Source organism: Alistipes montrealensis (genome assembly GCF_018362775.1).
Taxonomy (GTDB): Bacteria; Bacteroidota; Bacteroidia; order Bacteroidales; family Rikenellaceae; genus Alistipes; species Alistipes montrealensis.
The window spans coordinates 115,344-173,014 of sequence record NZ_JAGYXY010000003.1; the positions used below are offsets into that span (position 1 = coordinate 115,344).

49 protein-coding genes (1 of these 49 only partly in view) are annotated in these 57,671 nt (G+C 58.4%); 32 read left to right on the forward strand and 17 right to left on the reverse strand.

Annotation, left to right across the window (positions count from 1 at the left end; all coding sequences use genetic code 11):
• The first annotated feature begins 51 nt into the window (after positions 1-51).
• The 3 genes from KG007_RS06690 to KG007_RS06700 all read left to right on the forward strand — a co-directional run bounded on the left by KG007_RS06690 (position 52) and on the right by KG007_RS06700 (position 4,168).
• Entirely contained in the window at positions 52-1,404 is a 1,353-nt protein-coding gene (locus KG007_RS06690) for a DcaP family trimeric outer membrane transporter (protein ID WP_213347813.1), read from the forward strand.
• A 1,217-nt stretch (positions 1,405-2,621) separates the two neighbouring features.
• Positions 2,622-3,809 (forward strand): mechanosensitive ion channel family protein, encoded by a 1,188-nt coding sequence (locus tag KG007_RS06695; RefSeq protein WP_213347814.1) that lies wholly within the window; start codon positions 2,622-2,624, stop codon positions 3,807-3,809.
• Between the two features lie 56 nt (positions 3,810-3,865).
• Positions 3,866-4,168, forward strand: coding sequence for a DUF4491 family protein (locus KG007_RS06700; protein WP_213347815.1), 303 nt, complete (start codon positions 3,866-3,868; stop codon positions 4,166-4,168).
• Positions 4,169-4,171: 3 nt separating this feature from the next.
• Here the strand turns inward: KG007_RS06700 and KG007_RS06705 are convergent, their stop codons facing one another.
• Complete coding sequence (locus KG007_RS06705; RefSeq protein WP_213347816.1) at positions 4,172-5,086, reverse strand: DMT family transporter; 915 nt, start codon at positions 5,084-5,086, stop codon at positions 4,172-4,174.
• A 37-nt stretch (positions 5,087-5,123) separates the two neighbouring features.
• On the opposite strand from KG007_RS06705, the gene KG007_RS06710 reads away from it, so the two are divergent.
• The 9 genes from KG007_RS06710 (at position 5,124) to KG007_RS06750 (ending at position 14,998) form a co-directional block, all read left to right on the forward strand.
• A complete protein-coding gene (locus tag KG007_RS06710) occupies positions 5,124-6,206 on the forward strand; it encodes a CapA family protein (RefSeq protein ID WP_213347817.1) in 1,083 nt (360 codons plus the stop codon).
• Between the two features lie 112 nt (positions 6,207-6,318).
• A complete protein-coding gene (gene rbr, locus KG007_RS06715) occupies positions 6,319-6,897 on the forward strand; it encodes a rubrerythrin (protein ID WP_195460458.1) in 579 nt (192 codons plus the stop codon).
• A 200-nt stretch (positions 6,898-7,097) separates the two neighbouring features.
• Positions 7,098-8,771, forward strand: a complete 1,674-nt coding sequence (gene ettA, locus KG007_RS06720) for an energy-dependent translational throttle protein EttA (RefSeq protein WP_195460460.1) — start codon at positions 7,098-7,100, stop codon at positions 8,769-8,771.
• A 7-nt stretch (positions 8,772-8,778) separates the two neighbouring features.
• Positions 8,779-10,122, forward strand: coding sequence for a histidine--tRNA ligase (gene hisS / locus KG007_RS06725; RefSeq protein ID WP_195460461.1), 1,344 nt, complete (start codon positions 8,779-8,781; stop codon positions 10,120-10,122).
• A 112-nt stretch (positions 10,123-10,234) separates the two neighbouring features.
• Complete coding sequence (locus tag KG007_RS06730) at positions 10,235-11,806, forward strand: S41 family peptidase (RefSeq protein ID WP_213347818.1); 1,572 nt, start codon at positions 10,235-10,237, stop codon at positions 11,804-11,806.
• A 99-nt stretch (positions 11,807-11,905) separates the two neighbouring features.
• On the forward strand, positions 11,906-12,202 hold the full coding sequence (locus KG007_RS06735) for a DUF3276 family protein (RefSeq protein ID WP_195460463.1): 297 nt from the start codon (positions 11,906-11,908) through the stop codon (positions 12,200-12,202).
• 342 nt (positions 12,203-12,544) lie between these two features.
• A complete protein-coding gene (locus tag KG007_RS06740) occupies positions 12,545-13,486 on the forward strand; it encodes a DUF368 domain-containing protein (protein ID WP_195460464.1) in 942 nt (313 codons plus the stop codon).
• 3 nt (positions 13,487-13,489) lie between these two features.
• Entirely contained in the window at positions 13,490-14,227 is a 738-nt protein-coding gene (locus KG007_RS06745; RefSeq protein WP_213347819.1) for a shikimate dehydrogenase family protein, read from the forward strand.
• 30 nt (positions 14,228-14,257) lie between these two features.
• Positions 14,258-14,998: an energy transducer TonB gene (locus KG007_RS06750; RefSeq protein WP_213347820.1), complete on the forward strand. Its 741-nt coding sequence runs from the start codon at positions 14,258-14,260 to the stop codon at positions 14,996-14,998.
• A gap of 33 nt (positions 14,999-15,031) precedes the next feature.
• Here the strand turns inward: KG007_RS06750 and KG007_RS06755 are convergent, their stop codons facing one another.
• Both KG007_RS06755 and KG007_RS06760 read right to left on the reverse strand, forming a co-directional pair.
• The gene (locus tag KG007_RS06755; RefSeq protein WP_213347821.1) at positions 15,032-15,583 is read right to left on the reverse strand and encodes a DUF1643 domain-containing protein; all 552 of its coding nucleotides are present in this window, start codon (positions 15,581-15,583) and stop codon (positions 15,032-15,034) included.
• Positions 15,580-15,789 (reverse strand): putative signal transducing protein, encoded by a 210-nt coding sequence (locus KG007_RS06760; RefSeq protein WP_195460471.1) that lies wholly within the window; start codon positions 15,787-15,789, stop codon positions 15,580-15,582. Before KG007_RS06760 ends, KG007_RS06755 begins: the two co-directional genes overlap by 4 nt.
• A 206-nt stretch (positions 15,790-15,995) precedes the next feature.
• Here KG007_RS06760 and dnaE point away from each other — a divergent pair, with 206 nt between their 5' ends.
• From dnaE to KG007_RS06775, 3 genes are read left to right on the forward strand one after another with little or no spacing between them, the layout of a single operon-like run.
• The gene (gene dnaE / locus KG007_RS06765) at positions 15,996-19,808 is read left to right on the forward strand and encodes a DNA polymerase III subunit alpha (RefSeq protein ID WP_195460473.1); all 3,813 of its coding nucleotides are present in this window, start codon (positions 15,996-15,998) and stop codon (positions 19,806-19,808) included.
• A gap of 35 nt (positions 19,809-19,843) precedes the next feature.
• Positions 19,844-20,158: a thioredoxin gene (trxA, locus tag KG007_RS06770; RefSeq protein ID WP_195460475.1), complete on the forward strand. Its 315-nt coding sequence runs from the start codon at positions 19,844-19,846 to the stop codon at positions 20,156-20,158.
• A 3-nt stretch (positions 20,159-20,161) separates the two neighbouring features.
• Positions 20,162-21,154 carry an aldose 1-epimerase gene (locus KG007_RS06775; RefSeq protein WP_213347822.1) on the forward strand — a complete coding sequence of 331 codons (993 nt, stop codon included), beginning with the start codon at positions 20,162-20,164 and terminating at the stop codon, positions 21,152-21,154.
• A gap of 33 nt (positions 21,155-21,187) precedes the next feature.
• Here the strand turns inward: KG007_RS06775 and KG007_RS06780 are convergent, their stop codons facing one another.
• Positions 21,188-21,706: a nitroreductase family protein gene (locus KG007_RS06780; RefSeq protein WP_195460478.1), complete on the reverse strand. Its 519-nt coding sequence runs from the start codon at positions 21,704-21,706 to the stop codon at positions 21,188-21,190.
• Positions 21,707-21,872: 166 nt separating this feature from the next.
• Here KG007_RS06780 and htpG point away from each other — a divergent pair, with 166 nt between their 5' ends.
• Entirely contained in the window at positions 21,873-23,933 is a 2,061-nt protein-coding gene (htpG, locus tag KG007_RS06785; RefSeq protein ID WP_213347823.1) for a molecular chaperone HtpG, read from the forward strand.
• Positions 23,934-24,093: 160 nt separating this feature from the next.
• Complete coding sequence (locus KG007_RS06790) at positions 24,094-25,989, forward strand: TlpA family protein disulfide reductase (protein ID WP_213347824.1); 1,896 nt, start codon at positions 24,094-24,096, stop codon at positions 25,987-25,989.
• An 82-nt stretch (positions 25,990-26,071) separates the two neighbouring features.
• Here KG007_RS06790 and KG007_RS06795 read toward each other — a convergent pair whose 3' ends face one another.
• The 8 genes from KG007_RS06795 to KG007_RS06830 form a co-directional block, all read right to left on the reverse strand.
• Positions 26,072-27,712 (reverse strand): ABC-F family ATP-binding cassette domain-containing protein, encoded by a 1,641-nt coding sequence (locus KG007_RS06795; RefSeq protein WP_213347825.1) that lies wholly within the window; start codon positions 27,710-27,712, stop codon positions 26,072-26,074.
• A gap of 166 nt (positions 27,713-27,878) precedes the next feature.
• Positions 27,879-28,292, reverse strand: a complete 414-nt coding sequence (locus KG007_RS06800; protein ID WP_213347826.1) for an acyl-CoA thioesterase — start codon at positions 28,290-28,292, stop codon at positions 27,879-27,881.
• A 7-nt stretch (positions 28,293-28,299) separates the two neighbouring features.
• A complete protein-coding gene (locus KG007_RS06805; protein WP_195460488.1) occupies positions 28,300-28,932 on the reverse strand; it encodes an FAD synthase in 633 nt (210 codons plus the stop codon).
• A gap of 22 nt (positions 28,933-28,954) precedes the next feature.
• Positions 28,955-29,602, reverse strand: coding sequence for a redox-sensing transcriptional repressor Rex (locus KG007_RS06810; RefSeq protein WP_195460489.1), 648 nt, complete (start codon positions 29,600-29,602; stop codon positions 28,955-28,957).
• 6 nt (positions 29,603-29,608) lie between these two features.
• Complete coding sequence (locus KG007_RS06815) at positions 29,609-31,435, reverse strand: LysM peptidoglycan-binding domain-containing protein (RefSeq protein ID WP_213347827.1); 1,827 nt, start codon at positions 31,433-31,435, stop codon at positions 29,609-29,611.
• The gene (locus KG007_RS06820) at positions 31,432-32,199 is read right to left on the reverse strand and encodes a 3'-5' exonuclease (RefSeq protein WP_213347828.1); all 768 of its coding nucleotides are present in this window, start codon (positions 32,197-32,199) and stop codon (positions 31,432-31,434) included. Before KG007_RS06820 ends, KG007_RS06815 begins: the two co-directional genes overlap by 4 nt.
• A 13-nt stretch (positions 32,200-32,212) precedes the next feature.
• The gene (gene dnaN / locus KG007_RS06825; RefSeq protein WP_195460492.1) at positions 32,213-33,337 is read right to left on the reverse strand and encodes a DNA polymerase III subunit beta; all 1,125 of its coding nucleotides are present in this window, start codon (positions 33,335-33,337) and stop codon (positions 32,213-32,215) included.
• 33 nt (positions 33,338-33,370) lie between these two features.
• Positions 33,371-34,249 (reverse strand): nucleoside phosphorylase, encoded by an 879-nt coding sequence (locus tag KG007_RS06830; protein ID WP_195460493.1) that lies wholly within the window; start codon positions 34,247-34,249, stop codon positions 33,371-33,373.
• Positions 34,250-34,363: 114 nt separating this feature from the next.
• On the opposite strand from KG007_RS06830, the gene glmM reads away from it, so the two are divergent.
• The 5 genes from glmM to glmS all read left to right on the forward strand — a co-directional run bounded on the left by glmM (position 34,364) and on the right by glmS (position 40,335).
• Positions 34,364-35,752: a phosphoglucosamine mutase gene (gene glmM, locus KG007_RS06835; RefSeq protein ID WP_195460494.1), complete on the forward strand. Its 1,389-nt coding sequence runs from the start codon at positions 34,364-34,366 to the stop codon at positions 35,750-35,752.
• Positions 35,753-35,756: 4 nt separating this feature from the next.
• Positions 35,757-36,203, forward strand: a complete 447-nt coding sequence (locus KG007_RS06840; RefSeq protein WP_195460495.1) for a copper resistance protein NlpE — start codon at positions 35,757-35,759, stop codon at positions 36,201-36,203.
• A complete protein-coding gene (locus tag KG007_RS06845; RefSeq protein WP_213347829.1) occupies positions 36,204-37,571 on the forward strand; it encodes a dipeptidase in 1,368 nt (455 codons plus the stop codon).
• 1 nt (position 37,572) lies between these two features.
• Entirely contained in the window at positions 37,573-38,355 is a 783-nt protein-coding gene (locus KG007_RS06850) for an inositol monophosphatase family protein (protein ID WP_213347830.1), read from the forward strand.
• Between the two features lie 135 nt (positions 38,356-38,490).
• Entirely contained in the window at positions 38,491-40,335 is a 1,845-nt protein-coding gene (gene glmS, locus KG007_RS06855) for a glutamine--fructose-6-phosphate transaminase (isomerizing) (protein WP_213347831.1), read from the forward strand.
• A gap of 75 nt (positions 40,336-40,410) precedes the next feature.
• Here glmS and KG007_RS06860 read toward each other — a convergent pair whose 3' ends face one another.
• From KG007_RS06860 to glyA, 3 genes are read right to left on the reverse strand one after another with little or no spacing between them, the layout of a single operon-like run.
• The gene (locus KG007_RS06860) at positions 40,411-41,373 is read right to left on the reverse strand and encodes an alpha/beta hydrolase family protein (RefSeq protein WP_213347832.1); all 963 of its coding nucleotides are present in this window, start codon (positions 41,371-41,373) and stop codon (positions 40,411-40,413) included.
• 1 nt (position 41,374) lies between these two features.
• The gene (locus tag KG007_RS06865) at positions 41,375-42,055 is read right to left on the reverse strand and encodes a DUF2461 domain-containing protein (RefSeq protein WP_213347833.1); all 681 of its coding nucleotides are present in this window, start codon (positions 42,053-42,055) and stop codon (positions 41,375-41,377) included.
• Between the two features lies 1 nt (position 42,056).
• A complete protein-coding gene (glyA, locus tag KG007_RS06870; protein ID WP_195460506.1) occupies positions 42,057-43,337 on the reverse strand; it encodes a serine hydroxymethyltransferase in 1,281 nt (426 codons plus the stop codon).
• Positions 43,338-43,483: 146 nt separating this feature from the next.
• Here glyA and fabG point away from each other — a divergent pair, with 146 nt between their 5' ends.
• Both fabG and KG007_RS06880 read left to right on the forward strand, forming a co-directional pair.
• Positions 43,484-44,230 carry a 3-oxoacyl-[acyl-carrier-protein] reductase gene (gene fabG, locus KG007_RS06875; RefSeq protein WP_195460507.1) on the forward strand — a complete coding sequence of 249 codons (747 nt, stop codon included), beginning with the start codon at positions 43,484-43,486 and terminating at the stop codon, positions 44,228-44,230.
• Between the two features lie 310 nt (positions 44,231-44,540).
• A complete protein-coding gene (locus KG007_RS06880) occupies positions 44,541-45,416 on the forward strand; it encodes a PorV/PorQ family protein (RefSeq protein ID WP_213347834.1) in 876 nt (291 codons plus the stop codon).
• A 5-nt stretch (positions 45,417-45,421) separates the two neighbouring features.
• Here the strand turns inward: KG007_RS06880 and KG007_RS06885 are convergent, their stop codons facing one another.
• Entirely contained in the window at positions 45,422-45,901 is a 480-nt protein-coding gene (locus KG007_RS06885) for a low molecular weight protein-tyrosine-phosphatase (RefSeq protein ID WP_195460509.1), read from the reverse strand.
• A 50-nt stretch (positions 45,902-45,951) separates the two neighbouring features.
• On the opposite strand from KG007_RS06885, the gene KG007_RS06890 reads away from it, so the two are divergent.
• The 4 genes from KG007_RS06890 to KG007_RS06905 all read left to right on the forward strand — a co-directional run bounded on the left by KG007_RS06890 (position 45,952) and on the right by KG007_RS06905 (position 50,097).
• Entirely contained in the window at positions 45,952-46,380 is a 429-nt protein-coding gene (locus KG007_RS06890) for a DoxX family protein (RefSeq protein WP_213347835.1), read from the forward strand.
• Between the two features lie 88 nt (positions 46,381-46,468).
• Entirely contained in the window at positions 46,469-46,987 is a 519-nt protein-coding gene (locus KG007_RS06895; protein WP_195460511.1) for a hypothetical protein, read from the forward strand.
• A gap of 185 nt (positions 46,988-47,172) precedes the next feature.
• Positions 47,173-48,369, forward strand: a complete 1,197-nt coding sequence (locus tag KG007_RS06900; protein ID WP_213347836.1) for a BamA/TamA family outer membrane protein — start codon at positions 47,173-47,175, stop codon at positions 48,367-48,369.
• A gap of 15 nt (positions 48,370-48,384) precedes the next feature.
• Positions 48,385-50,097, forward strand: coding sequence for a lipid A phosphoethanolamine transferase (locus tag KG007_RS06905; RefSeq protein ID WP_195460513.1), 1,713 nt, complete (start codon positions 48,385-48,387; stop codon positions 50,095-50,097).
• Between the two features lie 67 nt (positions 50,098-50,164).
• Here the strand turns inward: KG007_RS06905 and KG007_RS06910 are convergent, their stop codons facing one another.
• Positions 50,165-50,338 (reverse strand): histone H1, encoded by a 174-nt coding sequence (locus tag KG007_RS06910; protein ID WP_195460514.1) that lies wholly within the window; start codon positions 50,336-50,338, stop codon positions 50,165-50,167.
• Positions 50,339-50,502: 164 nt separating this feature from the next.
• Here KG007_RS06910 and KG007_RS06915 point away from each other — a divergent pair, with 164 nt between their 5' ends.
• The 4 genes from KG007_RS06915 to feoB all read left to right on the forward strand — a co-directional run.
• Complete coding sequence (locus tag KG007_RS06915) at positions 50,503-51,612, forward strand: efflux RND transporter periplasmic adaptor subunit (protein ID WP_195460516.1); 1,110 nt, start codon at positions 50,503-50,505, stop codon at positions 51,610-51,612.
• 4 nt (positions 51,613-51,616) lie between these two features.
• Positions 51,617-54,754, forward strand: a complete 3,138-nt coding sequence (locus KG007_RS06920; protein WP_213347837.1) for an efflux RND transporter permease subunit — start codon at positions 51,617-51,619, stop codon at positions 54,752-54,754.
• Positions 54,751-56,133 carry an efflux transporter outer membrane subunit gene (locus KG007_RS06925; RefSeq protein WP_213347838.1) on the forward strand — a complete coding sequence of 461 codons (1,383 nt, stop codon included), beginning with the start codon at positions 54,751-54,753 and terminating at the stop codon, positions 56,131-56,133. Before KG007_RS06920 ends, KG007_RS06925 begins: the two co-directional genes overlap by 4 nt.
• Positions 56,134-56,291: 158 nt before the next feature.
• A protein-coding gene (gene feoB, locus KG007_RS06930; RefSeq protein WP_213347839.1) for a ferrous iron transport protein B crosses the window boundary here: on the forward strand, positions 56,292-57,671 show its 5' portion. It continues 1,173 nt past the right edge of the window; only the first 1,380 of its 2,553 coding nucleotides appear in the window; the start codon lies at positions 56,292-56,294; its stop codon lies off the right edge, out of view.

The following is a 57,671-nucleotide window of genomic DNA, read 5'->3' on the forward strand; positions in this document are numbered from 1 at the left end:
ACTCACTGAGAACGAGCAAGAACATTCGTATAAACCAAATTTATTCAGCTTATGAAAACATTTCGACTTCTGATTGTGGCTCTGCTGCTTGCGGGTTCCGCATCGGCGCAACGCTTCGAACGCAAGGCCATGCGGGGCGAGTATTCTCCTACGGTCTACCTGATCTCCGCGCAGGAGGTGGACACCATCTACTACGGACCGGCTGCCATGCGGCAGGCGGCGGCGCTCAACCGCATGGCGATGGACAATGCCACGCAGGACTATATCGACACGCACCGTCCCGGTTTCCAGCAGGTTGAGAAACCCCAGTTCGTCTTCGCCACGAAGAACAACCGGTTCTCGTTCTCGCTGGGCGGCTTCGTCAGCCTTCGTGCGGGCTACGATTTCGACGGCAGCGTCGACAATATCGACTTCGTGACCTACGACATCCCCGTCCACGGCAATTACGACACCAAGCAGAAACTGATGATGGACGCTTCGACCTCGCGTCTTTTCCTGAAGGCCATCACCAACACCCGTGCACTGGGCCGCGTGGTCGTATTCATGGACGCCGACTTCCGCGGCGGCGCCGAGGGCAGCTATACGCCCCGCCTGCGGTCGGCTTACGTATCGTTTCTGGGCTTTACGCTGGGCCGCGACGTGACGACTTTCTGCGACCTTTCGGCAGCCCCGACGACCATCGACTTCCAGGGTCCCAACGCCTATAATTTCAACTTCGCGACGATGATCCGCTACGAGCACGCCTTTGCGAACAACCACCTCAAATTCGGCGTTGCGGCCGAAATGCCCCAGGTGAGCGGCACGTACGACGACAATTTCGCCACCCTGAAGCAGCGCGTTCCCGACTTCCCGGCCTACTTCCAGTATGCCTGGGGCGCCAACCGCGACAGCCACATCCGCGCTTCGGGCGTCGTGCGCAACATGTACCTCCACAACCTCCGCACGGGCAATAACACCTCGCTGTTGGGCTGGGGCGTACAGTTCAGCGGCACGATCAAGGTAGCGCGCCCCCTGCAACTCTTCATGAACGGCGTTTACGGCAAGGGCATCACCCCTTACATCCAGGACCTGACCGGTTCGGGGCTCGACTTCACGCCCAATCCGGAAAATGCCGACCAGATCCAGACGATGCCGATGTGGGGATGGCAGGCCGCAGCCCAGATCAACCTGACCCGGCGGCTGTTTATCTCGGGCGGTTATTCGATGGTCCGCGTGCAGCGCAGCCACGGTTTCTATGCCGACGACCAGTATAAGCAGGGCGACTACATCTTCGGCAATATCTTCTATTCGATCACCCCGCGCTGCAAGGTGGCCGGCGAGTATCTTTACGGTTCGCGCAAGGACATGAACGACGACAAGGGTCACGCCAACCGGGTGAACGTGATGCTGCAATACAGTTTCTGACGATGCTGTATAATAAATAGTATGGAGTATTTTTCGGGCGGTTTCTTCGGGAACCGCCTTTTTTGCGAATTCATCCGCGGGGTTTTTATGTACTTTTTGGCCGCAAAAAGTACCAAAAACTCTCCGACAGATGCCTCCGCCTACTTCGGGCGGCCTAACGCTGGCTCCGGGCGACTATTCGCGGGTTTGTAAACAAACCGTCCCCTTCGCTCGCGCTTTTAGTCCGCCCTGCGTATTACGGCTACGGCATCAAGTCGGGATCATTCGCCGCCGTTGGCGGCGTGAGAGGTCCGCATTCTCGTTCGGAGCGGGAAAAGAGCGGCTGAGGACCCGTGCGCCCGGAGCGGGAGGCTGTAAAGGCTCGATCTTACTGCGCCCGCTCAGCACGGGCCGGAAGACGATCCCGCGGAGAACGACATGCGGATGGTTTTGGTACTTTTGACATCAAAAGTACAACGAAAGCCCGCGGATGAAAGCCGCGGTTAATAGCCGACCAAAAAGCGGCAACACTTCGCGGCGAAGACGCAGGTTTTGGTACTTTTGCCACCAAAAGTACAAAGAATCCCCGCGGCTGAAAGCTGCGGTTAATTGCCGATCAAAAAGCGGCAGAGAACAGCAGTCGCAGACTGCGGTTTCATCCTGTGCCTCTAAAAGTACAACGAATCCCCTTCGGACCGAAAAAACGGCCCGACTGTTGCACGGGGCGTTTTTTTTACTACCTTTGTCTTGACGATTCGCCTGTGTGCGGATTGTTTGCTTTGCTTCACGTGAAAACTGCAACTTTCAAATGTCGAGGCAAAGGTGCAAGGATGCTCCGCGAGTTGTCGGCCCACGGCCCGGCGACGGGGAGTTACCTGCTTTTTTATCGAAACTGCGCGTTACGGGCGTGGGTTCCTTGTATCTGTATTCGACATGGGCTGTTGCAGGCCTTCACGTGAGTATGGGTATCTTGGGGCCTGCGCCTTTCTTTTTTCGAAAGCGCCGGCCCGGCATACGGACCGGCGGCTGGATGTTGCGTCACTGCTTTCTGATTCTTCATAGAATAAGCTGCCGCCGGTCCTTTTTTCTTCCGGGGGCGGCCGTGCGGAACGTCCGACCAATCTAAAATAAGCTCAACCGCAGCCGTCAAGGCCCCGCCTCCGGTTTTCTTTCTCCGCTCCCCGGCGGCAACCGACCGGAATTTTGTTATCTTTGCCATCGGACTAATTGACTGAAGTATGGGAGAACTCAACGATACGATAGCCGGCTGGCTGACGGAATGCGGATGGAACGAAGCCTATATCGGCTTGACCGCCAAGTCGATCATTGTGCTCGGAATACTCCTCGTCGCCTATGTGACGACGATGTTGTTCCGCCGTCTGGTCGTCCCGGCCCTGCAAAAAATCAGCGCCCGGACCAAAGTGACCTGGGACGACTACCTTTTCAGCGACAAGGTGATGCGCTCCGCCGCGCGGCTGATCCCGCCCGTCGTCTGGTACGTTCTGCTCCGGGCCGCCTTTTACGACATGCCCCTGCTGCTCGACGTTCTGCACAAAGGCTGCCTGACCTATTTTATCGTCGTTTTCCTGCAGCTCATCGGGGCGTTCCTCGATACGCTCTACGACATCTCCAGCCAGCACGAAACCCTGCGCAACCGTCCGCTGAAAGGCGTTTACCAGATGATCAAACTGCTGGCGGTCTGTGTCGGGGGCATTCTCATCATCAGCATCCTCATCGGCCGCGACGCCACGACTATCCTGGCCGGACTGGGCGCCTCGGCGGCCATCATCATGCTGATTTTCCGGGACAGTATCCTGGGACTTGTCGCGGGCGTACAGCTTTCGGCCAACGACATGCTGCGCCCCGGCGACTGGATCACGATGGCCAAATACGGCGCCGACGGTTACGTCACGGAGGTGACGCTGACGACGGTCAAGGTGCAGAATTTCGATAAGACCATCACTACGATCCCTCCCTATGCGCTGGTCAGCGATTCGTTCCAGAACTGGCGGGGCATGTGGGACAGCGGCGGACGGCGCATCAAACGGTCGCTGCTGATCGATGCGAGTTCGGTGCGCGTCTGTTCGGAGGACGAGTTGGCGAGGCTTCGCAAAATCGGATTGGCCGAGGTTACTGACAGTGCGGAACCCGTCGTCAACCTCTACGCGCTGCGGGAGTATGCGGCGCGTTATATAAAAAATCACCCGGGCATCCATCCCGACCTGATGCAGATGGTCCGCATGCTCCAATCCACCCCCGAAGGCATTCCGATCGAGGTTTACTGCTTCACCCGGGAGACGGACTGGGTCACCTACGAAAGGGTTCAGGGGGCTGTTTTCGACCACTTGTTCGCCGTCCTTCCCCAATTCGGACTGCGGGCCTACCAGCGCTCCTCCGACCGGGATTCGCAGCCCGGGGAGTCCTGACGGGACGCGAACCGGACGGGTTTCGTATATTTGCCAAATTCAAAACCGAAAATAAAATGGAATTTTTAGCGCAATACAATCTGACGGGCATCGTCATCGGCATAGCTACCTTTCTGATCATCGGCATCTTTCACCCGATGGTCACCAAGGGCGAATACTATTTCGGCGTGAAAATCTGGTGGCTGTTCCTGGTGATGGGCATCGCCGCGATCATCGGTTCGATTGCCGTGCGGCACATCCTCTGGTCGACGCTGCTGGCCGTGTGGGGCGCTTCGTCGCTCTGGTCGATCGGCGAACTGTTCGAACAGCGCGAGCGTGTCGCCAAGGGCTGGTTCCCCAAAAATCCCAACCGCAAATAGCGGTTATTCCCGCCTCTGCGCGGGCGTATCGGTCCGGGGACAGGGCGATGCCTGCGGAGTTTGGAGAATGACGATGACGACAGCCGTGACGACGAGGATCAGCCCTATCGTGTCGTCGAACGAGAATTGCTCGCCGAAATGCACTACCCCGACCAGCACCGCCGTCAGCGGCTCCATCGACCCCAGGATCGAGGTCATCGTCGGCCCGATCCGCTGGACGGCCAGCACGAGGGTGAGGTTCGAAAGCACCGTCGGCAGTAACGCCAGCAACAGCAGGTTGCGCCATGCCGGCCATGTCCCGGCTACCTCTAAGCCCGAACTCGCGAGGGCGTAAACGAGGAACAGGACCGCCGAGAAGATCAACACGTAAAACGCCACGACCAGCGGATCGAGCCTCGCAGCCCGGCTTTTCATCACGCCTATAATGTAGACGGCATAGGTCGCGACCGTCATCGCGGCGAATGCCAGTCCGCGGGCCGGATCGTTCTGCCCGGCGTCGCCCCAGGCCAGCAGGGCTACGCCTACCAGTGAGATGAAGACGGCGACGGCGATCCACACCGAACTGCGTTCGCGGAAAAAGAGCGTCATCGCGAGCGTCACCACCAGCGGATAGAGGAAATTTACGGTCGTAGCCACCCCGCTCGGGATGTAGTCGTAGGAGCGGAGCAGGCCCAGCGCCGTGGCGGCATACATCACGGCCAGCAGGGCCAGCACGGCGGCGTCGCGTCCCGGGATACGCAGGGTGCGCCGCGTGAAAAGCACCACGGCCCCCGTCATCAGCGCTGCGATGAGCATGCGGTAGAAAAGGATTGCCGGCGACGCCATGCCTGCCTGCAGGAGCGGAATCGAGAACAGCGGGACCAGCCCGAAGGTCGCCGAAGAGACTACGGCGTAAAATATACCCTTGAAATTGTGCATGGATTCTTTTTTAGCGTAACTTTACACCGCAATTACCATGCGAATACGTCGAATACATATCCTGATCGCCCTGACGTTCGCCGCGACGTGTTGTACGCCCGCGGGAGGCCCCGTGCAGTTCTCGCCTCCCCCGCCTGCCGGCTGGACGGGACCGGGCTCCGTGCCGCCGCCCCGGCGGATGCGGCTGTTTTTCGGCGGCGACGTGATGCAGCACATGCCGCAGGTCAACGCCGTGCGCCGCGGCGACGGATTCGACTACGAACCCGTTTTCCGGGCGCTCGAACCCCGTATAAAGGCCGCCGACCTGGCTGTCGTCAACCTCGAAACCACCCTCACGCGCCGAAATACTTATACGGGCTATCCGCTCTTCCGGTCGCCCGTGGCGTTGGCCGACGCCCTGCGCGACGCCGGTGTGGATGTCGCCGTACTGGCCAACAACCACTGCTGCGACGGCGGGGCCGAGGGTATCCGCACGAGCATCGAGGAGTTGGACCGCTGTGGAATACGTCACACGGGTGTGTTTGCGGACAGCGTTGATTACAGGGCGAATAATCCGCTCTACCTCACGTATTGCAGCATGCGGCTGGCGATCGTGAACTACACCTACGGAACCAACGGCATGCCCGTCCCGAAGGGCACGATCGTGAACCTGATCGACACCGTACGCATTGCCGCGGATCTTGCGGCGGCGCGCACCGCCGGGGTCGATTTCATTGTCGCGTGCGTCCACTGGGGCGACGAGTACCAGCGGCGCGAGAATGCCGCACAGCGGAGTTTGGCCGCATTTTTGCGTCGTCACGGAACCGACGTGGTGGTCGGGAGCCATCCGCATGTGATTCAGCCCTGGACGGCCGATTCGTCGCACCTGGTGCTTTATTCGCTGGGCAACCTCGTTTCGGGCCAGCGCCGCCGTTACACCGACGGCGGACTGGTGGCCGCCGTCGAAGCCGTCCGGCATCCCGAGGGGCGGATGACTTACCGGCTCGAAACGACGCCCGTGTGGGTCGGCGTACCGGGTTACCGCATCCTGACGCCCGAAGCCGCCGACACCATGGCGCTGCCCGCGGCCTACCGCACGTTCCGCGACGACTTCGACGCACTGACCGGAAACGGCTTATAGGTAAACCGAATAGTCCCATAGGAAGAAACGATGGGATTTTTTTGGAGATTGTTTCCGGAAATTGTTATCTTTGTAACAGTAAAAACGCACACACATTAAACAATATAAGATTATGGAAAAGAGCATCAAAGGCACACGCACCGAACAGAATCTGCTGAAGGCATTCGCCGGTGAAAGCCAGGCACGCAGCCGTTACGTATTTTTCGCAAGCAAAGCCAAAAAAGAGGGCTACGAGCAGATAGCAGGCGTTTTCGCCGAGACCGCAGAGCAGGAGAAGGAGCACGCCGAGCGTTTCTTCAAGTTCCTCGAGGGCGGCGACGTGGAGATCACGGCCAGCTACCCCACCGGCCCCATCGGTACGACGGCCGAGAACCTGCTCGCTGCCGCCAAGGGCGAGAACGAGGAGTGGGACGTACTCTACCGTGAATTCGGCAAGGTCGCCGAAGAGGAGGGCTTCATGGAGATCGCTACGGCGTTCAAGATGATTTCGACCGTCGAGGCCGAGCACGAGCGCCGCTACCTGAAGCTGCTGAGCCGCCTGACGGACGGCAACTTCTTCAAGCGCGACGGCAAAATCTGGTGGCAGTGCCGCAACTGCGGTTTCATCATCGAGGCCGAGGAGGCTCCGAAGCTCTGCCCCGCGTGCAAGCACCCCCAGGCCTATTTCGAGCCCAAGAAAGAGAACTATTAGTCGCATACGACACGACGACCGGCCGCATCCTGCAAAGGGTGCGGCTTTTTTATCGGGCCTGCCCCGCGTCGACGGTTGGTTGGCTTTGGGGCGAAAGGAGCGGAATCGGGATGAAATATTCCGCTGTGCAAAACGCCGATATTACGGATTTTCGTTGTATCTTTGCAAGAATCCTTTTTTCGAACAATTCAAACACAGATATGGCAGACGAAAAAATCATCTTTTCGATGGTCGGCGTAAGCAAGACCTTCACCAACCAGAAACGGGTGCTCAACAACATCTACCTCTCTTTTTTCTACGGCGCCAAGATCGGCATCATCGGCCTGAACGGTTCGGGTAAATCGACCCTGATGAAGATCATCGCCGGACTGGACAAGAACTTCGACGGTGAAGTGGTCTTCTCGCCGGGCTATACGGTGGGTTACCTGGAGCAGGAACCCAAACTCGACGACACGAAGACGGTCCGCGAGATCGTCGAGGAGGGCTGTGCGGCTACGGTCGCTCTGCTCAAGGAGTACGAGGAGATCAACATGAAGATGTGCGAGCCGATGGACGACGACGCGATGGCCAAACTGATCGACCGTCAGGGCGAGCTGTACGAGAAGATCGACCAGTGCAACGGCTGGGAACTGGACAGCGTGCTGGAACGCGCGATGGACGCCCTGCGGTGTCCCGATCCCGACGAATCGGTCAAGCACCTCTCGGGCGGCGAACGCCGCCGCGTGGCCCTGTGCCGCCTCTTGTTGCAGCAGCCCGACGTGCTGCTCCTGGACGAGCCGACCAACCACCTCGACGCCGAGTCGATCGACTGGCTCGAACAGCACCTCCAGCAGTACAAGGGTACGGTAATCGCCGTGACCCACGACCGATATTTCCTCGACAATGTCGCCGGGTGGATTCTCGAACTCGACCGTGGCGAAGGCATTCCCTGGAAGGGCAACTACTCGGGCTGGCTCGACCAGAAGACCACCCGCATGGCCATGGAAGAGAAGCAGGAGTCGAAGCGCCGCAAGACCCTCGAACGCGAGTTGGAGTGGGTGCGCATGTCGCCTTCGGGCCGCCACGCCAAGTCGAAGGCCCGTCTGTCGGCTTACGACAAGATGATGAACGAGGATACAAAGCAGAAGGAGGAGAAGCTCGAAATCTTCATTCCCAACGGTCCGCGTCTGGGCGACGTGGTGATCGAGGCCCACGAGGTTTCGAAAGCCTTCGGCGACCGCGTACTGTACGAAGGGCTGGAGTTTTCGCTGCCCCCTGCGGGTATCGTGGGCGTGATCGGTCCCAACGGAACGGGTAAGACTACCCTCTTCCGGATGATCATGGGCCTCGAAGAGCCTACGAGCGGTTCGTTCCGCGTGGGGCCGACCGTAAAACTGGCCTATGTGGACCAGCAGCACAAGTCGATCGACCCCGAAAAAACGGTCTTCGAGGTGATCTCAGGCGGTTTGGACCTCATGACGCTGGGCAACCGGCAGGTCAACGCCCGCGCCTATGTGGCCCGTTTCAACTTCTCGGGCGCCGACCAGGAGAAGAAGTGCGGCATGCTGTCGGGCGGCGAGCGGAACCGTCTGCACCTGGCTCTTGCGTTGAAGGAGGAAGGCAATGTCCTGCTGTTGGACGAGCCGACCAACGACATCGACGTGAACACGCTGCGCGCCCTGGAGGAAGGTCTCGAAAACTTCGCGGGCTGTGCCGTTGTGATCTCGCACGACCGTTGGTTCCTCGACCGTATCGCCACGCATATCCTCTCGTTCGAGGGCGATTCGAAGGTGGTCTTCTACGAAGGTTCCTACTCGGAGTACGAGGCCTGGAAGAAGGCGCAGGGCGGCGATACGGCGCCCCACCGCGTACGTTACAAGAAATTAATGGCATAAATATACAATGGCACAGAAACCTTCCATTCCCAAAGGCACGCGCGACTTCTCCCCTGCGGAGATGATGCGCCGCCAATATATTTTCGATTCGATTCGCCGGGTCTTCCGCTCTTACGGCTTTGCGCCGCTGGAAACCCCGTCGATGGAAAACCTTTCGACCCTGCTGGGCAAATACGGCGACGAGGGCGACAAACTCCTGTTCAAGATTCTCAATTCGGGCGACTACGCCGCGGGCCTTTCGGACGAGGAGGTGCGCAACGCATCGAAAATCTGCGAAAAAGGGCTCCGCTACGACCTCACGGTCCCCTTCGCACGTTACGTCGTGCAGCACCAGGGCGAACTGACGTTCCCCTTCAAACGCTATCAGATTCAGCCCGTATGGCGCGCCGACCGCCCTCAGAAGGGCCGTTACCGTGAGTTTTACCAGTGCGATGTCGACGTGATCGGCACGCGGTCGCTGCTGTGCGAGGTCGAGCTGATCGAGATCGTCGAGCGGGTTTTCAAGGCCCTCGGCATCCGTGTCGCACTGAAGATGAACAACCGCAAGATCCTGTTCGGCATCGCCGAGGCCATCGGCCACGCCGACAAGATGATGGATATTACCATCGCCATCGACAAACTCGAAAAGATCGGACTGGACAACGTGAAGGCCGAACTGATGGAGCGCGGATTGGGGCAGGAGGCTGTCGACAAACTTCAACCGATACTCGAACTGAGCGGCGATAATTTGCAGAAGATTAAACAACTGCGCGATGTTCTTTCCGTCTCGGAGACGGGCATGAAAGGCATCGAAGAGATGGAAACCGTTTTCGGCTATGTCGATCGGTTGGGTATCGACCTTACGGTCGAGCTGGACCTTTCGCTGGCACGCGGTTTGAACTACTATACGGGAGCGATTTTCGAGGTCAAGGCCCTCGATTTCGCCATCGGCTCGATCTGCGGCGGCGGCCGTTACGACGATCTGACGGGCATCTTCGGTATGCCCAACATGTCGGGCGTGGGCATCTCGTTCGGCGCGGACCGCATCTACGACGTGATGACGGGCCTCGGGCTTTTCCCCGAGGATGTCAACTGCTCGACCCGGGTGCTGTTCGTCAACCTGGGCGCCGAGGAGGAGGCCGCCGTGCTGCCGTTGCTGCGCGATTTGCGCGGCCGTGAAATCGCCGCCGAAATCTACCCCGAAGCGGGTAAAATGAAGAAGCAAATGGAATACGCCAACCGCCGCGGCATCCCCTACGTGGTGATCGTGGGATCGCAGGAGCTGGAGTCCGGAGCCGCAACCGTCAAGGACATGCGCTCGGGCGAACAGCGCCAGGTGGCCTTTGCCGAACTGGCCGGAGCGGTTCAATAAAGACACTCAACGCCGCTTTCGTCCACTGCGGCGACAAATCCCGGGCGGGGGTAAATGCGGTCTTTGACGGTATTCCGGACCGCCCGGGTTAAACCCCTAAAATCATTACGCCATGCGCCGATTGTTCGTCATACTCGCTACCCTTTCCGTCCTGCCCCTCGCGGCGCAGAACGAAGACGACGTGCGCCAACTCCAGAAGTTCGCGCAGGTTTTCCGTTATCTTTCGGGCCTTTATGTCGATGACGTGGACATGAAACCCGTCGTCGAAGGAGCCATCACGGGCATGCTCGAAGAGCTCGACCCCCACTCGGCCTATATCGGAGCCGAGGAGATGAAAGGCGTGCAGGAGAGTTTCGACGGCGAATTCAGCGGCATCGGTGTGGAGTTCAACGTGCTGCGCGACACGGTGATCGTGGTCAACACCATCGCCGGAGGCCCTGCCGAACGGGTCGGCGTGCGTGCCAACGACCGTATCGTGCGCATCGATACGCTGAGTTCCGTGGGTATGGGACGTGCCGACGTGCCCAAATACCTGCGCGGAAAGACCGGCACGAAGGTCGAGATCGACGTTGTGCGCCACGGTACGCCCGGGCAGCTTCATTTCGTGATCGTCCGTGACAAAATTCCCCTGAACACCGTCGATGCTTCCTACAAGGTCGCCGACGACATCGGCTACATCAAGGTCAACCGTTTCGGCCGTACCACGATGGAGGAATTTACCGAGGCTTTCCGCAAACTGGGTAAACCCGGAGGCCTGATCCTCGACCTGAGGGGCAACGGCGGCGGCCTGCTGGAGCAGGCGATCGAGATGGCGGGATTTTTCCTGCCGCGCGGGGCCGTGATCGTCTCTACGGAGGGGCGCGCCGTCCCGGCTTCGTCGTTCCGCGCCCAGAACAACGGCGAGGACCTCAAGGACCGCCTCGTGGTGCTGATCGACGAGTCGTCGGCTTCGGCCTCGGAGATCGTCGCGGGGGCTGTGCAGGACTGGGACCGCGGCGTGGTCGTAGGCCGTCCGAGTTTCGGCAAGGGACTCGTGCAGCGCCAGATCGGGCTGCCCGACGGGTCGGCCGTGCGTATTACCGTAGCTCGCTACCACACTCCTTCGGGCCGCGTTATTCAGCGGCCTTATGAAAAGGGCAAACGCCGCGAATATTACCTCGACCACCTGCGCCGCTACGACGACGCTGCGCGCGATTCGCTCGACGCGGAGGCTCCGGCTTACCGCACGCTTCGCACCGGACGTACGGTTTACGGCGGCGGCGGGATTCGTCCCGACGTTCTTGTCGAAGCCGACACGGCAGGCTATTCGAATTATTACGCCGAACTGATCCGCCGCGGCGTCGTGGCCGATTTCGTGGGCGACTGGCTCGACGGATCGCGTGACAGCCTTTCGCGCCGTTATACGACCTTCGGCGCGTTCGACGCGGGATATACCCCTTCGGACGAAGTGCTCGACGCCCTTACGGCGCTCGGCGAAACCCGGGGCGTGAAGTTCGATGCGGAAGGGTTCGCCGTTTCCGAACCCCTGATGCGGATGCAGCTCAAGGCCCTCGCAGCCCAGCGCCTGTTCGGTACTGGCGCTTATTTCCAGGTCATTAACCCGGCCATGAGTCCTGCGTATGCCCGGGCCGTGGCGATTCTCGAAGATTGGGACAAGTCGGGACAACCCGTCCTGGAGCCGTAAAAATAGCGTCTCTGTTTTTGGAAATTTCCATTTCTTTTCGTATATTCGTTGATACGAGATGCGAATTGATATACTGAAACTAACCCAAAAACGACTCCTATGCTTCCCCCTACCCAGCCCCGTCGCGAAAGCGAGGATTACGGAGACCAGATTCTTTCCAAGGCCGTAAAAGCGGGCCGACGAACCTATTTCTTCGATGTCCGCTCCACGCGCGGCGACGACTACTTTCTGACCATCACCGAGAGCCGCAAAATCACGGCCCCCGACGGCACGTCAAGTTACGACCGCCACAAAATATTCCTTTACAAGGAAGATTTCTCGAAATTCGCCGAAGGGCTGAACGAAGTCGTCGAGTTCATTCGCCGCTCGAAGGAGTGTCCCGAACCGGTGAAATAGTCCCTGGTTCCGGCTGTTTCACAAACAGCCTCCGGGGCGATCCCTGTCATTGTGCCATCCTGTTCGGTTATGGTCGGGGAGCATGCTGTCCTGCCTTTCGGGAGACGGGCAAATCCGTTGAGCCGCAAGCCCTTGCCTGATAAATTCATCTGCGGTTGTTTCGTAACGGCCGTATAGCCTGAAAAATTGATGAAAACTTAATTTTCAGGTTGCGGGCTTTCGCCTTTTATCGCTACCTTTGACTTCGCCGAAGATACTCCCGCCCGGCAAAGTGCAAGCAAGCTTGCTTTTGCCCTCGCTTATTCGTATCTTTGCGTGCAAAACCAAATACGCAAACAGACTATGAATTTCTCCCGGTACATCGTACTCGCACTGAAAGGATGCGCCATGGGTATGGCCGATGTCGTTCCCGGCGTTTCGGGCGGTACGATCGCCTTTATCTCGGGTATCTACGAAGAATTGCTCGATTCGATTCGCAGCGTCAACGCCACGGCGCTCAAACTGTTGCTGAAACTCCGCCTCGGCGAGTTCTGGCGACATGTCAACGGCAGTTTCCTGCTGCCCGTGCTGCTGGGGATCGCCATTGCTATCTTCTCGCTGGCGCGGCTGATGACCTATCTGCTGACTTACCACCCTATTGCCATCTGGTCGTTTTTCTTCGGTCTGATCATCGCTTCATCGGTGCTTGTCGCCCGGCAGATCGGACACTGGAACTGGCGGACTGTCCTGGCCTTTGCCGTCGGGGCCGTCGCCGCGTGGTGGATTACCGTCGCTACGCCCGCCGAAACGCCCAACGACTGGTGGTTCGTGATGCTGTCCGGGGCCATTGCCATTTGCGCCATGATCCTGCCCGGCATCTCCGGGGCTTTCATCCTGCTGCTGCTGGGTAAATACCAGTACATCATGCAGGCCGTCGGAGACTTCAATATCCCCGTTATCGCGGTCTTCGTCATCGGAGCCGTGGCGGGTATCATCTCTTTCTCACACCTGCTGTCCTGGCTGCTCAAGCACCTGCACGACATCACGGTGGCCGTGCTGATGGGTTTCATGGTCGGTTCGCTCAACAAGGTCTGGCCCTGGAAGGAGACCGTGGAGACCTACCTCGACAGTCATGGCGTCGCACAGCCGCTCGTTCAGCACAACGTTGCCCCCGGGGCGTTCGAACAACTTACGGGACAGCCGTCGCTGCTCGTGCAGGCTATTTTGCTCTGCGCCGTCGGATTCCTGGCTATCTACGGCATCGAGTTGCTGGCCCGTATCATCGTTAAAAAAGAGGAGAAATAAACCATGCGTCGTTTCGGACTGATCGGTCGTCCGTTGGGCCATTCGGCTTCGGCGGCCTACTTCACGGAGAAGTTTAACAGGGAGGGTATAAGCGATTGTGAATATTCGCTTTACGAGTTGCCTTCGATCGAGGACCTGCCCGGCCTGCTGGCCCGGGTCCCGGAACTCTGCGGGCTGAACGTCACGATTCCTTATAAACGCGACGTGATCGCCTTTTTGGACTCGGTTTCACACGAAGCACAGGCTATCGGGGCAGTCAACTGCATCCGCCGCAGCGCGGACGGACGCCTCGCGGGGCATAATACGGACGTTATCGGTCTCCGGGCCGCATTGAACGAGTTATTGGGAACCGCCGTGCCGGAACAGGCTTTGGTGCTCGGCACGGGAGGCGCTTCGCAGGCTGTTCAGTACGCCCTTGCCGAACGCGACATTCCCTTTGCGCTGGTTTCGCGCGAGGCGTCGAAAGGCAACTATACCTACGACAACCTGCCTTGTGAAGTCGTGGAGACCAGTCGGCTGATTATCAACGCATCGCCCGTGGGGACCTATCCCAATGTCGATGCCGCGCCGCGTATCCCCTACGCCTATGTCACGCCGGAACACTATTTGCTCGATCTGGTCTACAATCCGCCGCTGACGCAGTTTCTCGACTATGGCCGCCAGCGCGGGGCGCATATCCTGAACGGACGAACGATGTTCGTGGAGCAGGCCGAAGCCTCGTGGCGTATCTGGAATGCTTAAAGCGACGCCTTAACTAAAACCTATAATCGCATGAAAAACATCTTATTGACTCTCTGTGCAATCGTCGCCTGCTGGGCCGGGGCCTTCGCGCAGGATTTGACGCCGCCCCGTTTCGACGGAGCCGTAATTCAGGTTTTCATGACGCGCATGGCCGCTATGGCTGAAAAGATCGCCGTCGAGCAGCAGATTCCGGCCGACTCGCTCTCGCCGGTCGTAGGGATCGCCCTGCACATTGACAAAACGGGAAATGCGGCCGAATGGACGTATATGGACAATACACGCGAAGGTCGCGACCGTGCGGAGTTCGCTCCTGCAACGGCCGCCACACGCCGGGTGCTGAAAGAAGCCTATGCCCGCCTGGGCGGAAAATGGAACCCTGCAACCACGGCGGACGGGCGTCCGGCCTCTTACACTTCGCGGATGACGATCCGCATTCCCGTCGAGAAGGTCGAGCGGGCACTGAATCCCGATCCGCTGTTGTTTATGGGCGGGAATCCGGAGAAGAGTTTCCATGAATGGGCCAAAGTGCGTATCCGTTACGACGAACGCTTTACGGAAAAGGGCGTAGACGGAGTTGCGCACGTACGCTTCTATGTCGAGCCGGACGGACGGATCACGATCGACAAGGTCGTGCAGACTCCCAACGACAAGCTGGCGAAGGAGATGATTCGCGTCATCCGCAACAGCAAGGGGAAATGGACGCCCCGCAAGGTGCGCGGCGTTCCTCAGCGTACGGCCTTCGACTACCGGGTCAATTACGGTGGCAACTGAAAATGAAAAACTCCGCCCGACGGCGGAGTTTTTTTATTGGAGTTTTGCGATGTAGCCGATAACGTCGAAGGCGGTCAGCCCGTATGCATAAGGAGCGTAAAGCGGATGGCGGGGATTGCCTTTTGCCGTAGGATCCCCGATTTTCAGCCAACGGCCGCGATGGGTACTTAAAACGGAGTGAATATCCCGGAAACACTGCTTTAAATAGGGCTTTACGGCAATGTCGTTGCCGAACGCCACCAGGATGTCGGCGGCCGGATAGCGTTTCGCGAGACGGGCTATCCCGTCCAGATTGCGCTGGTGCATCGCTTCGTCGAGCGCCGGGGACATGCTCCATTTGTCCGTGGCGCGTTCGGACGAGAGGTTCAGCATGGTGAATCCGTCATACCCGGCATTGGCGGCAAACCGCGTAACCTTGCGCAGCGTAGGGTCCGGACGCAACTCATTCGCCGTGCTGGGGTTGAGCCCGATGACGAAAAGCATCCTCTCCCCGGCTTGCTCCAGGATAAAGCGATAAGCGCCTTGCTCCCGCCCGGTTTCTTCCCAGTATGTCGGTTTGTAGCGGATAACAGGACACTGTTTCATCGGTGCCGCAGCATCGCTTTGGCTTTTTCGAACTCCTCTTCGCGGACGACTACCTGGGCAGGCATGGTCCCGATCGGATAGATGGCCGACATGTATTCGTTGCGGATAGTCGACCAGATGCCGGCGCTGTCGAGCATCGACTTGGCTATTTCGGCCTCTGTAATGGTGTTGTACTCCGCCAGTACAACCAACGAGTCGTCTTTCATATTTTTTCGGTTTTGGTTCGGTATTTAAAGTTAAGCATTTTGTTGATAAAATGCAAGAGCCCTGCCACGAATCTTCAATAAATACGTTATCTTTGTCTGACGATAACTTCAGGCACAGATAGACTGCACTTCGGCAAAACAAGTTGCCCGGCACTTGATTTTGCCCTCGCTTTGTATTATCTTTGCATACGCAAAATTTTGACGCAATGCCCCAGTTCGTACATCTTCACGTACATACCCAATATTCGATTCTGGACGGTCAGGCCAGCATCCCCCGACTCGTGGACAAAGCCATGGCCGACGGCCAGCCCGGCATCGCCGTGACAGACCACGGCGACATGTTCGGCATCAAGGAGTTTTTCAATTACGTCCAGAAGGTCAAAGGCAAGAATAAAGACAAGGCCGCTGAATGCGAAGCCCGCATCGCCGCCCTGCGCGACGGCACGGAGGCCTGTGCCGACCCCGCTGCGGAGATCGCCAAATGTGAGAAACAGTTGGCGGAGTGCAAGCGCCGGCTGGCCTTCAAACCGATCATCGGCTGCGAGGTCTACGTGGCGCGCCGCCGGCTGCACGACAAGGAAGGCAAGCCCGACCAGAGCGGCTACCACCTGATCCTGCTGGCCAAGAACCTCAAGGGTTACCACAACCTCATCAAGATCGTTTCGAAAGCGTGGACCGACGGTTTCTACATGCGTCCGCGAACCGACCGTGCGGAGATCGAGAAATACCACGAGGGACTGATCTGCTGTTCGGCCTGTCTGGCCGGCGAGGTTCCGCGCGCCATTACGGCGAACGACCTCGAAAAGGCCGACGAGTCGATCCAATGGCACAAGAAGGTCTTCGGCGACGACTATTACCTGGAGTTGCAGCTCCACAAGGCTACCGTCGAGCGGGCCAACCACGAAGCCTACCCCATGCAGTTGCATGTCAACAAATACCTGCGTGAACTGGCCGCGAAGCACAACGTGCGGATGGTCTGCACCAACGACGTGCATTTCGTGGACGAGGACAACGCCGAGGCGCACGACCGTCTGATCTGCCTTTCGACGGGCAAGGACCTCGACGACCCCAAGCGCATGCTCTACTCCAAACAGGAGTGGCTGAAAACCACGGCCGAGATGGCCGCGATCTTCGGCGAGACCGACCCCGAAGCGATGGCCACGACCGTGGACATCTGCAACCAGGTCGAGTGCTACTCGATCGACCATGCGCCGATCATGCCCGAATTCGAAATTCCCGTCGAGTTCGGAACCGAAGCCGAATACCGCGCCCGCCTCACGGAGAAAGACCTTTTCGACGAATTCACGCGCGACGAAAACGGCAATGTGGTGATGTCGGAGGAGGACGGGCTCAAGAAAATCCAGAAACTGGGCGGATACGACAAACTCTACCGCATCAAGTTCGAAGCCGACTACCTGGCCAAGCTGACGATGGACGGCGCGCATAAGCGCTATGGCGATCAGTTGACCGAAGAGCAGGAGGAACGACTGAAATTCGAGCTGCACATCATGAAGACGATGGGTTTCCCGGGCTACTTCCTGATCGTGCAGGACTTCATACGCGCCGCACGCGAAGAGTTGGACGTGTCGGTGGGACCGGGCCGCGGTTCGGCCGCAGGTTCGGCTGTGGCCTACTGCCTCGGCATCACGCAGATCGACCCGATCGCCTACGACCTGCTGTTCGAGCGTTTTCTGAATCCTGACCGTATCTCGCTCCCCGATATCGACGTTGACTTCGACGACGACGGACGCGGACGCGTCCTGAACTGGGTGACGCAGAAATACGGCAAGGAAAAGGTCGCGCATATCATCACCTACGGTACGATGGCCACCAAACTGGCCATCAAGGACGTGGCGCGCGTGCAGAAACTGATGCTCTCGGAGTCGGACCGCCTCTGCAAACTGGTTCCGGACAAGATTCCGGACAAGAAGCTCAACCTGCAGACCGCCATCGACTACGTTCCCGAGCTGAAAGCCGCCGAGCAGTCGGACAACCCGATCCTGCGCGACACGATCCGTTATGCCAAGATGTTGGAAGGCAACGTCCGCAATACGGGCGTGCATGCTTGCGGTACGATCATCTGCCGCGACGACATCACCGACTGGGTCCCCGTCTCGACGGCCGACGACAAGGAGACCGGCGAGAAGATGCTCGTCACGCAGTATGAAGGTTCGGTAATCGAGGACACGGGCCTTATCAAGATGGACTTCCTGGGTCTGAAGACCCTTTCGATCATCAAGGATGCCGTGGAGAACGTCCGCCAGACCAAGGGTATTGCGGTCGACATCGACGATTTCACGATCATCAACGACCCTGTGACCTATAAACTCTACGGCGAGGGCCGCACCGTCGGAACGTTCCAGTTCGAGTCCGCGGGTATGCAGAAATACCTCCGCGAATTACAGCCCTCGACCTTCGAGGACCTGATCGCCATGAATGCCCTCTACCGGCCCGGCCCGATGGACTATATCCCCGACTTCATCGCCCGTAAGCACGGCCGCAGTCCCATCGTGTACGACATCCCCGTCATGGAGAAGTACCTGAAGGACACCTACGGCATCACGGTCTACCAGGAGCAGGTCATGCTCTTGTCGCGTCTTTTGGCCAACTTCACCCGCGGCGAGTCGGACACGCTGCGTAAGGCGATGGGTAAGAAACTCAAGGACAAGTTGGACCACCTGAAGCCCAAGTTCATCGAGGGCGGCAAGAAGAACGGCCACGACGCGAAGGTGCTCGAAAAGATCTGGGGCGACTGGGAGAAATTCGCCTCCTATGCGTTCAACAAGTCGCACGCCACGTGCTACTCGTGGGTAGCTTACCAGACGGCGTACCTCAAGGCCAACTACCCTTCGGAGTATATGGCCGCCGTGCTGAGCCGAAACCTCACGAACATCGAGCAGTTGACGCTTTACATGAACGAGTGTAAGCGCATGGGCATCAGTGTTATGGGGCCCGACATCAACGAATCGATGCGGCAGTTCTCGTCCAACGCAGCCGGTGACGTGCGTTTCGGTCTCGCGGCCGTGAAGGGCGTCGGCGCAGCAGCCGTGGAGAGCATCATCGCCGAACGTAAGGCCAACGGTCCGTTCAAGGATATCTACGACTTCATCGAGCGGGTTAACTATTCGCTCGTCAACCGCAAATGCCTCGAAAACCTCGCTTATGCCGGGGCGTTCGACTCGATCACGGATTTCGCCCGCTGCAAGTTCTTCGGCATCGACCTGCGCGATTCGAGCGGCATCACCTTTATCGAGCAGTTGATGCGTTACGGACAGCGCTTCCAGACCGAGCAGAACAACGCCCAGCAAAGTCTGTTCGGCGGCGGCGAGCACGTCGACATCCAGCGCCCGGTACTTCCGTCCTGTGCCGACTGGAGCCAGTTGGAGAAACTTACGAAGGAGCGCGAAATGGTGGGACTCTACCTTTCGGCACACCCGCTGGACGACTATAAGGTCATCATCGACCATATGTGCAAGACCCAGCTTTCGGAACTGGAGAACCTCGACGCTATCAAAGGGCAGGAGATCGCTGTGGCCGGCATGGTCGTAAGCGTCTCGAACCTGATGACTAAAACCGGCAAACCGTGGGGCAAGTTCAAACTCGAAGATTATAACGGCGGCCACGAGTTCGCCCTCTTCGGCAAGGATTACGAGAACTTCCGCAAATACCTGTTTCCGGACTATTTTCTCTTTATCCGGGGCCGTGTGCAGCCTAAGCCCTACAACGACCAGGAACTCGAGTTCAAGATCATTTCGATGGTCCAGCTCCAGGAGATGCGCGACACGATGATCAAGGAGATGTACGTGCACCTGCCGATCGAGGATGTGACCGAAAAGCTGATCCGCGAACTTACGCAGAAGGTCAAGGAGTCGAAGGGCGACACGCTGCTGCGGCTGAGCGTCTACGACCGCGAAGCGCAGGTCTCGCTGGGCCTCTTTTCGAAGAGTCACAAGGTGAGCCTCTCGCCGTCTTTGGTCGGATTCCTGGATGACAACCACATTCACTATTCAATCGCATAATCGGACATAAAATCATAATTTAAAACTGTGAAACAATGGCATTAGCAATCAACAAAGACAATTTCGAGGCGCTGGTCGCAGGCGATCAGCCGGTAGTTATCGACTTCTGGGCCGAGTGGTGCGGTCCCTGCCGTACGATGTCGCCCATCGTGGATGAACTGGCTGCGGAGTTCGAAGGCAAAGTCGTCATCGGCAAGTGCGATGTGGAGGAAAACGACGACATCACGATAAAGTACGGCGTGAGGAACATCCCGACGATCATCTTCCTCAAGGGCGGCGAACTCGTCGACAAACAGGTCGGCGCCTGCTCGAAGGACGCCCTGAAAGCCAAAATTGAGAAACTGCTCTAAGCGATGCTGCGTACCATCGACTTCCACGGACTGAAAGGCGTGGAGTTTTCCAAGGGCGATTATACGGCGATCCTTATTCCGGAGATGGGGGCCAACCTCGTGCGGCTGGCCAACACCAGGCTGGGCGCGGAGATTCTGCGTACGCCCGGAGCCGACGAGGTCGAGACTTTCAAGGCCCGTCCCCAGGTCTTCGGACTGCCCATCCTGTTCCCGCCCAACCGCATCGCCGACGGCCGTTATACGTTCGAAGGTCGCACGTACCAGTACCCGATCACCATCGAGAAGGAACACAACTACCACCACGGCGTCCTCAAGAGCGAGGCGTTCATGGTGTCGAAAGCCCGTGAGACGGACGAAGAGGTGATGATCGAGTGCCGTTATTATGCCAATGCAGGCAACGATGCGATTTTCCGCGATTTTCCGCACGAGTTCAAGTGCAAAATCACCTATTGGCTCTCGGCCGAAGGGCTGGAGCAGGAGGTGATGTTTTCGAACCGCAGCAAGATGCGCATGCCCGTGGGCGTAGGCTTCCATACCCCGCTGTCGATTCCGTTTGCAGGAGGCTCGGACGCTGATTACGTGATGCGCGCCGCAGTTGGAGAACAGGTTGAACTCAGCGAACGTAACCTGCCGACAGGAAGGAAGTTGCCGTTGTCGGAGAAATTTGCCAAACTGCGCAGCGGAGGCCTTCGGGTCACCGGCTGTGAACCGATCGAAGCCGGGTTTACGCTGAGCGAAATCGACGTGGACGGCAAGCATTTCCGCGGTGCATTGGTCGAGAATATCCGTACGGGTGTGAGGACCTTTTACGAGGTGGATTCCCAGACGACCTACTGGACGATCTGGAACAACGGCGGGCAGGTCCCCTACTGTTGTCCCGAACCGCAGTCGTGGACTACGAACGCCCCCAACCTCGCCGCACCCGCGGCCGAAGGATTCCGGTCCATCGCTCCGGGCGAATCGTGGCGCATGACTTTCCGGCTCTACGCTAAATAATAAAAGAGGAGGTCCGAAGACCTCCTCTTTTATTTAGAACGACTCATTGAACACCGTTTCCGACAGCGGTTTGCGCAGCATGTCGTGACGGTCGGGATCGGACGGGATGCCTTCCCCGTAGCCGACGAGCAGGATATTGACGGGTTCCACATGTTCGGGCAGCGAGAACTCCTCGCGCACGGCTTCGGGCTTGAACATACAGATCCACAGCGTGTCGAGGTCCAGCGATGCCGCGGCGAGCATCATGTGGTCGGTGACGATCGAAGCGTCGATGTCGCCGATCTTCTTGTCGTCGTACTTGCGGGTCCACACCTCGTCAGTATCGGCGCAGACGATGATAGCCGTCGGAGCTCCGAAATTACGCGTACAGCGCGCAAGGCGCTCCATCCCTTCTTTCGATTGCACGACTACCAGCCGCTGGGGCTGGCGGTTGGCTCCCGTGGGAGCTACACGGCCGGCTTCGAGGATAAGGGCCAGCTTCTCCGGCTCGACCTGTTTGTCGAGGTATTTGCGGCAGGCGTACCGCTTCTTCGCCAATGCTAGAAAATCCATGCTTTTTCAGTTTACAAAGGCAAAGGTAATAAAAATCGGGCCACGGCAATCCCTCCCTGCGGCAGAATTTGTCAGTCGGCACTGACATTCTGTCAGAAAAAAGGCGCTGGCACACCGTTTGTTGAATCAGAAGCAGGAAATCATAAAAACAACAACGATAAAAACTATGAAAAACGGAAAAATCGGAGTTACAACGGAGAACATTTTCCCCGTGATCAAAAAATTCCTTTACTCAGACCATGAAATTTTCCTGCGTGAGTTGATCTCGAATGCCGTGGATGCCACCCAGAAACTGAAGACCCTTTCGTCGATCGGCGAGGCCAAGGGCGAACTGGGCGACCTGACGATCCATGTAGCCGCGGACAAGGATAAAAAGACGCTCACGGTGACGGACCGCGGCGTGGGTATGACGGCCGAAGAGGTGGACAAATACATCAACCAGATCGCTTTCTCGGGAGCCGAGGAGTTTATGGAGAAATATAAGAACCAGGCCATCATCGGGCACTTCGGACTGGGCTTCTACTCTTCGTTCATGGTCGCCGACAAGGTCGAAATCTTCACGAAATCCTTTAAGGAGGGAGCTAAAACGGTGCATTGGAGCTGCACCGGGTCGCCCGAGTTCGAAATGGAGGAGACCGACGAGGCCCGTGACCGCGGTACGACGATCGTCCTGCACCTTGCGGAAGACACGCTGGAGTATGCCGAGGATTCGAAGATCGAAGGCCTGCTGAAGAAATACTGCCGCTTCCTGCCCGTGCCCATCGCCTTCGGCAAGGTCAAGGAGTGGAAGGACGGTAAATATGTCGATACCGACAAAGACAACATCATCAACAACATCGATCCGCTGTGGACCCGCAAGCCCGCGGAGATCACCGAGGAGCAATACAAGGAGTTCTACCACGAACTGTACCCGATGAGCGACGAACCGCTGTTCTCGATCCACCTGAACATCGACTATCCGTTCCACCTGACGGGTATCCTCTATTTCCCGAAGATTCACAACAATTTCGAGATTCAGAAGAACAAGATACAGCTCTACTCGAATCAGGTGTATGTGACCGACCAGGTCGAGGGCATCGTACCGGAGTACCTGACGCTGCTGCACGGCGTGATCGACTCGCCGGACATTCCGCTGAACGTTTCGCGCAGCTACCTGCAGAGCGACGCCAATGTGAAGAAGATTTCGAGCTACATCACCCGCAAGGTCGCAGACCGCCTGCAGGAGTTGTTCACGACGATGCGTTCGGACTATGAATCGAAGTGGGACGACCTGAAAATCTTCATCCAGTACGGCATCCTCACCGACGAGAAGTTCGCTGAGAAAGCCGCGGAGATCATGCTCTGGAAGAACATCGAAGGCAAGTACTTCACCCCCAAAGAGTATGTCGAGAAGGTCAAGGAGAACCAGACCGACAAGAACAAGACGGTGATTTTCCTTTACGTCGACGACCCCGTGGAGAAACACACGTTCCTCGAAGCGGCCAAAGGTAAGGGGTACGACGTGCTCGTCATGGACGGACAGTTGGACAACCACTACGTCAACTGGTACGAGTCGAAGAACAAGGAGAGCCGTTTCGTGCGCGTGGACAGCGACGTGATCGACAAACTGATCCAGAAGGAGGAGAACGTCAAGATGTCGCTCAGCGAAGGTCAGCAGGAGGTGCTGACGCCCGTGTTTGAGAGCCAGATGCCCAAGGACGAGAAGATTCACTACAACATTTCGTTCGAGGCCATGTCGCCCGACGAGGCGCCGGTGGTCATCACGCAGAACGAGTTCATGCGCCGCATGAAGGAGATGGCCCAGACGGGCGGCGGCGGTATGAGCCAGTTCTACGGCCAGATGCCCGACAACTTCACCATTGCGGTGAACGGCAACCACCCTATCGTCATCGACATCCTGGCCGACGTGGAGAAATCTTACGGCGACAAGCTCAAGACGATCACCAAAAAAATCGATGCGGCGGTGGCCGAAGAGAAACGTTTCGACGAGGTCGTGAAGGACAAGAAGGAAGAAGATCTCTCGGCGGAGGAGAAATCGACCCGCGAGGAGTTGTCGAAGAAGATCGTTTCCCTGCGCGACGAGCGCAACGAACGCCTGCGCGAGATCGGCAGTGAAAACCGCCTTGTCAAGCAGATCATCGACCTGGCGCTGCTGACCAACGGCATGCTCAAGGGCAAGAACCTGACGGATTTCATTCAGCGTTCGATTTCGCTGATCGAAAAATAGGTTCCGAAAAACTTTTGTGGGAGAGGCTGCACTTTCGGGTGCGGCCTTTTTTGTTTTCGCCGTACTTATTCCGTAACTTTTTCCGCGATTATTGCGTCCAAACGGTATAATCTGAGAAACAAATCGTTATATTTGTTTTATCACTACAAATCCAACCCTTATGAAAAACCTCCTGATCCTGATTACCGCGGCGGCCGGAACGTTCCTGTCGTCCTGTACCCCGGCCGACCGCGTCGTGGAAAACCCGCTGATCGAAACGGCCAACACGCGAACGCTCGACATCGTGAAAGTCGAACTGAGCGACACGGCGACCGTGCTGCATGTGAACGCCTACTTCCGGCCCAAAAACTGGATCGTCATTTCGTCGGACAGCTACCTGCAGGTTCCCGCCATGAAATTCCGCCTGACGGAGGCCGAAGGAATCACACCCGACTCGCTGTTCTGGATGCCCGATTCGGGCGAAGCGTCGTTCGTACTCAAGTTCCCGCCTCTGCCCCGCGGCACGAAATCGTTCGACTTTATCGAATCGGACTGCGACGACTGTTTCAAACTCTACGGCATAGACCTGACGGGTAAAAAGGAGTATCCCGAATATCCCGAAGGCTTGCCGAAGGCACTGCGCAAAGCCCCGAAGGACGGTCCTGTGCCCGATCCGATTTTGGCGGTCGGCGAGACGACCGTAAACGTTCATTTCTTAGGGTTCCGCGAAGGGATGTTCAAGGAGGCGACGCTTTATGTCAATTCGCTGTTCGACAGACAGAAACAGTACGATGCGCCGGTAGACCCCGAAAGCGGCGTTGCGACCTTCCGGTTCGAACAATACGGTACATCGCTGATCTTTGGCGAACCCGTCAGTCCCAGTTCGATGTTCGTGAGTTTCTGGACGGCCCCCGGGGAGACGGCGGATATCTACATCGACCTTGCGGAGAAAGGAAAATCCATCGTCCAGCGCCGCGACAAGGAGCACGAAGCTCCGCATAACCACACTCTGTATGCAACGGGAGCCTATGCCGATCTGAATATGCTCTGCGACCGGAACGAATGCGGAAGGATCGCGCTCAACAAATACACGGGTGAATTCGCCGACTACCGGATGACGGCGGACGAATATACGCAGATGATCGTGTCGAAATACAAGGCGCTCTCCGACAGCGTCGCCCGCAGCGGCATGTCGGAGATGGTCAAGGAAATGTCGTTACTTTCATTGCAGCAGGAAACACTTCTAGCTATCGCATCCGGCACGTTCCTGATGGAGCATAACTACCGGGCGGTGAACAACAAATGGGAGCGCAGCGACAAAATCGATTACAAATTCGCAGAGATCGGTCCGGAGCATATCGCCGCTGTCTGCAACCTTTTCGACGCTACCGATCCCAAACTGGTGATGGGTTCCAATATCGGCGATTACCGTCTTGCGGCGGTGAATCCGCATGTAGACTGGTCGAAAACCGCGAACATCACCGAAGGCCCGCTGGCCGACCTGCATAAAACTGGGCTCCTGCCCTCCAAAGCCGAGAATAACGAACTCACGGAAGAGGATCTCGCCGAACTCCGGTCGCTGAAAAATCCCTTCTATGCCGAGGCCTGCGAAGCCATCCAGGCCAAGGTGCGCAAAGACCTGGCTGCGCTGGAAGGTACGGTAAAGATCGAGCAGGCGCCCGACGTAAGCCTCGATAAACTCTTCGACGCCATCGTCGCGCCCTACAAGGGCAAGGTCGTGATGGTCGACTTCTGGAACACCTGGTGCGGACCGTGCCAGGCCGCGATCAAGGCCAACGAGCCGCTCAAGACCGGAGAGTTGAAGAGCAACGATTTGGTCTGGATTTACATCGCCAACGAGACTTCGCCGCTGGTGACCTACAAGACCCAGATCGGTAAAATCGCCGGCAAGCACTACCGGCTGAACGACAAACAGTGGGAATACCTGTGCAAGCAGTTCAAAGTCGACGGCATCCCCTCCTACGTGGTGGTCGACAGGGACGGAACCTACAAACTGCGCAACGACCTGCGGGACCACGGCAAACTGAAAAAGACGCTCAAAGCAATGATCGAATAACGAAAACGACCGCCTCCTTCCGGGGCGGTCGTTCCGTTGAAGGCGGGAACAGGGCAGGGCGAAAACCCAAAGTGTCCGGTCCTTATGCGTTTCGCCGCTCGATCTCGCTGATACTTTCGATCTTTTTCTTCCGGAGGAAGCCGTAAACGCCGTCGAGGTGCTCGATGACGCGGCCGTGTGAAAATTCGTAGATCTTGTGCGTCAGTCCGTCGAGAAAATCGCGGTCGTGGGAGACGATGATCAGCGTGCCGTCGAACGCCATCAGTGCTTCCTTGAGAATTTCCTTGGTCTTCAGGTCGAGGTGGTTGGTCGGCTCGTCGAGAATCAGCAGGTTGACGGGCTCCAGCAGCAGTTTGATCATCGCCAGACGGGTCCGCTCGCCGCCGGAAAGCACCTTGACGAGTTTTTCGCTGGCATCCTTGCCGAACATGAAAGCGCCGAGGATATCGCGGATACGGGTCCGGATGTCGCCCACGGCGATGTCGTCGATGGTTTTGAAGACGGTGATCGACTCGTCGAGCCCCGACGCTTCGTTCTGCGCGAAATAGCCGATCTTGACGTTGTGGCCCATCTGGATAGCACCTTCGAAGTCGATCTGGCCCATGATTGCCTTGACCATCGTGGACTTACCTTCGCCGTTGCGGCCCACGAAGGCGACTTTGTCGCCCCGCTCGATGGTGATCGATACGTCGCTGAATACACGGTGGTTGCCGTATGCCTTGCCCAGCTCGGTCGTGATGACGGGATAGGAACCCGACCGCGGAGCAGGCGGGAAACGCAGGTTCAATGCCGACGTATCCTCCTCGTCCACCTCGATAAGTTCCAGTTTTTCGAGCATCCGCACACGCGACTGCACCTGGTTGGTCTTCGAATAGGTTCCCTTGAACCGCTCGATAAACTCCCGGGTCTCGGCGATCATCTTCTGCTGGTTGTCGTAGGCCGCCTGCTGCTGCTCGCGCCGTTCGCGCCGTAGTTCCAGGTAATGCGAATAGTTGACCTTGTAGTCGTAGATGCGTCCGCGCGTGATCTCGATGGTACGTGTTGTGATGTGATCCACGAAGGCCTTGTCGTGTGAAATGACCATCACGGCCTTGGCGTTGTTCATCAGAAAATCCTCCAGCCATTCGATGGATTCGATGTCGAGGTGGTTCGTAGGCTCGTCCAGCAACAGCAGGTCGGGTTTCTGAAGCAGCAGTTTGGCCAGTTCGATGCGCATGCGCCATCCGCCCGAAAATTCGGAAGTCTGCCGCGTGAAGTCCGAGCGTTCGAAACCCAGACCCAAAAGGATGCGTTCCACATCCTCCTGATAGTTGGTGAGGTCCACGGCATAGAATTTCTCGGAAATGGCCGTCACCTCCTCGATCAGGCGCATGTACGATTCGCTTTCATAGTCGGTGCGGGTCGTGAGCTGCTCGTTGAGCGCCGCGATCTGCCGCTCGATCTCGAACAGGTGTTCGAAAGCCCGCGAGGTCTCTTCGACGAGCGTGCGGCCGTCTTCTACCGTCAGGTGCTGGGGCAGATACCCCACTTTGCCGCCCTCGCTCACCGTTACACGGCCGCGCGTTGGGGTTCGCACCCCGGCGATGATCTTCAGCAGGGTCGATTTGCCGGCTCCGTTCTTGCCCATCAGGGCGATCCGGTCCTTGTCGCCGATGACGAACGAAATGTCTTTGAAAAGCGTCGTGCCGCTGAACTCTACGGTCAGGGAGTCTATTGAAATCATAAGTTATTGCAAATTGAGCGGTAAAGGTACGAAAAAGGACGGACGCCTCCAAAATTGGACAGCGTGCGGCACGGCAAAACCTTACGGATGATAAAAGTGCCGTTATAGAACCGAAAAAACCGCTTCGGGTTGCGAAGCGGCGTGGAATAGCCCGAAAATCGGGGTTTTATTCTTCGGTCCAACGGTTTCGGATCAGTTCCAGGAACCACTCCGGACAGCGGCACGGACGCCGCGAATCGCTGTGTATAAAACCCAACTGCGTCATGCCCGTGTTCAGCAGGTCGCCCTTCTCGTTGTAGATTTCGTAGAAGAAATTGATGCGTGTGCTGGGAATCTCCCTGAGGATGATGCGCACCGTCAGCAGTTCGTCGAAATAGGCAGGTTTGCGGTATTTAGACTGCACTTCGAGGATCGGCATCATGATCCCCCGGCGTTCGACTTCGGCGAACGACATGCCTAACTCGCGCAGAAACTCGCTGCGGGCGGCTTCGTAGTAGCAGATGTAATTCGAATGGTGGCAAATGGCCATCTGGTCGGTGTGTTTGTACCACACGCGTATCTGACAATCGTGGCTTAACATGGCTTCTCTATTTTTTCGTTTTTAATTTTCCGGGGTACGGATTCGGGCCGGCAGCATCGGAGCGGTCCATCGCCTCTGAAACCGGCTTCCCGGGCCGGGGGCCTAACAGCAATTCGGCCTCTGCGGTTTTTCCCTCTTCCAACAGGCGCCGGATCTTTGTCGAACTGACGTTCATACCGCCAACGCTGCACGGTTCGACTTTCACGACCTTCAGTCGTCCCGGCGCTGCGAGCGCCTCGCAGTCGATCCGGTCATGGCCGAAGCGGTGGTTGAAACCTGCAACGAGGGTTTCGGCTCCGACCCGGCCGATCAGGTAGTCGTTCACGAACTCCTCGCCGGAGAGGGCACTGAACGTTCGGTCGAACGGTATGACGATTACATTGTCGACTCCCAGTTCCGCCAGCAGGGACAGTTTCTCGTCGAGCGTCGTCAGCAGGCGCAGCCCTTCGGCCCGGCCCAGCGTGATGCGCGGATGCGGCTCGAAGGTCAGCACGATACTCTCGCCGCCGTTGGCGCGGGCTTCGGCGACCAGCCGCCCGATCAAAGCCCGGTGGCCCAGGTGTACGCCGTCGTACGACCCGACGGTCACCGCCGGACGGACGAATTGCGGAAGCGTATCGAAACCGTGAAAAACCCTCATCTCTCCCTCTCCCGGCACGCGTTTACGAGTTGCTGCCGTCGCTCTCCTTGACGAAGTAGGCGACTTTTTCGAGCAGCGTGGTGATGTCGTAGTTCTCGACGATGATTCCCTGGGGGAAATTCAGCGGCGTGGAGGTGAAGTTCAACACGCCCCGTATGCCGGCGTTGATGATCGGCAGCACGAGGCTCGGGGCCACTTTCGTCGGCGACGAAACTATGACGATCGAAATATCCTTGTCCTCGACCACCTCTTCGAAGGTGTCCATGTGGTAGCACGGGATGCCGTCGATGGTCTTGCCGACCTTTCCGGGATCGACATCGAACGCCGCCGTGATCCGCAGCTTGAGGCCTTTGCCGTTGAAGTATTTGGTGATGGCCTGGCCCAGGTGGCCCATGCCCAGCACAGCGATGTTCATCGCCGAGGGGCTGTCGAGGATGCGGCTGATGTACTCGATCAGCACCTGCACGTCGTAGCCCTTCTTCGTATCGCTCGAAAAACCGATCAGCATCAGATCGCGGCGCACCTGCACGGCGGTGATGCCGTGGATACCCGCCAGCACATGCGAAAAAATGTGCGTGATACCCTGCCGGTGGCTGGCAAGCAGCGTACGGCGGTATTCGCTCAGCCGTTCGATGGTTTTCTCCGGAATCGTATTCGTCAAGGATGCCATGGTTCTCTATTCGATGGTTATGGTGAAATCGCTGTTGTAGTTGACCCGTGTCCAGTTGCGGTTGACGTGGTTGTCGCGGCCTTCGTCCTGTCCGAACAGGTAGGTCGTCTGCAACGGCGTATAGCGGCGGCCTTCGAGGTCGTACTCGATGTCGCCGTACATGGCCGGGGCGAAGATCATCGCCGTGTCGTAACCCCGGTATGAGAAGAGTGTCGGAAGCGCGCCGAACGAACGGATATAGGCGTTGTCGAACGCCTTCACGGTCTGCGAATCGCGCTTGGCGTGGTAGGTCGAGAAGAAGATCACACGGTCTTTGAAGAACATCGCGCGATCGACGGTGTTGTAGCGGTTCCAGCGGGTATTGCCCAGCACCACGAAACGCGGGGCCGTGCGGCCGCGGCTCGTGAGGCTCGTATCGGCCGACGCGAGGGCCGCGAGAATGCGGTCGATGTCCACCTCGCTGTCGGAGAGAATGATGAAGACGTTGTCGTCCGTATTTTCCAGCAGCGGTGTGAGGTCGCTCGGGCTGTTGGCCGAGCGGGACGAAGGATGCTCGTATTTATAGGTGTACCGGCGGTATTCCGAATCGCCCAGCAGCGCGAGCATCTCGCGTTCGAACTCCTTGTCGGTCGTCTCGGTGTAGATCAGCGTCACACGCCTGTCGCCGTTGATCAGGTCACCCGCCTTCTCGTACTTGCGCGAAGGGTCGGGAGCGAGCTGGAACAGCGCGTCGCTGTTCATCGCTTCGATATTGGCCAGCGGCGATACCACGGGGACCTGTTTGCGCTCGGCGAAACGGAGCACCGGGGCCAGTCCCTCTTCGTAGACGGGACCGACGATCAGGTTCGCTTTCCGGAAAGCGTCGCTTTCGACGATCTCGCGGATGCGTGCCGAATCGCGGGCCGTGTTGTAGAGGTCTACGTTCACCGAACGGCCGTATTTGGTCTTTACGCTGTCCAGTCCCAGCAGGAAACCCTGGTAAAACTCCAGGTAGTTGCCGTTGGCTTCGCCGTCGACGGCAAGGGGCAGCAGCAGCGCCACATTGAGCGGCTCGCTGGCCCGGAGCGCCCTGAAGTCGATCTGTACGGCCTGGGGCTCTGCATCCGGAACACTGTCCCGGTGCTGGAGGCTGTCGGCGCTCGCAGGGGCCTGTCCGGCCTCGGGTGCAGGAATCTTGACCATGGCCCCGGCCTTGAGGTCCGCGGGTTTCAACCCCCCGTTGAGCGCACTGAACTCGGCTTCCGTGATCCCGAAGCGGCGCGAAAGCGAATAGAACGTTTCGCCCGGATGGACGATGTGGTAGGCCGTTCCCTTGTCGGCTACGCTGTTCAGCGACTGGCGGTACTCCTCCCACTGCTCTTTCGTGCCGGCTTCGTCCTCCGATCCGATCTGTTTCTTGCGGATCAGAATCCGTTCGCCGAGGCGCATGTGCAGCGGATCGAGGTTCGGATTGTCCTCCAGGATGGTTTTTACCGGAATTTCATACTGACGCGAAATAGCGTAGAGCGTCTCGCCCTTCGAGATGAAGTGGAAATCGAAAGTCTTGCGCAGCTTCTTGTCCGATTTGGGTTCGGGAACATCGGCCACGAAGGGAATCTTGATGTTCTCGGCAGTTTTCAGGCCGCGGGCAATCGAGGGGTTGTTTTCGAGAATCACCTTCTCGCCCACCCCGTAGGTTTTCGAAAGTCCGTAGAGCGTCTCGCCCGCCTGCACCGTGTGGATATAATACTTCGCACCGTTGATGTAGACGATCGTCTGGGACTTCCCGGCCGCCAGGGCGCAAAGTCCCCACGCGATCAGCAGGAGTGTGGCAAAGAGTCGTTTCATCGTCATTTCATTTTTTCGCGCATCCGGATTTCGGTGATGACCTTCTTGGTGTAGAGCGGGAAATCGCCGTTCATCATCCAGGCGTAATAACTGGGTTCGATGCGGAATACCTCGGCGACCGAACGCCCCTTGTACTTGCCGAACCCGAAAACCTCCTCGCCCTTCTCGTTGAAGAGGATGCGCCCGGCATAGTCGGCCGCCTCGGCGCGGCACGAGTATTCGGCCAGCTTGTCGATGTCGTTCTCCAAATCGTCGTACCGGTCCAACTGGGCCATCAGCACCTCGTAGGTAGCCTTCGTGTCGGCTTCGGCCGAGTGGGCGTCCTCCAGGTTGCGGTCGCAGTAGAACTTATAGGCCGCTACCAGCGTGCGCTGTTCCTTCTTGTGGAAGATATTTTGCACGTCGATGAACTTGCGGCGTTTGAAATCCACGTCCACACCGGCGCGCAGGAACTCCTCGACCAGCACCGGCAGGTCGAAGCGGTTCGAGTTGAAACCGCCGAAATCGCAGCCGCGGACAAACTGTTCGAGCGAACGCGCCACCTGCGCGAACGTCGGGCAGTCCTTCACGTCCTCGTCCGTGATTCCGTGTACGGCCGTAGCTTCCTCGGGAATGTGCATCTCGGGGTTCAGCCGCCGGGTTTTGGTGATCTCTTCGCCGTCGGGCATGACCTTTATCATCGAAATTTCCACGATGCGGTCCCGTGCGGTATCCACGCCGGTGGTTTCGAGGTCGAAAAATATGATCGGGCGTTTGAGGTTTAACTTCATCCGTTGACTGCCGTTATGCGTTGATCATCATCGGCATCAGCAGCATCAGCGTCGCGCTCGACTGCTTGTCGTCATAAATGGGTTTGAAAACGCCTGCGCGGGTCGAATCGGCCAGTTCCACCACCACGGTCGGGGTGTCCATGTTCGAAAGGATTTCGACGAGGAACGTCGATTTGAAGCCGATCGAAATGGCCTGCCCGTCGTAGCTGCACGAAATCGTCTCGTTGGCCGACACCGAAAAGTCGATGTCCTGGGCCGTGAGGGTGATCTGGTTACCGGCGATGTCCATGCGGATGAGGTTCGTCGTGGGGTTCGAGCAGACGGCGACACGCTTGATGCCGTTGACCAGTTCGATCCGGTCCACGAGCACCTTGTTGGGGTTGTTGGCCGGAATCACGGCGTTGTAGTTCGGGTAGTTGCCCTCGATCAGGCGGCAGACGAGCGTGTGGCTCTTGAGTTTGAACAGGGCGTTCTTCGAGTCGAACGCCACTTCGATGGCGTCGTCCTCCTTGAGCAGCACCGATTTCAACAGGTTGGCGGGCTTCTTCGGAAGGATGAACGATGCCGTTACGTCGTTTTCGGTCTCGGCTTCGTATTTCACGAGTTTGTGTGCGTCGGTTCCCACGAACGTGAGTGCATTGGGCGCCAGGTTGATATAGATGCCGTTCATCACGGGACGGAGTTCATCGTCCGCCGTGGCGAAAATCGTCTTGTTGATACCGTTCACGAGCGTGTCCACGTCGAGGCGGAGTTCCTTCTTCTCGGCACTCAGCACCGGCACGGCGGGATAGCTTACGGCGCTGGCTCCGGGAATCGAGAGCGATCCGCTCTTCCAGTTGATCTTGATCTCCCAGTTTTTGTCGTTGACCTCGATGGTCAGCGGCAGTTCGGGGAACTCCTTCAGCGAGTCGAGCATCAGTTTGGCCGGAGCGGCGATCGTACCTTCGTTCTCGACGCTGTCCACCTCGATCGAACCGACGAGCGTCGTTTCGAGGTCCGAAGTAGTAACCTGCAGCGTACTGCCGTTGAGTTCCATGAGGAAGTAGTCCAGGATGGGCAGCGTGTTTTTATTGCTGATAACCTTGCCGGTCGTAGCCAGAAGCGAGAGCAGGGCCGAGCTTGATACGGAAAATTTCATACGTTGTTTCTGTTTTTGTCTGTTTATGGTTTCTTACTTTAAAATAGCCAGTTTGTCGAGGGCCGTTTCGATCATCTTCCGTACGAACGGCTTGTAATCGGTATTCACGTCCTGCGCGATACGCTGCGCGATGATCGTGCAGATCGTGGCGGCGCGGTGGCCCATCAGGGCAGCCAGGCCGGCCAGGGCCGAACCCTCCATCTCGAAGTTGGTGACACGGCGTCCTTCGTAGTCGAACGACTCGATTTTTTCGTTCAGGTGCACGTCGTGCGGTTCGAGGCGTACCCAGCGGCCCTGCGGGGCATAGAAGCCCGGAGCGGCGATGGTGATACCTTCGCGCGTAACGTCGCGGAAATGCTCGAAAAGCGCCTTGTCGGCATTGACGAAATAGGGACGCGGCATCTTCTCATACCAGCCCGTATGCTTCACGAACGCCTCTTCGAGGCCCAGGTCGCAGACCGCGTCGCGGCCTTTGTAGTAGCTCAGCAGGCCGTCGAAGCCGCACGAAGTGCGCGAAAAGACGAATTCGCCGACCTCGATGTCGGGCTGGATGGCCCCCGAAGTGCCGAGGCGGACCAGCGTAAGCTGCTTTTTCACGGCTTTCTCCTGCCGTGTGGCAAAATCGACGTTGGCCAGGGCGTCCAGCTCCGTGACGCAGATGTCGATGTTACCGATGCCGATGCCGGTCGAGAGGACCGTCATGCGTTTGCCTTTATAGGAACCCGTCACTGTTTTGAACTCGCGGTTCGCAACTTCACACTCCTTCGTATCGAAATATTCGGCAACCAGGGCCACGCGGCCGGGGTCGCCTACCAGGATCACCGTATCGGCCAATTGGCCGGGTTGGAGGTGCAGATGGAAAATCGAACCGTCATCGTTGATAATCAATTCGGAAGCGGGAATGGTTCTCATAATTGTCGTTTTTTAATTTCCATAATTGGCATAAAAGTAATATATTTACCTCGAATATCAAAACATCGGGGTGAATTTTTCATAAATATAAGTATACATAAAACCGAATACAACATGACACTCATCAAATCCATCTCGGGCATCCGCGGCACCATCGGCGGGCCCACGGGCGAGAACCTGACGCCGCCCGACGTTGTGAAATTCACCACGGCCTACGTGCGTCTGATCGCCCAGCGCAGTCCGGGCAAAAAACTTACCATAGTCGTAGGACGCGACGCCCGTATTTCGGGCGAAATGGTTTCGAACCTCGTGGAAGGAACCCTTCTGGCCTGTGGCGCCGATGTCATCAACGTCGGGCTGTGCACCACGCCCGGAACAGAAATGGCCGTGATCACCAAAAAGGCCGACGGCGGCATCATCATCACCGCGTCGCACAATCCCCGCCAGTGGAACGCCCTGAAACTGCTGAACTCCGACGGCGAGTTTCTCAACGACGCCGAGGGCAAACAGGTGCTGGCCATGTCCGAGGAGGAGGATTACGACTACCCTGCCATCGACGCCATCGGGCATGTGCTGTCGCGCGAGGACTTCAACGAAATCCACATCCATCAGGTGTTGGATTTGCCGTTAGTGGACATTGCGGCCGTGCGCAAACGCCGCTTCAAGGTGGTCGTCGACGCCGTAAACTCGGTGGGCGGCATCGTGATGCCCAAACTGCTGCGCGAACTGGGCTGTGAAGTCGTGGAATTGAACTGCGATCCCACGGGCGAATTCGCCCACAATCCCGAACCCCTGCCGCAGAACCTTACCCAGATTTCGGAGGTCATCGTGCGCGAGAAGGCCGACCTGGGTATCGTCGTCGATCCCGATGTAGACCGTCTGGCATTCGTTTCCGAGGACGGTTCGATGTTCGTCGAGGAGTATACGCTGGTGGCCGTCGCCGATTACATTCTTTCGGAGAAGCCCGGCAATACGGTTTCAAACCTTTCGTCGTCGCGCGCCCTGCGGGACGTTACCGAGCGCCACGGCGGCAAATACTACGCCTCGGCCGTCGGCGAGGTCAATGTCGTGACGAAGATGAAGGAGGTCGGCGCCGTGATCGGCGGCGAAGGCAACGGCGGCGTGATCTATCCCGAGCTCCACTACGGCCGCGACGCGCTGGTGGGTACGGCACTCTTTTTGACGTGGCTTGCCAAGAAAGGCATGACGATGACCCAGTTGCGTGCAACTTACCCTTCGTACTTCGCTTCGAAAAACAAAATCGAACTGACGCCCGCCATCGACGTAGATAAAGTGCTGCGTGAGGTGAAGGAACGTTATTCCGGTGAAAACGTGAATGATATCGACGGCGTAAAAATCGATTTCCCCGAAAATTGGGTACACCTGCGCAAGTCGAATACCGAACCGATCATCCGCGTTTACACCGAAGCCAAGTCGATGGCTGAAGCCGACGCGCTGGCACAGCGATTCATTGCCGAAATCAAGGAAATCTGTAACATTTAAGACAATGAAAAGCAAATTACTGATTCTCGCCGCAGCCGTCGCAATGGTCTCCTGCGGCGGAAACGCACAAAAAAAGACGGCTGCCGCCGACACGCAGAAAACCGCCGCGGCGGCTCCCGACATGCACAACGCCGAGACTTCGCTCGACTACCTGGGTACGTACAAGGGTACGCTGCCCGCGGCCGACTGCCCGGGTATCCAGACGACGCTGACGCTCAAGCCCGACGGCACGTACGCCCTTCACCTGAAATACATCGACCGGGATTCGGAGTTCGACGAGCAGGGAACCTATACGGTTCGGGAAAATCTGCTGACGCTGACGCACGGCGAAGGCGAGCAGCCCGAATATTATAAAGTCGAAGAGAACCGTCTGCGTCGTCTCGACGCCGAAAAACAGGCCGTCACCGGCGTACTTGCAGAGAGTTTCATCTTACAAAAAACAGCCGAATAAATGGATAAAGCAAAAGATTATATAAAGACCCATAAAGATCGCTTCATCAGCGAGTTGTTCGACCTGATCCGAATCCCTTCAATCAGTGCCGAATCGGAGCATAAACCCGACATGCAGCGTTGCGCCGAGTTCCTCGCGGCAGCACTCGTGAAGGCCGGCGCCGACCGCGGCGAAGTGATTCCGACGGAAGGCAATCCGGTGGTTTTCGCCGAGAAGATCGTCGACCCCAAAGCCAAAACGGTGCTGGTTTACGGCCACTACGACGTGATGCCCGTGGACCCGCGCAGCGAATGGCGTACGGAGCCTTTCGAACCGGTCATCAAGGACGGCCGCATCTGGGGCCGGGGTGCCGACGACGACAAGGGCCAGTTGTGGATGCACGCCAAGGCGTTCGAGGCGATGTGCGCCACGGATTCGCTGCCCTGCAATGTGAAATTCATGCTCGAAGGCGAGGAGGAGATCGGGTCGCCCAGCCTCTACAGGTTCTGCGAGCAGAACAAGAAGATGCTCAAAGCCGATATTATATTGGTATCGGACACCTCGATGATTTCGATGCAGACCCCGTCGATCACCTGCGGACTGCGGGGCCTCGCATATATGGAGGTCGAGGTGACGGGGCCCGACAAGGACCTTCATTCGGGACTGTTCGGCGGCGCTGTGGCCAACCCGGCCAACGTGCTGACGCGGCTGGCAGCGAGCCTGGTCGACGAAAACGGGCGGGTGACGATTCCCGGTTTCTACGACGACGTACGCGAGTTGACGCCCGCCGAGCGCAAGGCGTTCAACAAAGCGCCGTTCAACCTTTCGGACTACAAAAAGTCGCTCAATATCGGCGATGTGGAGGGTGAAGCCGGCTTTACGACGCTCGAACGTACGGGTGTGCGCCCGTCGCTCGACATCAACGGCATCTGGGGCGGTTACACGGGCGAGGGGACCAAGACGGTCATTCCGTCGAAGGCTTCGGCCAAGATTTCGATGCGTCTCGTGCCGAATCAGGACTACCGCAAGATTTCGAAGCTGTTCGAAAAGCATTTCCGCGCCATTGCGCCCAAGAGCGTGAAGGTGGTCGTAAAATCGCTCCACGGCGGCATGCCCTATGTCTCCCCGACCGACATGCCGGCCTACAAAGCGGCAGAGAAGGCCGTCGAGGCGACTTTCGGCAAAAAGCCGCTGCCCTTCTATTCGGGCGGTTCGATTCCGATTATCAGCGGATTCGAGTCGATCCTGGGTATCAAGTCGCTCCTGATCGGCTTCGGACTGGCGGAAGATGCGATCCACTCGCCGAACGAGAGCTACGGCCTCGAACAGTTCGACAAGGGTGTGGAGACGATTCCGCTTTTTTACAAGTATTTTGCTGAAAATGAATAGTATGTACGACGAGTTCCTGGAATTTGCCGTGCAGATGGCAAAGGGTGCAGGCGGGATACAACTCTCCTACTTCCGGGGCGACGACCTGTCGATCCGGACCAAATCCAATGTCTACGACGTGGTTACGCGCGCTGACAAGGAGAGCGAGGAGTATATCGCGAAGGCCATTACGGCGTGCTACCCCGATCACGCCATCCTGGGCGAGGAAGGCGGCTCCCGGGGCAACGCTTTGGGCGACTACCGCTGGGTCGTCGATCCGCTCGACGGCACGACCAATTACAGCCAGGGACTTCCGTTGTTTACCGTCTCGATAGCCCTCCAATACAAGGGCGAGACCATCGCGGGTGTCGTCTATGCGCCTTACCTGAAGGAGCTTTTCACGGCGACGAAAGGCGGCGGGGCTTATCTGGAGACTGTTCTCCGCACGCCGGAACGCCTCCGTGTCGGACAGAAACAGACCCTTTCCACGTCGGTCATTGCCACGGGATTTCCCTACGACAAGGATGTCAACCCCGACAACAACAGCGACAACGTCGCACGGATTATCCCCCATGTACGGGATGTACGGCGGCTGGGGTCCGCGGCTTACGACATCTGCTGCGTCGCCGCCGGACTGCTGGACGGTTACTGGGAACTGGCGCTGCACGAATGGGACGTATGCGCCGCCGACCTGATCCTGCGGGAAGCGGGAGGCGTCATTTCCGACCTGCGCGAAGACCGCGGTATCTCGATGATCGCCGGGAATGAAACAATCGTCGGGGAGATTCGGAAATACGTTCGGTAAATTCATTAAACATCAGACGGTTATACGCGTTGTAGCCGTTTCCGGAAAAGGGCGGGAGTAAATTCCCGCCCTTACACATGTGTGATTATTAAAAATTTTTCTTAATTTTATCCCGGACAAAAACAGAGAAAACACATGTGTGGAATCGTTGGATATGTCGGACGGCGCGACGCCTGTCCGATTCTGATAAAGGGGCTGCACCGCCTCGAATACCGGGGATATGACAGCGCCGGCGTAGCGCTGGTCAACCCGCAAGGTACGTTGAACGTCTTTAAATGCAAAGGCAAGGTCGCCGACCTGGAGCACTTCCTCGACGGGAAGGACCTCGGCGGCAGTATCGGCATCGCCCACACCCGTTGGGCTACGCACGGAGTCCCGAACGACGCCAACGCCCATCCCCACTATTCCGAATCGGAGAATATCGCCTTGATCCACAACGGCATCATCGAGAACTATCGCGTCCTGAAGGATGCGCTCGAGGAGAACGGATATACGTTCCGCAGCAGCACCGACTCCGAAGTGCTGGTGAACCTGATCGAATACGTCCGTGCGACAAACGGCTGCACGCTGCTCGAAGCCGTACGGCAGGCCCTCAAGCAGGTGGTCGGAGCCTATGCCATCGCCGTCGTCGAGAAGGGTAACCACGACGAGATCATCGCCGCGCGGCAGAGCAGTCCGATGGTCGTCGGCATCGGCGAAGGCGAGTTTTTCCTCTCGTCCGACGCCGCGTCGATCATCGAATACACACAGGATTTCGTCTATGCAGGCGACGGCGAAATCGCCGTGATCAACCGCAACGCCCCGCTGAAGATCGTTACGCTGGACAACCACGACGCGAAGATCGACATCCGGAAACTCCAGCTTTCGATTTCGCAGCTCGAAAAGGGCGGTTATCCCCATTTCATGCTCAAGGAGATTTACGAGCAGCCCCGGACCATCGTCGACTGCATCCGCGGGCGGATCAACCCCGACACCTGCGAGGTGAAACTGTCGGGGGTGATCGACCACCGCGACAAGTTCGTGAACGCCCGCCGCATCGTCTTCGTGGCGTGCGGCACGTCGTGGCACGCCTCGCTGATCGGCGAGCACCTGATCGAATCGATCTGCCGCATTCCCGTCGAGGTGGAATACGCCTCGGAGTTTCGTTACCGCAACCCGATCATCCGCGGGGACGACATCGTAATCGCCGTGTCGCAGTCGGGCGAGACGGCCGACACGCTGGCTGCCGTCGAACTGGCCCGCAAAGCCGGGGCGTTCGTCTTCGGCATCTGCAACGTCGTAGGGTCGTCGATCGCCCGCGCTACGGATTCGGGGGCCTACATCCACGTCGGTCCGGAGATCGGCGTCGCCTCGACGAAGGCATTCACCGGGCAGGTGACCGTGATGGCCATGCTGGCGCTGGCCGTGGGCCGCGAGCGGGGAACCGTTACGGACGAATACTACAACGAGGTGTCGGCCGCCCTGCTGCACCTGCCCGGGACCATGGAGGAGGTGCTGAAGGTCGCCCCGCAGGTCGCCGACCTGGCGAAGATTTTCACCTATGCCCATAATTTCATCTACCTCGGACGGGGCTACAACTACCCTACGGCGCTCGAAGGGGCGCTCAAACTCAAGGAGATTTCGTATATCCATGCCGAGGGCTACCCGGCCGCCGAAATGAAGCACGGCCCCATTGCGCTGATCGACGCCGAGATGCCCACCGTAGCCATCGCCACGCCGGACCACACCTACGAAAAAACGGCCTCGAACATCGAGGAGATTCGGGCCCGCGGCGGGAAGATCATCGCCGTCATCGCCCGCAACGACGAGCATGTGCGCCGCTCGGCCGATTTCGTGATCGAAGTCCCGGTGATCACCGAATGCCTGATGCCCGTCGTGGTGTCGGTTCCGTTGCAGTTGCTGGCCTACTACATCGCGGTTTACAAAGGCCGCAACGTCGACCAGCCGCGCAATCTGGCCAAGTCGGTGACGGTGGAGTAACCGCCGTTCGGACGACAAACAGAAATCCGCAGCCTTCTTCGGAAAGCTGCGGATTTTTCAGTCGCGGCAAGCAGGTCAGTGACCGTAATTGGCGTCGATGTAGTCGGAAATATCGAAGTCCTTGGGCACTTCCGGCACATCGAGCGGCGTGACGTAGGTGTCGATTACGAGCGGCTGGCGTTTGAAGACCAGTTTTTCGAGGAACGAATCGATCTCGCTGCGGTTCTCGGTCATCGGACGCCACGCCATCGAATGGTTCGTATTGGCGACCGAGTAGAACCAGTGCGGAACCTTGCGGCGCGTGAGGTCGTCGGCAATGTGTTTCGAACCGAACAAATACACTCCGTCGACTCCGACCACACCGTAGGGAACGTTGCGGTCGGCATCGCCGTGAAAAAGCATTATCGGCGCGGGATTGCGTGTCCAGCGCAACTCGCCTTGCATGTCGCAAATAGCTCCGGCAAAAGCGATTACCCCAGCATAGTTAAAGTCCTGCTTGAGTTTCTCGGCCGCCATCGGATGTGCGTTACAAATGCCGTATTCACCCATCAATACCGTGATGGCTCCGGCGCTCGACCCGCACGTCACGATCCGGGCGGGATCGACATCCGGCATGTGTCCGCAGATGTAGGCCGTAGCGTCGTACAAATCTTCGGTCGCCATCGAAAGCGTCGATTCCAACGCCTGCGTGAAATGGGCTTCATCGAGCAGCCCGGCCGCTTTTGCCCGCTTCATCCCCAGCCGGTAGTCGATCGAGACGACGACAAATCCCCGGCGGGCATAATAGTCGAAGAAGGGCTGGAAACGCCGGTTGTCCCGTGTTCCGGTCATGAACCCGCCGCCGAAAAGGAACACCAGGCAGGGTTTCAACCGGCTGTCGGGCGTGAGGGCAGCATAACGGTCCAGCCGCAGCGTATCGGCGTCGTGCACGGCATATGCGAAGGTGGTCTTTTCGATTTTCCACGGCGCGGCGCCGTCATTCTGCGCCCCGGCCGTAGCCGCCAGGAACAGTGCAACGATCAGAAACAAGCGTCTCATGCTACTTCATCTCTTCGTAGGCGTACTGGATCGCACGGTTCAGAATGGCGATGAACGGCTGCGTGCGGCGGAACTCCTCGACGGTCCGGTCGAGCAGGCCGGGAGCCAGCAGGAACTCCTCGGTGATCGGCTGTTCGATGTAGAAATCCTTCAGCTTCAGCATCTCGGCATATTCGCTGTCGGCCGGAAACCCGGTCGGAACCCGCTTGAGCTTGTTGTTGTCGCACAACCGGAAGCCTTTGGCCTTTTTGATCGCCGCCTCGATTTCCGCACCGTTGTCGAGAACCTCCTCCCGGATCGAACGCAGAACCGTCGGTTCGATGCAGACGGCTCCCGCCGAAAGCAGGTTGCACCACACCAGTGAGTCGGCACAGGGTTCGATGTGGAAATAGTAGCCCGCATAACCCGATTTCTTGCCCTTCGGAGCGATGTAGGCCCCGATGTAGTTCTTATAGGGCGTCTTGTCGTTCGAGAAGCGCGTGTCGCGGGCAATGCGGTAGGTGCAGTCCTGCGGACGCAGGCCGCGCACCGTGGGATCGAACGACGCGATGCCCTCGATCAGTTGCCCGGTGAAATCGGCGAACCGCCCTTTCACCCGGGTCCATTCGGCGCGATTGGCGTCGAACCACTCCCGGGTGTTGTTGTCGTGCAGCCGGCGGAAGAAATCGATGACCTCTTTCATATTACCATGCGAAAAGCGGATAGTCGGCCATCAGGGCGTTCACGTCCTTGCGCACGGCGGCGATATTGGCTTCGTTCTCCGGATCGTGCAGCACACGGTCGATCAGCCCGACGATGTAGTCCATCTTGTCCTCCTTCAGGCCGCGGGTCGTGATGGCCGGAGTACCGAAGCGAAGTCCCGAGGTCTGGAACGGCGAACGGCTGTCGAAAGGAACCATGTTCTTGTTGGTGGTGATGTCGGCTGCCACGAGGCACTTCTCGGCCAGCTTACCCGTCAGTTCGGGGAATTTCGTGCGCAGGTCGACGAGCATCAGGTGGTTGTCCGTACCGCCCGAAACGATCTTGTAACCGCGCTTGACGAAGGCTGCGGCCATGGCGGCGGCGTTCTTCTGCACCTGCGCCTGGTACTCCTTGTAGGCGGGTTCCAGCGCTTCGCCGAAAGCGACGGCCTTGGCAGCGATGACATGCTCCAGCGGACCGCCCTGAATACCCGGGAAAACGGCCGAATTGAGAATCTGCGACATCATCTTCACGGCGCCCTTCGGCGTGGTCTGTCCCCAGGGATTTTCGAAGTCCTTACCCATCAGGATAATGCCGCCGCGCGGTCCGCGCAGGGTCTTGTGGGTCGTCGAGGTGACGATATGGGCGTATTTAACGGGATTCTCCAGCAGTCCGGCGGCAATCAGGCCCGCCGTGTGGGCCATGTCCACGAGCAGCAGAGCGCCTACCTTGTCGGCGATCTCGCGCATGCGTTTGTAGTCCCATTCGCGCGAATAGGCCGAAGCGCCGCCGACGATCAGTTTGGGCTTGCACTCCAGGGCTTTGCGCTCCATGGCGTCGTAGTCGATCGTACCGGTCGCCTCGTCGAGCTGGTAGCCTACGGCCTCGAAATATTTACCCGACATGTTGACCGGCGAACCGTGTGAAAGGTGTCCTCCGTGCGACAGGTCGAGGCCCATGAAAGTGTCGCCCGGCTGCATGCAGGCGAAGAAAACGGCCATGTTGGCCTGCGCGCCCGAGTGGGGCTGCACGTTGGCGTATTCCGCGCCGTAAAGACGGCAGATGCGCTCGATGGCCAGCGTCTCGACTTTGTCCACGACTTCGCAGCCGCCGTAGTAACGTGCCCCGGGATATCCCTCGGCGTATTTATTGGTCAGTACCGAGCCCATGGCCTCCATCACCTGCTCGCTGACGAAGTTCTCCGAAGCGATCAGCTCGATGCCATGCATCTGACGGCTGCGCTCGGCGGCAATCAAATCGAAAATCTGGGAATCTCTTTTCATTATAGTAAGGGTTTATGAAATGCTTTTATGGCTGGTAAAGATAAGCAAAAATGCCGAAATTAGAGTACTGCGCAAAGGTTTAAGATATTTTTTGCTATCTTTGTGCTGCAAAATTGGTAGATAGTACCTTAAAAAATAGAACCATTATGAAATTACTGGACGGAAAAGTGGCCGTTGTAACCGGCGCCGCACGCGGCATCGGCAAGGCCATTGCACTCGAATTTGCCAAAGAAGGCGCCAACGTAGCGTTCACCGACCTCGTGATCGACGAGAACGGCAAGGCTACCGAAGCCGAGATCGCAGCGCTGGGCGTGAAAGCCAAGGGCTACGCTTCGAACGCCGCCAACTTCGAAGAGACGCACAAGGTCATCGAAGAGATCGTGAAGGATTTCGGTCGCATCGACATCCTCGTAAACAATGCCGGAATCACGAAGGACGGCCTGATGATGCGCATGTCGGAGGCCCAGTGGGACGCCGTGCTGACGGTGAACCTCAAGTCGGCGTTCAACTTCATCCATGCCGTAACGCCCGTCATGGCCAAGCAGAAGAGCGGCTCGATCATCAACATGTCGTCGGTGGTGGGAGTCAGCGGCAACGCCGGCCAGTGCAACTATTCGGCGTCGAAAGCCGGTATGATCGGCCTCGCGAAGTCGATCGCCAAGGAGATGGGCCCCCGCGGTATCCGCGCCAACGCCATCGCTCCGGGCTTCATCATGACCGAGATGACCGACAAACTGCCCGACGAGGTGAAGGAAGGCTGGTACAAGCAGATTCCGCTTCGCCGCGGAGGTACGCCGGAAGACGTTGCCAAGGTGGCGTTGTTCCTCGCTTCGGACCTTTCGTCGTATGTCAGCGGACAGGTTATCCACTGCTGCGGCGCGATGAACTGCTAAAAAACAATAGACGGCAAAAGAATCGCAGAGAAGATGCCGTCAGGCATCAGCCGAAAATAAGAGCGTCCGCCAAGTTTACTTGGACGGACGTTTTTATTTGCAGTCAGGGAGTTTTTGCAATTCTTTTACTGTTATTGCGCCGCCAGCAGTCACGGGCGGAGGAGCGGAACGAAGCGAAGGTAAATCCCGCCGCAGATAATCCGGAACCGCCCGTCGCCCTGTGCAACTTGCATCTTTTTTGCTATCTTTGAGGCTGTAACGGCGTCGATTCGCATTTGCACCCGTCAGGCTTTTTACTATCTTTGCAACTATGAAACGATTCGTAACCCTGCTGGCCGCACTGGCCGCGCTCCACACATACGCCCAGGAGGCGACGCTCCCCAGCCCCGACGCCAAGTCGCTGGGCATGGGCGGCGTGATGATGACCACCCTTTCCGGCTCGCACGCCATTTACAACAACTCCTCGACGGCCATTTTCTCGAACACGCCGTCGCAGATATCCTCGTCCTACTACGGGCAGCAGAACTTCGACTACTATGCCGTATCGGGATTTTGCCGCTTCGACAACATCAACCTCGTGCAGGCCGGCTGGCGGCAGTACCTGCGCGGACACGGAAACAACGACATGGCCGTCGATCTGGGTTATTCGCGCCGCATCGGCGACAAATGGGCCGTCGGACTCGTAGGCCGCTACATGCACCTGAAACGTTCGGACGCTACAGCCGACGCATTGGCCGTGGACCTGAGCGCCGCTTACCAACTGCCGCTGGAGAATGTCGGCAGCTATTCGACGCTGCGGGCGGGAGCCAAACTGGGGAATCTGGGCGGCTATCTGCGCAGCACGGGATATACCCTGCCGATGGATTTCACGGTAGGCGCCGCCCTGGATACGTTTCTTTCCGACGCCCACGAAATCACGGTCGGAACCGACCTGGGCTACTATTTTTCGCCCGCCGAGGTCCGCGGGTTTCAAATGTCGCTGGGCGCCGAGTACAACCTGATGCAACTCGTGCAACTGCGTACGGGCTACCATTACGGCGAACGGCGCGACTATTACCCGAGCTACTGGACCGTCGGCGCGGGTCTGCGCATCCTTCACCTGCGGCTCGATTTCGCCTACCTCTTCGCCAAAAAACACACACTGCTGCGCAATACGTACAGCATCAGTTTCGGACTCGATTTCTGATCCGGTTATTTTCGGCAAAGACTTTCCAGAATCCCTTCGCAGCCGTCCTCCAGCATGTCGAGCACCAGCTCGAACCCTTCGTGTCCCTCGTAATAGGGGTCGGGAACGTACGTGCGGTCGGGATGACGGCGGCAGAACTCCGCCATGCGGAATATCTTCCGGGCGGCCTCGCGCGACGGCGCCAGCCGGTTGAGCGACTCGTAATTCATATCATCCATCGCCACGATCATATCGAAGCGTTCGAAGTCCTCCTCGCGGACCTGCCGGGAACGGTGTGTCAGCGCATAACCGCGGCGTGAGGCTGCACTGCGCATGCGTGAATCGGGCAGTTCGCCCCGGTGTCCCCCGTAGGTTCCCGCAGAGTCGATTTCGAAGTTGCCGGCCACTCCTTTTTCCTCCACGATACGGTGCATGATACCGTCGGCGGCCGGAGAGCGGCAAATATTGCCCAAACAGACGAATAAAATCCTTGTTTTCATATCCATAGGGCAAAGATAGGAAAAATTCCGGAACGCAAATTGCAGGATACGGGGGCATGAGAAAAAGAATTTCAGACTGGATCGAACAATACAGGTGCATGGACTGGGCGGTGCTCTACCTGCGGCTGTTCACGGGTGGCATGATGTTATTTCACAACATCGGCAAAATACAGAATTACAACGAGATAATCAATTCATATCCATCGTTGCTTTACATCAATTCCGCCGCCGTATTCGTCGTCGTCACGGTGGTCGAAGTACTTCTTTCGGTACTTATCATTATGGGGCTCTGGGTGCGGATGTCGGCCTTCCTGATGTCGCTGGGCATCCTCCTGGCATTCGCCTGGGGCGGATTCGGTGCCGGGGAATTGGAATTCACATGGCTCGGGGTCTATGTATTCCTGATCGTTTCGGGCGGCGGGCTCTACGCCTTCGACGCGGCGCTTACCCCTCCCGACAGAAAAAAACAACGAATCGAACAATAATAACCATCCCCTTCGTCTTGATCTTCGAAGAAATATCGTACCTTTGCCGCGATTTGTTTTCATTAGAAACCAACAAAAACAGAACGTAATGAAGATGAAAGTAATCGTGATGCTGGCCGCTTTCGCGCTGACCGCATCGGTTGCAACGGCACAGGAGCTGCCCCGCAAAGTACAGAATGTCGAAGTGCTCGACCTGGACGGGAATCCGGCCAAGCTGCCCTATTTCGGCGAAAAGAACCTGATGATATTCTATGTGGATCCCGACCGTCACAAACAGAACGAGGATTTCACGATCGAACTGGAGCAAAACCACCGCGCCGAGAGCGATAACATTTACGGCTTCGGGGTGATGAACCTCAAGGACGCCCCGATGGTTCCCAACGGCATGGCCCGCAACATGGCCAAGAAGCGCACGGCCAAGAACGGCGCGACGGTGCTGGCCGACCAGGACCGCATCCTGAGCACGGCATGGGCGCTGGGCGACTGCAACAACCAATTCGTGCTGATGATCGTATCGAAGGAAGGCGAACTGGTGTTCCTGCGCAAGGGAGTTCTCTCCGAGGCCGACAAGCAAGCCTTTTACGCAACCATCGACAAGTATAAATAATATATTCCGGATCGTATCCGGCGTTATCCGGTCCCGTGTGAGAAATCCGGCGGTCTCCGGCTCACGGTATTGTGCCGTGCCTGCGAGTTTACTCCCACCCTAAACCCCTCCCGGAGAGGGGCTTTACTCACACTGCCGACCTGTAACCGACGGATACGAAATACCGGATCATAAACCGATCCCGAATGTTTCGCCACCTCGCCGTCCTGCTTATCATAATCACTGGCCTGCACTTTACGGTGCGCGCCCAGGATTCCGGCATTCCCACGTCCGACGGCGATACACTCCATTACACCTATACCCCGCTGCCGCAGGAAGCTCCGAAAAAGAAGCCCTTTCTGCGGCGCGTCGTCGATTATTTCGGAGAGTCGACCACCGACAAGACCTTTGAGAAAAAGATCGACTTCACCTTCGCCGGCGGTCCCAGCTATTCGAAAAACACGAGTTTCGGCATCGGCCTGCTGGCCGCAGGGCTTTACCGCCTCGACCGTACGGATTCGATTACGTCCCCGTCGGACATCTCGATCTTCGGCAGCGTCTCGGTATCGGGATTCTATGCGCTGGGCGTCACGGGAAACACGATCTTTTCGCGGAACAAGCGGCGCATAGACTACACGGTGATGTTCTCCTCGGCTCCCCGCAGCCTGTGGGGCATCGGTTACAACGCCGGGCGCTATAATCCCGAAAGTACCTATTCCGAGAAACACTACCTGGTCGAGGGACGTTACCTGCACGAGTTTCTGCCGCATGCCTATATCGGGGGACTGGTAAGTTTCGAGCACACCCGGGGGCTGAAATTCACCCAGCCGGAATACCTCCGCGGGGAGAAACTGAAATACACCGCCACGGGTGTCGGCGCGATCCTGGAGTACGATTCGCGCGACTTCATCCCCAATCCGTTCCGGGGTATTTACGTGAGTTTCCAGGAGACGCTTTTCCTGAAAGGACTGGGCAACTGCGACAAGACGCTCTGGCGCACGACCTTCACGGCCGACGCCTACCAGCGGGTTTGGAAAGACGGCGTTCTTGCCGCCGATTTGTATGGCGTATTTAACTCTGACGGTACTCCGTGGCCGATGCTCGCCCGTATGGGCGGCAGCCAGCGGATGCGCGGCTACTACCAGGGCCGCTATACCGACAACGATATGATAACCGTTCAGGTCGAACTGCGCCAGCGCATCTGGCGGCGGATCGGATGTGCGGTGTGGGGCGGCGCGGGTAACGTTTTTCCCTCGCTGTCGCGCTTCGACTGGTCGCAGACGCTTCCGAACTACGGCGTAGGCTTCCGGTGGGAACTGAAAAAACGGGTGAATGTACGCCTCGATTACGGATTCGGCAAGAAAACGAGCGGATTCCTGCTGAACATCAACGAGGCTTTTTAAGAACGTACTTGACTTATGAGTGCCGAACCGACCAAGAAGAACCGACAGCGGGTCGTGAAAACCCGCAGCCGCTTTACCACTTTACTGACTGTCTACTTCTTCGTAGCGCTGATTATTCCCAATTGCGTGCTGGCAAATACGGAGCCTTACTCCATATGGACCGTCGAGGCGCTGATCCTTATGCCTTTGGGATTCTACATGATGTGGAGCGTGGCGCTGCGGCGTTCTGGCGTGATGATCTGGCTGGCATTCCCGTTCATCTTCTTCTGCGCCTTCCAGATCGTGCTGCTGTACCTCTTCGGCAACTCGATCATTGCGACGGACATGTTCACCAACCTGCTGACGACCAATCCGGGCGAGGCGGGCGAACTGCTGGGCAACATCTACCCCTCGGTGATCCTCGTCTGCGTACTCTACCTGCCGCTGCTGTGGCTTGCGGCGCGTGAAATCGGGCACAAACGCTACATCACGCGCACCGCGCGCATGAACATCGGCCTGACCGGTGCGGCGCTCTTCGCGCTGGGCCTGCTGACCCTGTGGCCTGCCTACCGCGTCAGCGAAGACCGGCATGTGCTGCGCGACGAGATTTTCCCGCTCAATATCATGTACAACCTCGGGCTGAGCGGCTCCGAGTTCCGTAAATCGTACAATTTTCAGAAGACCTCCGAGGGATTCACCTACGAGGCCGAGCGCACAGCCCAGGCCCCGGGACGCGAAGTCTACGTATATATCATAGGCGAGGCGGCGCGTGCGATGAACTGGCAGCTTTACGGCTACGAACGCGAGACCAATCCCCTGCTCTCGCAGGTCGGTGACCTGGTGGTTTTCCGCAATATGCTCACCCAGAGCAACACCACCCACAAGAGCGTGCCGCTGATCCTTTCGTCCGTGTCTACCGACGAACACGAAGAACTTTACCGCCGCAAGGGCCTTCCGGCACTTTTCAACGAAGCGGGATTCGACACCTGGTTCATCTCCAACCAGTCGCCGCAGGGGGCGATGATCGACCACCTGGCCCACGATGCCAAGCACGTGATCTACATCCGTTCGCCGCGTCACGACATGCAGTTGCTCGACGAAATGCGCCGGGTGCTGGACAAGAGCGATTCCCGGAAAATACTTTTCATACTCCACTGCTACGGTTCGCACTTCAGCTATCACCAGCGTTACCCGCGTGAATTCGCCCATTTCCAACCCGACGACGACGTGGCGATCGCCTTGCAGCACCGCCCGATGCTCGTCAACGCCTACGACAATTCGATCCGTTACACGGATTATTTCCTTGCGCAGACCATCGGTTTCCTGCGTTCGCAGCAGGGAACCTCGTCGGCGCTGCTCTACTGTGCCGACCACGGCGAAGACCTGATCGACGACGCCCGTGAGCGATTCCTGCACGCATCGCCCACAACGACGGCCTACCAGCTATATGTGGCGTCGCTGGCCTGGTTCTCGGAGGACTACCGGCAGCATTTCCCCGAAAAGGTCGCCGCCGCCGAAGCCAACGAGACGGCTCCTGCGACGACGCATGCGCTGTTCCACACGATGGCCGACATGGCTTCGATCCGCGGACGGTTCCTCACGACAAAGGTGTCGCTCGTAAGTCCCGATTTCGACCGTGCGGCTCCGCGCCGTTACCTGAACGACCACAACGAAGCCGTTCCCTTCCCCAAGACGGGCCTCAAGCCCGAAGATATGGAGGTATTCCGGCGCTACGGCATCGAACTTTAGACGATACTGAAATAATTAGGGCTGCTCCTGACGGGGCAGCCCTAATTGTTTAAATTCGGGGTCCGAATTATTTCGCAGCGTCTACGGAAACCTTGCGGAACTCCTTCATCATCTTCGAAATTTCCAGAGCCGATTTGCGGGCGCGAGTGCCTGCAGCCTTGTTGTTTTTCTCTACCTGAGCAGCTGCGTTGGCTGCAAATACCTCAAACTCTGCGTTGATTTTTGCTACTAATTCTTTCATAGTTTTATTTATTAAATTGGGTTTGTTATCAACGCAAAGATATAAAATTATTCTAATCCACACCATCGGGAGCCTGAAAAAACCGCCTTTTTTACAAGAAAATACCTATTTTAGAGGGGTGACGGTACGTTTTTTGCCTTTCCACCGGGGTAAAACATACCCTTATGGACAGATTTTTCCTTACAACATGCCTATTTGCCGCGCTCCTCACGGGCTGCGGAAAGCACACGCCGAAGCAGGTGATGCCGCCCCTGCGGGTCGGAGTAGCCGTGTCGGCGGTCGACAGCGTTCCCAACCGCATGAGCTTCATCGGTTACCTCGCGAGCAACTTCGACGCCGTGATCCAGCCGCGCGTAACCGGCTACCTCTCGTCGAAACAATACGGCAACGGCATGCCTGTCCGGCGCGGGCAGCTGCTCTTCACCATCGACCCCAACCAGTTGTCGACTTCGATGCTGGCGGCCGAGGCCGAGCTCGAATCGGCCCGGGCGCAGGCCCTCGAAGCCCGCAACAACTACGACCGCGCCGTACCGCTGGCCCGCATCAACGCCATCAGCCAGTCGCAGTTGGACCAGTATACGGCGCAATGGAAAGCCGCCGAGGCGTCTGTGCGTTCCGCGGAGCAGTCGCTGCTGAGCGCCCGGCTCAATGTGAGTTACACCGAACTGCGTTCGCCGATCGACGGCATCATCGAACACACAGCAGCGCATGTGGGCGACTATGTGGGCCCGGGCACGCAGTTCAGCGTACTGACGACCGTATCGAACATCGACACGCTGACGGTCGACGTGGCGATCCCCATGTCGCAGTACCTGCGCTATGCAGGGGACCGGACTTCGATTTACGACAACGATGGGCTGCTCTCGGACATCCGTCTCGTGCTGGCCGACGGCTCGCAGTATCCCCACGAGGGACTCTACGACTACACGCGCAAGGACGTTTCGTCCGCTACCGGGACGCTCGTGCTGGTGGTGATGTTCCCCAACCCCGACGAAGCGCTGAAACCGGGCCAGTTCGCCCGCGTCGAGGCCAACGTCGGACCCGTGCGGCCGAGGATCGTCGTTCCCCAGCAGGCCGTGAGCCAGGCGCAGGACATCTCGTCGGTGTGGGTCGTGGCGGCCGACAGCACGGCGCAGTACCGCCGCGTCACGCCCGGTGAAACCTACGGCGCACTGTGGTGCATCGACGAAGGACTGGACAGCGGCGAACAGGTCGTGGTCGCCGGACAGCAGAAACTGCGCAACGGCGCGAAGGTAATTCCCGAAAAGAGGTAGCGCCATGGAGAAATTTTTCGTATCGCGCCCGATCTTCGCCATCTCGCTGGCCATCGTCATCGTGCTGGTCGGACTGATCTCGATCATGAGCCTGCCGATCGAGCAGTATCCCGACATCACGCCTCCGGTCGTGGAGGTGTCGGCCACCTACGACGGCGCCGACGCCGAGACCGTGAACAACGCCGTCGCAACACCCGTGGCGCAGGCCGTGATGGGCGTCAGCGACATGCTCTACATGCAGGCCACCAGTTCGAACAACGGTGCGATGGTGCTGCAAGTCACCTTCGACATCGGGTCGGACCCCGACCTCGACGCCATCTTCACCCAGAACAACGTCGCCTCGGCCACGGCCGAACTGCCCGCTACGGTCACCAAGCAAGGTGTCACCACGCGCAAAACCATGACGGGATTCCTGATGGTCTACTCGCTGCACAGCGACGGACGCTACGACGGGGAGTTCCTCTCGAATTACGCCTACATCAACCTCCAGAACGAACTGCTGAAGATCGACGGCGTGGGCAAGGTCTCGATCATGGGGGCCGGCGAATACGCCATGCGCATCTGGCTCAAACCCGACGTGCTGAAATACTACGGCATTGCGGTCGACGAGGTGATCGCCGCCATCGAGAAACAGGGAGGCATCTACCCTGCCGGGCAATTCGGCGCAGAACCGGCTCCCGACGGCGTGGCCTACACCTATACGGTGACCATGCCGCCGCAAATCTCCACAGCCGGCGAGTTTGCCGACATCGTTGTCAGGACCACCTCCTCGGGCGAACAGATTCGCCTGCGGGACATCGCCGAGGTCTCCCTGGGCAGCCAGACCTACGGGGTCAGCTCTTCGTTCGAAAGCGACCCGACGGCCATGATCGTCATCTACCAGCAGCCGGGCAGCAACGCCGTGGCTGTCGGCGGCAAAGTCAAAGCCGCGATGGAACGCCTCTCGGAGCGTTTCCCCGACGGCGTCGAAGCCGCCACGATCGTCGACACGACCACGAGTATCGACGCCGGCGTGAAGGACATCTTCCGCACGCTGATCATCGCGCTGATACTGGTCATCTTCATCATCTACCTCTTCCTGCAGGACTGGCGGGCCACGGTCATTCCGCTCGTGGCGATTCCCGTGTCGCTCGTCGGTGCGTTCGCGCTGTTTCCGCTGCTGGGATTCTCGATCAACATCATCTCGCTGCTGGGCCTCGTGCTGGCCATCGGCCTTGTGGTCGACGACGCCATCGTCGTGGTCGAGGCTGCGCAGGTCAATATCGAACGGGGTATGAAGCCGCATGCGGCGGCACTGGAAGCCATGCGCAACGTCGCCTCGCCGATCGTCGCTACGACCGTCGTACTGCTGGCCGTCTTCGTCCCCGTGTCGTTCACGGGCGGCATCACGGGACGGCTGTTCCAGCAATTCTCCGTCACGATCGCCGTGTCGGTGGTGATCTCGGCGTTCAACGCCCTGACGCTCTCCCCGGCGCTCTGCGCCCTGTTGCTGCGCCACCGGGAACCGTCGCAAAAAGGTTTCTTCGCCGCCTTCAACCGCTGGTTCGCCCGGCAGATGGAGCATTACAGTACGTTTACCCCGACGCTGATGCGCCACGTCGCCCGCACGGGCATTTTCGTGGCCGTGGTCCTCGGGGTGATCTTCGTCGTGTGGCGCAAGCTGCCCGCCGGATTCCTGCCCGAAGAGGACCAGGGCTATGTAATGGTGATGGTCTCGACGCCCGAAGCCTCGTCGCTACAGATAACCCGGCAGGCCATGGCCGAGGCCGACGCCGTGATCCGCACGCTGCCCGAAGTGGCATCGACTTCGTTCGCCGCGGGATTCAACATGATGGCCGGCATCGCCTCGACATCGAGCGGCATCATCTTCGCCAAGCTCGTCGACTACTCCGACCGCAAGCTCTCGGCCATGCAGATCGCCCAGCGGCTCACCGGGGAACTCTACGTCGCGGTTCCGGGAGCCGAATGCTACGCCTTCATCCCGCCTTCGATCCCGGGCCTGGGCATCACCTCGGGTGTATCGGTGGAGGTGCAGGACCTCGAAGGACGCGGCACGGCCTACCTGCTCGAAAACGCCGAAAAGCTGATGGACTCGCTGCGCCGAAGCCCCTCGATCGCTTCGGTCACCACGCAGTTCAACGCCGGGGTTCCCCAGCGGCGGCTGCGCATCGACAAACAGCAGGCGCTGGCCGCCGGCGTGGACCTCGGAACGCTTTACGGCGAACTGACGACCCTGCTGGGCGGGGCGTATATCAACAACTTCACGCGTTTCGGCAAACTCTACCAGACCTACATCCAGGCTGCGCCCGATTACCGGCTCGACCATCGGTCACTCGACAGTTACTACGTCGCCTCGGCGTCGGGTGAGAGCGTCCCCGTAGCATCGTTCATCGACGTTGTCGACACCGTGGGCGTGGAGTACGTTTCGCAGTTCAACCTCTACCGGTCGATCTCGCTCACCGTCACCCCGGCGGCGCGGGCCTCAACGACGACCGTCATGCAGGAAATCACCGCGACGGCCTCCGACGTGCTGCCCGACGACATCGGCACGGCATGGAGCGGAACCTCATACCAGGAGGCCAACGCCTCGAAGACCGGGGGACTGGTCTACGTGCTGGCTCTCGTATTCGTGTTCCTCGCCCTGGCGGCCCTCTACGAATCGTGGGGACTTCCGCTGGCGATCCTGATGAGCGTTCCCGTAGCGGTGCTGGGCGCAGTGCTGTTCATCGGCGGCTCGCACCTGATGAATGCACTCTACGTCAACGACATCTACATGCAGATTTCACTCGTGATGCTGATCGGACTGGCGGCCAAAAACGCCATCCTCGTGGTGGAATACGCCGACAGGCTGTTCCGCGAGCAGGGTGCGTCGCTGATGGATGCGGCGATCGGGGCCGCGAAACTCCGCGTGCGGCCGATCATCATGACCGCCTTCGCCTTCATTCTGGGCGTCATGCCCCTCGTCTTCGCCAGCGGCGTCTATGCTACGGCCCGCAACATCATGGGCGTAGCGCTCGTGGGCGGCATGCTGTTCGCTACGCTGCTGGGCATCTTCGTCTACCCTGCGCTCTATTACTTCGTGGGAAAAATCGGAGGTTTCGAGAAACGCCGCGAACGCAAAAAACAGGAGGAAGCACAATGAAAACGAAAATCATAATCGCCGCCCTGCTGCTGGCGGCCTGTACGCCGAAATTCTACCCGCCGCAGGTCGCGACGCCCGAAAACTACATCTACGGCGACGGATTCTCGTCCGACACGACGGGCGTAGGCGAACGCTGGTGGGAGCTTTTCGGCGACACGACGCTCAACGCGCTGGTCGGACGGGCCCTGGCGAACAACCGCGATGCGGCGGCCGCCGCCGCCCGGGTCGAAGAGGCGCGGGCCAACCTCAGGGCCACCCGGGCGCAATACCTGCCGCAGGTCGGCATCGGAGCCACCGCCGAGGGCGAATACACGCCCCAGACCAAGATCGTGCAGTCGTATGCCGTCGAGCCGACGCTCTCGTGGGAGTTGTCGTTGTTCGGGGCGCTGCGCAACGCCAAGCGTGCCGCCAAGGCGGAGATAGCCTCCGCAGAATGGGCGTTGGCAGGAGTGCGGCTCTCGCTGGCTGCCGAGGTCGCCACGACCTATTTCACCCTGCTGGGGTACGAGCGCGACCTCTCGATCGCCCGCCAGACCCTTCGCCTGCGGCGCGAATCGGCCGCGCTGATCGACTCGATGTTCCGCTACGGCATGTCCGACGGCGTGGCGCTGGAGCAGGCCCGGAGTCTGGTCTACACCGCCGAAGCGGACATCCCGCAGTATGCGCGGGCCGTGGAGCAGACGTGGCTGTCGATGGGGATTCTGCTGGGCGAGACGCCTTCCCGGGCGCAACTCTCCGGTGCTGGACTGCACCTGCTGACCGACTACCGCCCTGCGGAGATTCCCGTGGGACTGCCTTCGGAATTGCTCAAACGCCGTCCCGACATCCGCCAGGCGCATTTCGACATGCTCCACGCTGCGGCGCAGGCCGGGCAGGCCCGAAGCGCTCGTTTTCCGTCTATTTCGCTGACTGCCAAAGGCGGAGTTGCATCCAATTCAATCAAAGGTTTAACTGCGGCGAATCCCTGGGCATGGGATGCCCTGGGCTCCATCGCCGAGCCGATATTCGGATTCGGAAAACTGCGCAATGCCGAGCGGGCCGCGATGGCGGCCTACACGCAGTCGGCCAAGAACTACGAGCAGACCGTGCTGACGGCTTTTGCCGATGTGGAGAAGGCATTGGTGGCCATCACGACCTACCGCGACCAGACCGAACGCACGGGCGAACTGGTGCTTTCGAACGACCGCATCGCCACGATGACCCGCGCGCTCTACCGCAGCGGATTGTCCGGCTACCTCGACGTGATCGACGCCGAACGCAGCCTCTACCAGTCGCAGATGGCACTTGTCAACCTCGTGGCGCAGCAGTATATCAACTACGTCACGCTCTGCAAAGCGCTGGGCGGCGGGTGGACTGCCGCAATTAAGAATGAAGAATGAAAAATTAAAAATCGTGTTATTCAGACATAATAGGGCCAGACCAGTAAATCCGCAAATTTTCAATTCCTAATTTTTCATTTTCAATTCAGGGCATACCTACTTATGGGGATTGCACATATCGCCGTAAAGTCGTACCTTTGGACGCAAAACAGAAGAAAATGCGTCTATCCGAACTGAAAACCGGCGAGTCGGCAACGATCGTCAAGGTGATGGGACACGGAGGTTTCCGCCGCCGCATCATGGAGATGGGTTTCGTCCGCGGACAACGGGTCGAAGTCATCCTGAACGCGCCCCTGAAGGATCCGATCGAATATAAAATCATGGGCTACGACATCTCGCTGCGGCGCAGCGAAGCCGACATGGTCGTCGTGCTCACCGACAGCGAAGCCGGGGAATACCTCGCCAGGCGCGAACATCATCACCATCATCACCACCATTTGCAATCCGGGGTGTGCGAATGCCCCGCGAGCGAAACGCCGTCGCCGGACGCTCCGGCAGCGGAATTCGGTGCAACGGAACCCGGCGAGGCCTGCTGCGCGAGTATCGACGAGGTCGTAGCGCGCCACACCCGGACTATCTACGTCGCACTGGTCGGCAACCCCAACAGCGGTAAAACGTCGCTTTTCAACGCCATATCGGGCGGCCACGAGCATGTGGGCAATTACAGCGGCGTGACCGTCGGGGCCAAAATCGGCAACCGCATCTACCGCGGCTATCGTTTCGAAGTAACCGACCTGCCCGGAACTTATGCCCTTTCGGCCTACACGCCCGAAGAGCGTTACGTGCGCAATCACCTCGCCACGAAAACTCCCGACGTGGTGATCAACTCGGTAGTAGCCTCAAACTTAGAGCGTAACCTCTATTTAACTACGGAGTTGATTGATATAAACCCGCGCATGGTCGTAGCACTCAACATGTTCGACGAACTGAACGACAGCGGGGCGAAACTCGACTACGACAACCTGGGCCGCATGCTGGGCGTGCCGATGGTCCCGGTCGAAGCGCGCAACAACCGCGGCATCGAGGCCCTGCTGGACACGGTGATCGACGTATACGAGAACCGTGACGAGCGCGTGCGCCACATCCACATCAACATGGGCCCGGTGATCGACGAAAGTTTGCGCAAGCTGAACAGCGACATGGGCGCCTTCCGCGACGAACTTCCGAAAGCCTTCCCGCCCCGCTACTACGCGATGAAGATGCTCGAAGGCGACAAGCAGGCCGAGGAGAGCCTCCGCAACTGTGAGCGTTATCCCGCTTGGGTCGAGATTCGGGACCGGGAAGCCAAACGCATCGCCGAGGCCCTGGGCGAGGATGTCGAAACGGCTTTCGCCAACCAGAAATACGGCTTTATCCAGGGCGCGCTGAAGGAGACCTTCACCCCCGGGCGGCGCGAGGAGGTCACGACGACGGCCATGATCGACACTTTCGTCACGCATAAACTGTGGGGATTCCCGATCTTCTTTGCGCTGATGTGGTTGATGTTCTGGTGCACGTTCAGCCTCGGGGCCTATCCGCAGGAGTGGATCGACGCGCTG

Bases quoted from the DNA above. Each gene is read 5' to 3' on its own strand.
- KG007_RS06690 (WP_213347813.1), top strand. From the start codon at position 52: ATGAAAACATTTCGACTTCTGATTGTGGCTCTGCTGCTTGCGGGTTCC.
- KG007_RS06695 (WP_213347814.1), top strand. From the start codon at position 2,622: ATGGGAGAACTCAACGATACGATAGCCGGCTGGCTGACGGAATGCGGA.
- KG007_RS06700 (WP_213347815.1), top strand. From the start codon at position 3,866: ATGGAATTTTTAGCGCAATACAATCTGACGGGCATCGTCATCGGCATA.
- KG007_RS06705 (WP_213347816.1), bottom strand. From the start codon at position 5,086: ATGCACAATTTCAAGGGTATATTTTACGCCGTAGTCTCTTCGGCGACC.
- KG007_RS06710 (WP_213347817.1), top strand. From the start codon at position 5,124: ATGCGAATACGTCGAATACATATCCTGATCGCCCTGACGTTCGCCGCG.
- rbr (WP_195460458.1), top strand. From the start codon at position 6,319: ATGGAAAAGAGCATCAAAGGCACACGCACCGAACAGAATCTGCTGAAG.
- ettA (WP_195460460.1), top strand. From the start codon at position 7,098: ATGGCAGACGAAAAAATCATCTTTTCGATGGTCGGCGTAAGCAAGACC.
- hisS (WP_195460461.1), top strand. From the start codon at position 8,779: ATGGCACAGAAACCTTCCATTCCCAAAGGCACGCGCGACTTCTCCCCT.
- KG007_RS06730 (WP_213347818.1), top strand. From the start codon at position 10,235: ATGCGCCGATTGTTCGTCATACTCGCTACCCTTTCCGTCCTGCCCCTC.
- KG007_RS06735 (WP_195460463.1), top strand. From the start codon at position 11,906: ATGCTTCCCCCTACCCAGCCCCGTCGCGAAAGCGAGGATTACGGAGAC.
- KG007_RS06740 (WP_195460464.1), top strand. From the start codon at position 12,545: ATGAATTTCTCCCGGTACATCGTACTCGCACTGAAAGGATGCGCCATG.
- KG007_RS06745 (WP_213347819.1), top strand. From the start codon at position 13,490: ATGCGTCGTTTCGGACTGATCGGTCGTCCGTTGGGCCATTCGGCTTCG.
- KG007_RS06750 (WP_213347820.1), top strand. From the start codon at position 14,258: ATGAAAAACATCTTATTGACTCTCTGTGCAATCGTCGCCTGCTGGGCC.
- KG007_RS06755 (WP_213347821.1), bottom strand. From the start codon at position 15,583: ATGAAACAGTGTCCTGTTATCCGCTACAAACCGACATACTGGGAAGAA.
- KG007_RS06760 (WP_195460471.1), bottom strand. From the start codon at position 15,789: ATGAAAGACGACTCGTTGGTTGTACTGGCGGAGTACAACACCATTACA.
- dnaE (WP_195460473.1), top strand. From the start codon at position 15,996: ATGCCCCAGTTCGTACATCTTCACGTACATACCCAATATTCGATTCTG.
- trxA (WP_195460475.1), top strand. From the start codon at position 19,844: ATGGCATTAGCAATCAACAAAGACAATTTCGAGGCGCTGGTCGCAGGC.
- KG007_RS06775 (WP_213347822.1), top strand. From the start codon at position 20,162: ATGCTGCGTACCATCGACTTCCACGGACTGAAAGGCGTGGAGTTTTCC.
- KG007_RS06780 (WP_195460478.1), bottom strand. From the start codon at position 21,706: ATGGATTTTCTAGCATTGGCGAAGAAGCGGTACGCCTGCCGCAAATAC.
- htpG (WP_213347823.1), top strand. From the start codon at position 21,873: ATGAAAAACGGAAAAATCGGAGTTACAACGGAGAACATTTTCCCCGTG.
- KG007_RS06790 (WP_213347824.1), top strand. From the start codon at position 24,094: ATGAAAAACCTCCTGATCCTGATTACCGCGGCGGCCGGAACGTTCCTG.
- KG007_RS06795 (WP_213347825.1), bottom strand. From the start codon at position 27,712: ATGATTTCAATAGACTCCCTGACCGTAGAGTTCAGCGGCACGACGCTT.
- KG007_RS06800 (WP_213347826.1), bottom strand. From the start codon at position 28,292: ATGTTAAGCCACGATTGTCAGATACGCGTGTGGTACAAACACACCGAC.
- KG007_RS06805 (WP_195460488.1), bottom strand. From the start codon at position 28,932: ATGAGGGTTTTTCACGGTTTCGATACGCTTCCGCAATTCGTCCGTCCG.
- KG007_RS06810 (WP_195460489.1), bottom strand. From the start codon at position 29,602: ATGGCATCCTTGACGAATACGATTCCGGAGAAAACCATCGAACGGCTG.
- KG007_RS06815 (WP_213347827.1), bottom strand. From the start codon at position 31,435: ATGACGATGAAACGACTCTTTGCCACACTCCTGCTGATCGCGTGGGGA.
- KG007_RS06820 (WP_213347828.1), bottom strand. From the start codon at position 32,199: ATGAAGTTAAACCTCAAACGCCCGATCATATTTTTCGACCTCGAAACC.
- dnaN (WP_195460492.1), bottom strand. From the start codon at position 33,337: ATGAAATTTTCCGTATCAAGCTCGGCCCTGCTCTCGCTTCTGGCTACG.
- KG007_RS06830 (WP_195460493.1), bottom strand. From the start codon at position 34,249: ATGAGAACCATTCCCGCTTCCGAATTGATTATCAACGATGACGGTTCG.
- glmM (WP_195460494.1), top strand. From the start codon at position 34,364: ATGACACTCATCAAATCCATCTCGGGCATCCGCGGCACCATCGGCGGG.
- KG007_RS06840 (WP_195460495.1), top strand. From the start codon at position 35,757: ATGAAAAGCAAATTACTGATTCTCGCCGCAGCCGTCGCAATGGTCTCC.
- KG007_RS06845 (WP_213347829.1), top strand. From the start codon at position 36,204: ATGGATAAAGCAAAAGATTATATAAAGACCCATAAAGATCGCTTCATC.
- KG007_RS06850 (WP_213347830.1), top strand. From the start codon at position 37,573: ATGTACGACGAGTTCCTGGAATTTGCCGTGCAGATGGCAAAGGGTGCA.
- glmS (WP_213347831.1), top strand. From the start codon at position 38,491: ATGTGTGGAATCGTTGGATATGTCGGACGGCGCGACGCCTGTCCGATT.
- KG007_RS06860 (WP_213347832.1), bottom strand. From the start codon at position 41,373: ATGAGACGCTTGTTTCTGATCGTTGCACTGTTCCTGGCGGCTACGGCC.
- KG007_RS06865 (WP_213347833.1), bottom strand. From the start codon at position 42,055: ATGAAAGAGGTCATCGATTTCTTCCGCCGGCTGCACGACAACAACACC.
- glyA (WP_195460506.1), bottom strand. From the start codon at position 43,337: ATGAAAAGAGATTCCCAGATTTTCGATTTGATTGCCGCCGAGCGCAGC.
- fabG (WP_195460507.1), top strand. From the start codon at position 43,484: ATGAAATTACTGGACGGAAAAGTGGCCGTTGTAACCGGCGCCGCACGC.
- KG007_RS06880 (WP_213347834.1), top strand. From the start codon at position 44,541: ATGAAACGATTCGTAACCCTGCTGGCCGCACTGGCCGCGCTCCACACA.
- KG007_RS06885 (WP_195460509.1), bottom strand. From the start codon at position 45,901: ATGGATATGAAAACAAGGATTTTATTCGTCTGTTTGGGCAATATTTGC.
- KG007_RS06890 (WP_213347835.1), top strand. From the start codon at position 45,952: ATGAGAAAAAGAATTTCAGACTGGATCGAACAATACAGGTGCATGGAC.
- KG007_RS06895 (WP_195460511.1), top strand. From the start codon at position 46,469: ATGAAGATGAAAGTAATCGTGATGCTGGCCGCTTTCGCGCTGACCGCA.
- KG007_RS06900 (WP_213347836.1), top strand. From the start codon at position 47,173: ATGTTTCGCCACCTCGCCGTCCTGCTTATCATAATCACTGGCCTGCAC.
- KG007_RS06905 (WP_195460513.1), top strand. From the start codon at position 48,385: ATGAGTGCCGAACCGACCAAGAAGAACCGACAGCGGGTCGTGAAAACC.
- KG007_RS06910 (WP_195460514.1), bottom strand. From the start codon at position 50,338: ATGAAAGAATTAGTAGCAAAAATCAACGCAGAGTTTGAGGTATTTGCA.
- KG007_RS06915 (WP_195460516.1), top strand. From the start codon at position 50,503: ATGGACAGATTTTTCCTTACAACATGCCTATTTGCCGCGCTCCTCACG.
- KG007_RS06920 (WP_213347837.1), top strand. From the start codon at position 51,617: ATGGAGAAATTTTTCGTATCGCGCCCGATCTTCGCCATCTCGCTGGCC.
- KG007_RS06925 (WP_213347838.1), top strand. From the start codon at position 54,751: ATGAAAACGAAAATCATAATCGCCGCCCTGCTGCTGGCGGCCTGTACG.